Origin of the sequence: Amycolatopsis sp. NPDC101161, assembly GCF_044768185.1 — a bacterium.
Taxonomy (GTDB): domain Bacteria; phylum Actinomycetota; class Actinomycetes; order Mycobacteriales; family Pseudonocardiaceae; genus Amycolatopsis.
Map to the genome: position 1 here is coordinate 1,013,681 of NZ_JBIWPI010000003.1, position 54,847 is coordinate 1,068,527.

53 protein-coding genes (1 of these 53 only partly in view) are annotated in these 54,847 nt (G+C 71.8%); 29 read left to right on the plus strand and 24 right to left on the minus strand.

Going from position 1 to position 54,847, the window contains the following annotated elements:
- The first annotated feature begins 180 nt into the window (after window positions 1-180).
- From ACIRSS_RS26185 to ACIRSS_RS26195, 3 genes are all read left to right on the plus strand, one after another.
- The gene (locus ACIRSS_RS26185) at window positions 181-426 is read left to right on the plus strand and encodes an ATP F0F1 synthase subunit C (protein WP_400899287.1); all 246 of its coding nucleotides are present in this window, start codon (window positions 181-183) and stop codon (window positions 424-426) included.
- A 132-nt stretch (window positions 427-558) separates the two neighbouring features.
- Window positions 559-1,197, plus strand: coding sequence for an HD domain-containing protein (locus tag ACIRSS_RS26190; protein ID WP_400899289.1), 639 nt, complete (start codon window positions 559-561; stop codon window positions 1,195-1,197).
- Between the two features lies 1 nt (window position 1,198).
- Window positions 1,199-2,110, plus strand: coding sequence for an NADP-dependent oxidoreductase (locus ACIRSS_RS26195; protein WP_400899291.1), 912 nt, complete (start codon window positions 1,199-1,201; stop codon window positions 2,108-2,110).
- Window positions 2,111-2,158: 48 nt separating this feature from the next.
- On the opposite strand, the gene ACIRSS_RS26200 is transcribed toward ACIRSS_RS26195, so the two are convergent.
- Genes ACIRSS_RS26200 through ACIRSS_RS26210 form a run of 3 tightly spaced genes read right to left on the minus strand, consistent with a single transcriptional unit; the run spans window position 2,159 to window position 5,256 of the window.
- Entirely contained in the window at window positions 2,159-3,604 is a 1,446-nt protein-coding gene (locus ACIRSS_RS26200; RefSeq protein WP_400899293.1) for an alpha/beta hydrolase, read from the minus strand.
- Between the two features lie 35 nt (window positions 3,605-3,639).
- Entirely contained in the window at window positions 3,640-4,359 is a 720-nt protein-coding gene (locus tag ACIRSS_RS26205; protein ID WP_400899295.1) for an ABC transporter permease, read from the minus strand.
- A 12-nt stretch (window positions 4,360-4,371) separates the two neighbouring features.
- Entirely contained in the window at window positions 4,372-5,256 is an 885-nt protein-coding gene (locus ACIRSS_RS26210; protein WP_400899297.1) for an ABC transporter ATP-binding protein, read from the minus strand.
- Between the two features lie 108 nt (window positions 5,257-5,364).
- Here ACIRSS_RS26210 and ACIRSS_RS26215 point away from each other — a divergent pair, with 108 nt between their 5' ends.
- Window positions 5,365-6,501 (plus strand): sensor histidine kinase, encoded by a 1,137-nt coding sequence (locus ACIRSS_RS26215; RefSeq protein ID WP_400899299.1) that lies wholly within the window; start codon window positions 5,365-5,367, stop codon window positions 6,499-6,501.
- Entirely contained in the window at window positions 6,498-7,100 is a 603-nt protein-coding gene (locus ACIRSS_RS26220; protein ID WP_400899301.1) for a response regulator, read from the plus strand. Before ACIRSS_RS26215 ends, ACIRSS_RS26220 begins: the two co-directional genes overlap by 4 nt.
- Here ACIRSS_RS26220 and ACIRSS_RS26225 read toward each other — a convergent pair.
- Window positions 7,097-8,005, minus strand: coding sequence for an SDR family NAD(P)-dependent oxidoreductase (locus tag ACIRSS_RS26225; protein ID WP_400899303.1), 909 nt, complete (start codon window positions 8,003-8,005; stop codon window positions 7,097-7,099). The two genes, ACIRSS_RS26220 and ACIRSS_RS26225, sit on opposite strands and share 4 nt — an antisense overlap.
- 129 nt (window positions 8,006-8,134) lie before the next feature.
- Here ACIRSS_RS26225 and ACIRSS_RS26230 point away from each other — a divergent pair, with 129 nt between their 5' ends.
- The 7 genes from ACIRSS_RS26230 (at window position 8,135) to ACIRSS_RS26260 (ending at window position 13,352) form a co-directional block, all read left to right on the plus strand.
- On the plus strand, window positions 8,135-8,803 hold the full coding sequence (locus tag ACIRSS_RS26230; protein ID WP_400899305.1) for a TetR family transcriptional regulator: 669 nt from the start codon (window positions 8,135-8,137) through the stop codon (window positions 8,801-8,803).
- A gap of 52 nt (window positions 8,804-8,855) precedes the next feature.
- The gene (locus ACIRSS_RS26235) at window positions 8,856-9,011 is read left to right on the plus strand and encodes a CopG family transcriptional regulator (protein WP_400899307.1); all 156 of its coding nucleotides are present in this window, start codon (window positions 8,856-8,858) and stop codon (window positions 9,009-9,011) included.
- Window positions 9,008-9,352 carry a VOC family protein gene (locus ACIRSS_RS26240; protein WP_400899309.1) on the plus strand — a complete coding sequence of 115 codons (345 nt, stop codon included), beginning with the start codon at window positions 9,008-9,010 and terminating at the stop codon, window positions 9,350-9,352. The genes ACIRSS_RS26235 and ACIRSS_RS26240 overlap by 4 nt, the downstream gene beginning before the upstream one ends.
- The gene (locus tag ACIRSS_RS26245; protein ID WP_400899311.1) at window positions 9,349-10,572 is read left to right on the plus strand and encodes an MFS transporter; all 1,224 of its coding nucleotides are present in this window, start codon (window positions 9,349-9,351) and stop codon (window positions 10,570-10,572) included. Before ACIRSS_RS26240 ends, ACIRSS_RS26245 begins: the two co-directional genes overlap by 4 nt.
- Before the next feature lie 202 nt (window positions 10,573-10,774).
- On the plus strand, window positions 10,775-11,641 hold the full coding sequence (locus tag ACIRSS_RS26250) for an amino acid ABC transporter permease (protein WP_400899313.1): 867 nt from the start codon (window positions 10,775-10,777) through the stop codon (window positions 11,639-11,641).
- Window positions 11,638-12,405 carry an amino acid ABC transporter ATP-binding protein gene (locus ACIRSS_RS26255; RefSeq protein WP_400899315.1) on the plus strand — a complete coding sequence of 256 codons (768 nt, stop codon included), beginning with the start codon at window positions 11,638-11,640 and terminating at the stop codon, window positions 12,403-12,405. The genes ACIRSS_RS26250 and ACIRSS_RS26255 overlap by 4 nt, the downstream gene beginning before the upstream one ends.
- 8 nt (window positions 12,406-12,413) lie before the next feature.
- Window positions 12,414-13,352: an ABC transporter substrate-binding protein gene (locus tag ACIRSS_RS26260; protein ID WP_400899317.1), complete on the plus strand. Its 939-nt coding sequence runs from the start codon at window positions 12,414-12,416 to the stop codon at window positions 13,350-13,352.
- 79 nt (window positions 13,353-13,431) lie between these two features.
- Here ACIRSS_RS26260 and ACIRSS_RS26265 read toward each other — a convergent pair whose 3' ends face one another.
- Window positions 13,432-14,364, minus strand: a complete 933-nt coding sequence (locus ACIRSS_RS26265; protein WP_400899319.1) for a GlxA family transcriptional regulator — start codon at window positions 14,362-14,364, stop codon at window positions 13,432-13,434.
- A gap of 72 nt (window positions 14,365-14,436) precedes the next feature.
- Between ACIRSS_RS26265 and ACIRSS_RS26270 the strand changes: the two genes are divergently transcribed.
- Complete coding sequence (locus ACIRSS_RS26270; protein ID WP_400899321.1) at window positions 14,437-14,772, plus strand: cupin domain-containing protein; 336 nt, start codon at window positions 14,437-14,439, stop codon at window positions 14,770-14,772.
- Here the strand turns inward: ACIRSS_RS26270 and ACIRSS_RS26275 are convergent.
- Window positions 14,757-15,380, minus strand: a complete 624-nt coding sequence (locus ACIRSS_RS26275) for a maleylpyruvate isomerase N-terminal domain-containing protein (protein WP_400899323.1) — start codon at window positions 15,378-15,380, stop codon at window positions 14,757-14,759. The genes ACIRSS_RS26270 and ACIRSS_RS26275 overlap by 16 nt on opposite strands.
- Window positions 15,381-15,442: 62 nt before the next feature.
- On the opposite strand from ACIRSS_RS26275, the gene ACIRSS_RS26280 reads away from it, so the two are divergent.
- Window positions 15,443-16,231 (plus strand): hypothetical protein, encoded by a 789-nt coding sequence (locus ACIRSS_RS26280; protein WP_400899325.1) that lies wholly within the window; start codon window positions 15,443-15,445, stop codon window positions 16,229-16,231.
- Window positions 16,232-16,539: 308 nt separating this feature from the next.
- Here ACIRSS_RS26280 and ACIRSS_RS26285 read toward each other — a convergent pair whose 3' ends face one another.
- Complete coding sequence (locus tag ACIRSS_RS26285) at window positions 16,540-17,445, minus strand: LysR family transcriptional regulator (RefSeq protein ID WP_400899327.1); 906 nt, start codon at window positions 17,443-17,445, stop codon at window positions 16,540-16,542.
- Between the two features lie 70 nt (window positions 17,446-17,515).
- Here ACIRSS_RS26285 and ACIRSS_RS26290 point away from each other — a divergent pair, with 70 nt between their 5' ends.
- The gene (locus tag ACIRSS_RS26290; RefSeq protein ID WP_400899329.1) at window positions 17,516-18,439 is read left to right on the plus strand and encodes an SDR family NAD(P)-dependent oxidoreductase; all 924 of its coding nucleotides are present in this window, start codon (window positions 17,516-17,518) and stop codon (window positions 18,437-18,439) included.
- Window positions 18,436-19,266 carry an SDR family NAD(P)-dependent oxidoreductase gene (locus tag ACIRSS_RS26295; RefSeq protein ID WP_400899331.1) on the plus strand — a complete coding sequence of 277 codons (831 nt, stop codon included), beginning with the start codon at window positions 18,436-18,438 and terminating at the stop codon, window positions 19,264-19,266. Before ACIRSS_RS26290 ends, ACIRSS_RS26295 begins: the two co-directional genes overlap by 4 nt.
- 5 nt (window positions 19,267-19,271) lie before the next feature.
- Here ACIRSS_RS26295 and ACIRSS_RS26300 read toward each other — a convergent pair whose 3' ends face one another.
- Window positions 19,272-20,168, minus strand: a complete 897-nt coding sequence (locus tag ACIRSS_RS26300) for an aldo/keto reductase (protein WP_400899333.1) — start codon at window positions 20,166-20,168, stop codon at window positions 19,272-19,274.
- A gap of 84 nt (window positions 20,169-20,252) precedes the next feature.
- Here ACIRSS_RS26300 and ACIRSS_RS26305 point away from each other — a divergent pair, with 84 nt between their 5' ends.
- The 3 genes from ACIRSS_RS26305 to ACIRSS_RS26315 all read left to right on the plus strand — a co-directional run bounded on the left by ACIRSS_RS26305 (window position 20,253) and on the right by ACIRSS_RS26315 (window position 23,419).
- A complete protein-coding gene (locus tag ACIRSS_RS26305; RefSeq protein ID WP_400899335.1) occupies window positions 20,253-20,825 on the plus strand; it encodes a TetR/AcrR family transcriptional regulator in 573 nt (190 codons plus the stop codon).
- A 612-nt stretch (window positions 20,826-21,437) separates the two neighbouring features.
- A complete protein-coding gene (locus tag ACIRSS_RS26310) occupies window positions 21,438-21,614 on the plus strand; it encodes a hypothetical protein (RefSeq protein ID WP_400899337.1) in 177 nt (58 codons plus the stop codon).
- Window positions 21,615-21,640: 26 nt separating this feature from the next.
- Window positions 21,641-23,419 (plus strand): aKG-HExxH-type peptide beta-hydroxylase, encoded by a 1,779-nt coding sequence (locus ACIRSS_RS26315; RefSeq protein WP_400899339.1) that lies wholly within the window; start codon window positions 21,641-21,643, stop codon window positions 23,417-23,419.
- Between the two features lie 65 nt (window positions 23,420-23,484).
- Here the strand turns inward: ACIRSS_RS26315 and fxsT are convergent, their stop codons facing one another.
- From fxsT to ACIRSS_RS26330, 3 genes are read right to left on the minus strand one after another with little or no spacing between them, the layout of a single operon-like run.
- Window positions 23,485-27,687 carry an FxSxx-COOH system tetratricopeptide repeat protein gene (gene fxsT, locus ACIRSS_RS26320; RefSeq protein ID WP_400899341.1) on the minus strand — a complete coding sequence of 1,401 codons (4,203 nt, stop codon included), beginning with the start codon at window positions 27,685-27,687 and terminating at the stop codon, window positions 23,485-23,487.
- A gap of 4 nt (window positions 27,688-27,691) precedes the next feature.
- Window positions 27,692-28,708: an AAA family ATPase gene (locus ACIRSS_RS26325; protein WP_400899343.1), complete on the minus strand. Its 1,017-nt coding sequence runs from the start codon at window positions 28,706-28,708 to the stop codon at window positions 27,692-27,694.
- Window positions 28,705-30,186 carry a hypothetical protein gene (locus tag ACIRSS_RS26330; RefSeq protein WP_400899345.1) on the minus strand — a complete coding sequence of 494 codons (1,482 nt, stop codon included), beginning with the start codon at window positions 30,184-30,186 and terminating at the stop codon, window positions 28,705-28,707. Before ACIRSS_RS26330 ends, ACIRSS_RS26325 begins: the two co-directional genes overlap by 4 nt.
- A 102-nt stretch (window positions 30,187-30,288) precedes the next feature.
- On the opposite strand from ACIRSS_RS26330, the gene ACIRSS_RS26335 reads away from it, so the two are divergent.
- Window positions 30,289-35,634, plus strand: a complete 5,346-nt coding sequence (locus ACIRSS_RS26335) for an AAA domain-containing protein (protein WP_400899347.1) — start codon at window positions 30,289-30,291, stop codon at window positions 35,632-35,634.
- Window positions 35,635-35,683: 49 nt separating this feature from the next.
- Here ACIRSS_RS26335 and katG read toward each other — a convergent pair whose 3' ends face one another.
- A complete protein-coding gene (katG, locus tag ACIRSS_RS26340) occupies window positions 35,684-37,954 on the minus strand; it encodes a catalase/peroxidase HPI (RefSeq protein ID WP_400899349.1) in 2,271 nt (756 codons plus the stop codon).
- Between the two features lie 23 nt (window positions 37,955-37,977).
- Window positions 37,978-38,403, minus strand: coding sequence for a Fur family transcriptional regulator (locus ACIRSS_RS26345; RefSeq protein WP_086682245.1), 426 nt, complete (start codon window positions 38,401-38,403; stop codon window positions 37,978-37,980).
- Window positions 38,404-38,759: 356 nt separating this feature from the next.
- On the opposite strand from ACIRSS_RS26345, the gene ACIRSS_RS26350 reads away from it, so the two are divergent.
- The 4 genes from ACIRSS_RS26350 to ACIRSS_RS26365 all read left to right on the plus strand — a co-directional run bounded on the left by ACIRSS_RS26350 (window position 38,760) and on the right by ACIRSS_RS26365 (window position 41,243).
- Complete coding sequence (locus ACIRSS_RS26350) at window positions 38,760-39,149, plus strand: hypothetical protein (protein ID WP_400899351.1); 390 nt, start codon at window positions 38,760-38,762, stop codon at window positions 39,147-39,149.
- Between the two features lie 14 nt (window positions 39,150-39,163).
- Window positions 39,164-39,781: a hypothetical protein gene (locus ACIRSS_RS26355; protein WP_372666221.1), complete on the plus strand. Its 618-nt coding sequence runs from the start codon at window positions 39,164-39,166 to the stop codon at window positions 39,779-39,781.
- A 91-nt stretch (window positions 39,782-39,872) separates the two neighbouring features.
- Window positions 39,873-40,895, plus strand: coding sequence for an LLM class flavin-dependent oxidoreductase (locus ACIRSS_RS26360; RefSeq protein WP_400899353.1), 1,023 nt, complete (start codon window positions 39,873-39,875; stop codon window positions 40,893-40,895).
- A gap of 114 nt (window positions 40,896-41,009) precedes the next feature.
- On the plus strand, window positions 41,010-41,243 hold the full coding sequence (locus tag ACIRSS_RS26365) for a hypothetical protein (protein ID WP_400899355.1): 234 nt from the start codon (window positions 41,010-41,012) through the stop codon (window positions 41,241-41,243).
- 44 nt (window positions 41,244-41,287) lie between these two features.
- Here ACIRSS_RS26365 and ACIRSS_RS26370 read toward each other — a convergent pair whose 3' ends face one another.
- Window positions 41,288-42,049 carry a polysaccharide lyase family 7 protein gene (locus ACIRSS_RS26370; RefSeq protein WP_400899357.1) on the minus strand — a complete coding sequence of 254 codons (762 nt, stop codon included), beginning with the start codon at window positions 42,047-42,049 and terminating at the stop codon, window positions 41,288-41,290.
- Between the two features lie 251 nt (window positions 42,050-42,300).
- On the opposite strand from ACIRSS_RS26370, the gene ACIRSS_RS26375 reads away from it, so the two are divergent.
- Window positions 42,301-43,092: a S1 family peptidase gene (locus tag ACIRSS_RS26375; protein ID WP_400899359.1), complete on the plus strand. Its 792-nt coding sequence runs from the start codon at window positions 42,301-42,303 to the stop codon at window positions 43,090-43,092.
- A 21-nt stretch (window positions 43,093-43,113) separates the two neighbouring features.
- On the opposite strand, the gene ACIRSS_RS26380 is transcribed toward ACIRSS_RS26375, so the two are convergent.
- Window positions 43,114-44,496: an alpha/beta hydrolase gene (locus tag ACIRSS_RS26380; RefSeq protein WP_400899361.1), complete on the minus strand. Its 1,383-nt coding sequence runs from the start codon at window positions 44,494-44,496 to the stop codon at window positions 43,114-43,116.
- Between the two features lie 185 nt (window positions 44,497-44,681).
- On the opposite strand from ACIRSS_RS26380, the gene ACIRSS_RS26385 reads away from it, so the two are divergent.
- The gene (locus ACIRSS_RS26385) at window positions 44,682-46,946 is read left to right on the plus strand and encodes a glycoside hydrolase family 3 N-terminal domain-containing protein (RefSeq protein ID WP_400899363.1); all 2,265 of its coding nucleotides are present in this window, start codon (window positions 44,682-44,684) and stop codon (window positions 46,944-46,946) included.
- Window positions 46,943-47,254, plus strand: coding sequence for a hypothetical protein (locus ACIRSS_RS26390; RefSeq protein ID WP_400899365.1), 312 nt, complete (start codon window positions 46,943-46,945; stop codon window positions 47,252-47,254). Before ACIRSS_RS26385 ends, ACIRSS_RS26390 begins: the two co-directional genes overlap by 4 nt.
- Here the strand turns inward: ACIRSS_RS26390 and ACIRSS_RS26395 are convergent.
- Window positions 47,241-47,858 (minus strand): class I SAM-dependent methyltransferase, encoded by a 618-nt coding sequence (locus ACIRSS_RS26395; protein WP_400899367.1) that lies wholly within the window; start codon window positions 47,856-47,858, stop codon window positions 47,241-47,243. The genes ACIRSS_RS26390 and ACIRSS_RS26395 overlap by 14 nt on opposite strands.
- 37 nt (window positions 47,859-47,895) lie before the next feature.
- Here ACIRSS_RS26395 and ACIRSS_RS26400 point away from each other — a divergent pair, with 37 nt between their 5' ends.
- A complete protein-coding gene (locus tag ACIRSS_RS26400) occupies window positions 47,896-48,324 on the plus strand; it encodes a MerR family transcriptional regulator (RefSeq protein ID WP_400899369.1) in 429 nt (142 codons plus the stop codon).
- Here the strand turns inward: ACIRSS_RS26400 and mftD are convergent.
- The 7 genes from mftD to mftA all read right to left on the minus strand — a co-directional run bounded on the left by mftD (window position 48,316) and on the right by mftA (window position 53,995).
- Entirely contained in the window at window positions 48,316-49,500 is a 1,185-nt protein-coding gene (gene mftD, locus ACIRSS_RS26405; RefSeq protein WP_400899371.1) for a pre-mycofactocin synthase MftD, read from the minus strand. The genes ACIRSS_RS26400 and mftD overlap by 9 nt on opposite strands.
- Window positions 49,497-50,915 carry a mycofactocin biosynthesis glycosyltransferase MftF gene (gene mftF, locus ACIRSS_RS26410; RefSeq protein WP_400899373.1) on the minus strand — a complete coding sequence of 473 codons (1,419 nt, stop codon included), beginning with the start codon at window positions 50,913-50,915 and terminating at the stop codon, window positions 49,497-49,499. Before mftF ends, mftD begins: the two co-directional genes overlap by 4 nt.
- 94 nt (window positions 50,916-51,009) lie before the next feature.
- Window positions 51,010-51,783 carry a mycofactocin-coupled SDR family oxidoreductase gene (locus tag ACIRSS_RS26415; protein WP_400899375.1) on the minus strand — a complete coding sequence of 258 codons (774 nt, stop codon included), beginning with the start codon at window positions 51,781-51,783 and terminating at the stop codon, window positions 51,010-51,012.
- Complete coding sequence (mftE, locus tag ACIRSS_RS26420) at window positions 51,780-52,445, minus strand: mycofactocin biosynthesis peptidyl-dipeptidase MftE (RefSeq protein ID WP_400899780.1); 666 nt, start codon at window positions 52,443-52,445, stop codon at window positions 51,780-51,782. The genes ACIRSS_RS26415 and mftE overlap by 4 nt, the downstream gene beginning before the upstream one ends.
- A 2-nt stretch (window positions 52,446-52,447) precedes the next feature.
- Window positions 52,448-53,614, minus strand: a complete 1,167-nt coding sequence (mftC, locus tag ACIRSS_RS26425) for a mycofactocin radical SAM maturase (RefSeq protein ID WP_400899377.1) — start codon at window positions 53,612-53,614, stop codon at window positions 52,448-52,450.
- On the minus strand, window positions 53,614-53,907 hold the full coding sequence (gene mftB / locus ACIRSS_RS26430; RefSeq protein WP_400899379.1) for a mycofactocin biosynthesis chaperone MftB: 294 nt from the start codon (window positions 53,905-53,907) through the stop codon (window positions 53,614-53,616). The genes mftC and mftB overlap by 1 nt, the downstream gene beginning before the upstream one ends.
- A complete protein-coding gene (gene mftA / locus ACIRSS_RS26435) occupies window positions 53,897-53,995 on the minus strand; it encodes a mycofactocin precursor MftA (RefSeq protein WP_086681996.1) in 99 nt (32 codons plus the stop codon). The genes mftB and mftA overlap by 11 nt, the downstream gene beginning before the upstream one ends.
- A 105-nt stretch (window positions 53,996-54,100) precedes the next feature.
- Here mftA and mftR point away from each other — a divergent pair, with 105 nt between their 5' ends.
- Entirely contained in the window at window positions 54,101-54,742 is a 642-nt protein-coding gene (gene mftR / locus ACIRSS_RS26440; protein WP_400899382.1) for a mycofactocin system transcriptional regulator, read from the plus strand.
- 9 nt (window positions 54,743-54,751) lie between these two features.
- Here the strand turns inward: mftR and ACIRSS_RS26445 are convergent, their stop codons facing one another.
- Window positions 54,752-54,847, minus strand: partial view of a hypothetical protein gene (locus tag ACIRSS_RS26445; RefSeq protein ID WP_400899383.1) — the 3' end only. Its footprint extends 843 nt past the window's final position; 96 of the gene's 939 nt are visible here — the last part of the coding sequence; its start codon lies off the right edge, out of view — the gene reads right to left on this strand; it ends in the stop codon at window positions 54,752-54,754.

The following is a 54,847-nucleotide window of genomic DNA, read 5'->3' on the forward strand; positions in this document are numbered from 1 at the left end:
CTTCTTTCGCTGTGGGCGAACCGGGGTAACGCATTCCGTGCACGGGCGAGTGATGCCTTTTTCTGATATCCTTGCCGTGTTCGAACCATCGGTTCCGGTGAATTCCCGACGTCGATTCTTCCGCCTAGAAGCCGCTGCTCCACGCGAGTGTGCGCGTGGACCGATGTGAGGGGAATGCCCATGAACGACGTTGTTCTGGCCCAGACCGCCAACATCAACCCCGGCCTCGCCGCCATCGGCTACGGACTCGGTGCGATCGGCCCGGGAATCGGCGTTGGCCTCATTTTCGCGGCCGTCATCAATGGTACCGCGCGGCAGCCGGAAATGCGAGGGAAACTGCAGGCGCTCGGGTACTCGACGTTCGTGCTGAGCGAGGTGCTCGCGTTGATCGGCATCGTCGTGTACTTCATCGCCTCCACCAAGTGAGTCCGGGTGCCGTCGCCGCGTTAGATGGGTTACAGTACTTGCGTGTAACGAAACGCCGGTCTAGCGTCGGTGGCGAACGCGCGGCGACGGCGCCTGGTTCTGGCGGCTCGCCCGGGAGGAAAGGCAAAGGTCATGACGGAAGTCATCGCGGGAGTGGAAGTCCCCGGGACGGCCGCGGTCGCCGAAGCGGCGCGGCTCGTCCGGGAAACCACCAGCCCGCTCGTCTACCACCACTCCCGCCGGGTCTACTTCTTCGCCCGGATCCACGCGGAACGGCTCGGCCTCGACCCGGACCCCGAGCTGCTCTACCTGGCCGCCCTGTTCCACGACACCGGCCTCGCGACGCCGTTCTCCGGCGTGGAACAGCGCTTCGAGGTCGACGGCGCCGACCACGCGCGCCGCTTCCTGCTGGAGCACGGCTTCACCGCCGCGGCCGCGGACACCGTGTGGACGGCGATCGCGCTGCACACCACGCCCGGCATCCCCGGCCGGATGGGCCCGGAGATCGCCGCGACGCACTTCGGCGTGCTGACCGACGTCGTCGGGTTCGGCCTCGGCGAGCTGGACGCCGGCCGGCTGGCGCAGGTCGTCGCGGCGCACCCGCGGGGCGACTTCAAGAACGAGTTCCTGACCGCCTACTTCGAGGGCCAGAAGGACCGCCCGGACACCACCAACGGCACGGTGAACGCCGACGTCCTCGCGCACTTCTTGCCTGACTTCAAGCGCCCGACGACCGTCGAGCGCGTCCTCGGCTCCGCTTGGGAGAGCTGACGTGCGCGCCATCACCGCGAGCGGCCCCGACGCGGGCGTCGACGGCCTCACCCTGACCGACCTGCCCCACCCGCACGCCGCCGAGAACGACGTCGTCGTCCGGGTCCACGCCGCCGGGTTCACCCCCGGCGAGCTGACCTGGCCGGCCACGTGGACCGACCGCGCCGGCCATGACCGCGCGCCCAGCGTGCCGGGGCACGAGCTGTCCGGCGTCGTCACCGAGCTGGGCTACGGGACGACCGGCCTGACCGTCGGCCAGCGCGTCTTCGGGATGGCCGACTGGGCGCGCGACGGCTCCCTGGCCGAGTACGTGGCCGTGGAAGCGCGCAACCTCGCGCCGCTGCCCGCCGACCTCGACCACACCGTCGCCGCGGCCCTGCCGATCTCGGGACTGACCGCGTGGCAAGGACTGTTCGACCACGCCGGGCTCGCCACGGGCCAGACGGTGCTGGTCCACGGCGCTGCCGGGGGCGTGGGATCGCTCGCCGTCCAGCTCGCGCGCGAGGCCGGCGCCCGGGTGGTCGGCACGGGCCGGGCCCGCGACCGCGACCTCGTGCTCGGCCTGGGCGCCGACGCCTTCGTGGACCTGGCCGCCGAGAAGTGGGAGCAGCCCGTCGACGTGGTCTTCGACGTCCTCGGCGGCGACGTCCTCGCGCAGTCGGCGGCGCTGGTCCGTCCCGGCGGCACCCTCGTGACGATCGCCGAGCCGCCCAAGGTGTGGCCGGAGCACGGCCGCGCGGTGTTCTTCGTGGTCGAGCCGGACCGCGTCCGGCTCGCCGAGCTGGCCCAGCAGGTGCGGGACGGCCGGTTGAAGCCCCTCGTCGGCGAGGTGCGCCCGCTCGCCGAGGCGGTGGACGCGTTCGCCCGGCGCCGGCGCGGGCCGGGCAAGACCATCATCCGCGTGGCGGACTGACGGCGGGGCGGTGCGGCGAGCCCCCGTGCCCGCCGCACCGCCTCCTCGTCAGGCGGACTCCGCCGCGCAGGCCAGATCGTGCGCCGGGCGCGACCCCGTCACCAGGAACCCCGTCACCGCGGTGTTCCCGCACCGGTTGGGCCCGAACAGGTAGGCCCCGTGCCCGCCTTGGTCGATCGTCACCATCCGCGCGCGGTCGCCGAACGCCGCGCGCAGCTTGCGGGCGCCCGCCAGCGGCGTTCCCGGGTCACGCTCGTTCTGCACCATCAGCACGTTCGACGGCCCCCGCCCGGTGATCCGCACCTTCGGCTCCACTGGCGCCGACGGCCAGAACGCGCACGCCGCGATGTTCGCCGTCGCCGCGCCGATCAGCGGGTAGCGGATCCGGTCCACGGCGACGTCCACCTGATAGCCCGCCACCGACCGCGGCCACGCCGTGTCGCCGCACAGCACCGCGAACCGGGCCGCGAAGAGGTTCTGCACCGACGTCGTCAGCGAGCCGTCTGGCGGCTTCGGCGCGCGGCCTTCGGTCAGGCCCCGCCAGTCCTCGGCCAGCTGGGTCAGGTTCGTGGCGTAGAGCCCCTGGAACGTCAAGCCGCGGAAGGCCGATCCCGTGACCCAGTCGATCGGCGCTCGGTCCAGCCGCGCGGCCAGCTCGTGGAACTTCGCCGTCACCTGCGCCGGCGTCGTGCCGAGGCCGTACTCCGGGTGCGCCGCGGCGAACTTCGCGAAGTCCGGGAAGCGGTCCTCCATGCCCCGGCCGAAGTTGCGCATCGCGTCGATGTCGTACCCGCCCGGCCCGAGGTTGCTGTCCAAGACGAACCGGTCACTGCGCTCGGGGAACATCGTCGTGTAGACCGCGCCCAGGTAGGTGCCGTAGGACGCGCCCAGGTAGGAGACCGCGGGCTCGCCGAGCGCCTGGCGGATGCGGTCCATGTCCCGCGCGGTGTTCGCGGTCGTGACGTACGGCAGCGTCGACGCCGTCGAAGCGGCCGCGCACTCCTTCGCCTCCGCCTTCGCGACCGCCGCCTGCTTGACGACGTCGGCCGGGCCGTTCGCGTACGGCAGGTTGCCGATCGCCAGCTGCTCCGGCGTCAGGTCGCACGTCACCGGCGTGCTGCGCCCGACGCCGCGCGGGTCGAAGCCGATGACGTCGTAGGCGTCGAGAACGTCCTGCGGCAGCTTGACGAGCTTCAGCAGCTGCGGGTAGTCCAGGCCTTCACCGCCCGGCCCGCCCGGGTTCGTCAGCAGCACGCCGCGCCGCTTCTCCGGGTGCTTGCTCGGCAGCCGCGACACCGCGACGTCGATCTTGCGGCCGTCCGGGTTCCGGTAGTCCAGCGGGACCTTCAGCGTCGTGCACTGCAGGTCCGGCGTCGGGAACGCCCCGGCCGGGCACGCGCCCCAGGCCAGGCTTTCGGGCGCGGCGGACGCCGCCGGCGCCACCGCCGTCGCGCCGAGCACGGCGATCGCCGTGGCCAGCAATGTCTTGCGCATCGGTGTTTCCCCTCTCTTTCAGGCCGCGCCGCCGGTCAGCGGCGCGGTTCCCAGCGGAAGAGCCGCGTGGCCAGCGCGACGGCGATGACCACCCAGGCCAGCGTCGGTCCGAACAGGACCAGCGAATCGGTCAGCGGCTTGCCGCCGTTCCAGGCGTTCAGCACCAGCTCGGTCGCCGATCCGCCGGGCAGCAGGCGCTTGAGCAGCGTCAGCTCGCCGGTGCCGGTCACCCCGACCCAGCCGGCCACGCCGATGACGCCGAGGCTGACCGGCAGCGTCGTGACCTGCGCGTGCTCGGGCGAGTTCGTCAGCCCGGCCGTCGCCAGCCCGAGCGCGAGCATCATGGCCACGGTCGCGACGACGGCCGCCACCAGCAGCACCGGGTCCGCCGGCGGCCCGGCGACCGCGGCCAGCGCGCCGAGGATGACGGCGATCTGGGCCACCGACAGCACGGTGATCGGCAGCAGCAGGCCGCCGAGGATGCCGCTGTCGCGGGCCGCGGTGGAGCGCAGGCGCTTGAGGAACAGGTTCTGGCGGCGGGACGCGAGCGTCGTCACCGACGTCGTGTAGAGCCCGATGCCGGTCACGAAGAACAAGGCGAGCGTCGCGATGTAGCCGAGGCTGCCCACTTGCGCGAACAGGTCGTGCCGGAAGACGAAGAACGCGCTGAGGCCGGCGGGCAGCACGAGAGCGGTGACCAGCACCAGCCGGTTGCGGAAGATCTGGATCAGCTCGCCGCGAGCGATCGTCCACATGGGAGTGTCCTCTCAGGAGTGTTCGATGGCGCGGAAGACGTCGTCGAGCCGGGTCGGCCCGGCGCGCAGGTCGTGCAGCTCCACGGCGTGGTCCTGCGCCCAGCCGAGCAGCGTGTGCAGGTCCTTCTGCAGGTCGAAGGTCTCGACGAGGAAGTGGCCGTCGGATTGGCGGGTGGCGTGCAGCGGGGGCGCGGGCGCGCGCGGCGGCAGGCCGAAGTGGATGGTCGCGGGCAGGGTCCGCGTCAGCTCGGCGACGGTCCCTTCCCGGTGGAACGCGCCCTGGTGCATGAGCCCGATGCGGTCGGCGCGCTGCTGGGCTTCTTCCAGGTAGTGCGTGGTGAGCACGACGGTGGCGCCGTCCTCGCGCAGCCGGTCGACCGCGTCCCAGAGCGCGTCCCGCGACTGGATGTCGAGACCGGTGGTGGGCTCGTCGAGGAAGACCAGCTCGGGCGAGCCGAACACGGCGGTGGCGAAGTCCAGCCGCCGCTTCTCGCCGCCGGAGAGCTGCCCGACCTTGGTGGCCGCCTTGGGACTGAGGCCGACGACGCCGAGCACGCGCCCGACGTCGTCGACGCGTTCGGTGAGCCGCCCGATCAGCCGGACGCTCTCCCGCACGGTCAGGTCCGGCGAGAACCCGCTTTCCTGCAGCATGATCCCCATCCGCGGGCGGACGGCGGCGCGGTCGCGGGGGTCCTTGCCGAACACCCGCACGGCGCCCGACGTCGGCGCGCGGTGGCCTTCGACGGTCTCCAAGGTCGAGGTCTTGCCGGCGCCGTTGGTGCCGAGCAGTGCGTACAGCTCCCCGCGTTCCACCTGGAACGAAAGGTCCTTCACAGCGGGGAAGCCGCCGTAGGTCAGGGTGAGGCGGTCGACGTCGATGACGGGTGTCGTGGACATGCTCCGATTCCAGCCGGATCGGCGCGCGGCCGGCAGTGCGGCCGCGTCACCCCGACACATGACGTGGTGTCACTGGTGCGGTCCGTCGTGCCCGATACGCTCGGACCCGTGGAGGTACCGGCGATCGCGCGCAGGAGCACCTGGACCGGCGGGGCGGTCCAGGAACGGCTGCGCCGGCTCAACCTGATCACCACGGTCCCGCCGCTCGCGATCATCGGCGTGCTGCTGCTCCTGCTGACCGCCCGGACCTGGTGGCACGTCGTCATCCAGGTCGTCGGGCTGGTCGCGGCGCTGGCGACCGCGGAACGCTGGACGGCGGGGGACTACCTGCGCGTCGCGGGGCCGAGCTTCGCCGTCACCGCGGTGGTCTGGCTGGCCGGGGCGCTGACCGACGACCCCTCCGCGTTCTTCGGCGTGTCCGTGGTCGGGTCGTTCCTCATCCCGCCGTTGCCGCGCCGCCGGGTCGCGGCACTGGCCGGGTTCACCGCGCTGGTCGCGGTCCTGGGCGCGGCGAACGTGCTGGTGCACGACGACCGCGTCGGGCCCCGGCTGATCCAGTTCGCCGCCATCCCCGCGGCCGCCGTGCTCGTCTCGACCGGGCTCATGTTCGTCAGCCAGCGGTTCTTCGACCTGATCGCCGAGCTGGAGCAGTCCCGCGAGCGCGAGGCGGAGCTGGCCGTGACCCGGGAGCGCGCGCGGTTCGCCGGCGACCTGCACGACATCCAGGGGCACACGCTGCACGTGGTGAAGCTGAAGGTCGCCCTGGCCGAAAAGCTGCTGGACAGCGACCTCGACCGGGCGCGCGCGGAGCTGGCGGAGGTGCGCGGCCTGGTCGGCGACACGATCGTCCAGACGAAGGAACTCGTCTACGCCCAGCGGCGGCTGAACCTCTCGGCGGAGCTGGAGAACGCGAAGAACCTGTTCGAGGCCGCGGGCATCCACGTGCGGGTCGAGCGGGAGTCCGAAGTGGACACTCGCGCCGGCGAGCTGCTCGGCCAGGTCCTGCGCGAGACCACGACCAACATCCTGCGCCACGCCCAGGCGCGGCAGGTGCGGATCACGCTGTCTCGGTCGGGGATCGAGATCGTCAACGACGGCGTAGCCGAAGACGGCGAGCCCGAGCTGAGCGGGCTTTCGGCGTTGCGCCACCGCTTGGCCGAGCACGGCGGTGAGCTGCACGTGTCGCGGACGGACGGCCGCTTCCGGACGGCGGCGGCGTTCCCGGCGTGGGAGGACGGCCGATGACCACCGTGGTGCTCGCCGACGACGAGGCCCTGCTGCGCAAGGCGCTGGCGGCGCTGCTGCCGCTCGAGGGCGAGATCACCGTGCTCGCCGAGGCCGAGGACGGCGAGCAGGCGGTGGCCGCCACGCTGCGGCACCGCCCGGACGTTCTCGTCATCGACCTCGAAATGCCCACTGTGGACGGTCTGGGCGCGGTGGCCGAGATCCGGCGCGCCCGGCCGGAGCAGGTGATCCTGATGCTGACCCGGCACGCCCGGCCGGGAGTGCTGCGCAAGGCGCTGAAGCTGGGCGTGCAGGGGTTCGTGAGCAAGGCGGCGGAACCCGCGCACATCACGGCGGTGATCCGGACGCTGCACGAGGGCAGGCGCTGGATCGACCCGGACGTCTCGGCGCTGGCGGTCGTGGACGACTGCCCGCTGACCGATCGCGAGATCGACGTCCTGCGCGCGACGCGGGAGGGGTTTTCGGTGGCGGAGATCGCCGGCCGGCTGCACCTGGCCGAGGGCACGGTCCGCAACTACCTGTCCAACGCGATGCAGAAGACCCAGACCCGCACCCGCCACGAAGCGGCCCGCTACGCCCGCGAGCACGACTGGCTCTAGCCGAGCGGGAACTTGACTCCGGTCAGCTCCTCCGAAACCGTCCACAGGCGACGGTGGATCGCCGCGTCGTACGACTGCGGCGTCGAGGCCACCACCTGCGGGCGCCCGCGGTAGCCGCCCACGCCCGCCGGGCCGTAGTACTGGCCGCCGAGGGCCGCCGGGTCCGTGGCCGCGCGCAGGATCGGCAGCGCGCCGCGCTCGGAGCTCTGCGTGAACAGCGGCGCCACCACCGGGAACAGCGCGCGGGCGATCGCGGGGGAGTTGCGCATCAGCTCCGTGCGGGCCACGCCGGGGTGGGCGGCGAGCGACGCCGTCGTGCCGTGCGGGGCGAGGCGGCGCTGCAGCTCGTAGGCGAACATCAGGTTGGCCAGCTTGGCCTGCCCGTAGGCCGCGACGCGGTCGTAGGAGTTCTCCCACTGCAGGTCGTCGAAGTGGATCGAGGCGCGGATGCGGTGCGCGATGCTCGCGACCGTCACCACCCGCGAGCCCTCGACCGGCAGCAGCAGGTCCAGCAGCAGGCCGGTGAACGCGAAGTGCCCGAGGTGGTTGGTGCCGAACTGCAGCTCGAAGCCGTCGCGGGTGGTCTGCTTCGGCGGGTACATGACGCCGGCGTTGTTGACCAGCAGGTCGATCTTCGGCAGCGAGCCGTGCAGGTCGGCCGCGGCCGCGCGGACGGACTCCAGGGAGGAAAGGTCCAGCTCCTGCACGGTGACGTCGGCGGTCGAGCCGAGCCGCGCGGCGGCCTGCTTGCCCTTCTCGACGTCGCGCACGGCCAGCACCACCGTCGCGCCCTTCTCGGCCAGCGCCTTCGCGGTGTCGAACCCGAGCCCGGTGTTGGCGCCGGTGATGACGGCGACCCGGCCCTGCTGGCTCGGCACGTCGCGTTCGGTCCAGTTCTCGGCCATGGCGGTTCCCTCCGTGGCGGCCCTTTCGGACCGGTGGTCTGTTATGCCTCCGACGCTAAGGAACCGTCGGTCTGTTGTCAAGAGACTGCCGGTCTCCAATTTCGCCCGATGGGCGTTACGCTGGGTGGCATGACGTTCCAGCGAGCCCGCAGTGCCGAGCAGCGGGAGGCGCGGCGCCGCACGATCCTCGACACGGCGCTGGCGATGCTCGACGAGATGCCGGTGGCCGAGGTGAGCCTCAACGAGCTCAGCCGGCGCGTCGGGCTGGCGAAGTCGAACGTGCTGCGCTACTTCGAATCCCGCGAAGCCGTCCTGCTCGAACTGCTCGACCGGGCACTGCGGGACTGGCTCGCCGAGGTGGCGGACGAACTCGCCGACGGCGTCGACCGGGAGCTGCCGGCGGGGGAGCGGGGCGAGCGGTTCTCCACCGTCGTCGCCCACTCGCTGGCCCGGCGCACGGTGCTGTGCGACCTCATCGGCGCGCAGGCCGGTGTCCTGGAACACAACGTGTCCACCGACGCGGTCGTGCGCTTCAAGCGGTCCGCGCTCTCCGGGCTGGACGCGATGGCCGAGCTGATGCGCCGGTACGTACCCGAGGTCGGCGGCCAGGCGGCGTCGATCTGCCTGCTGGCGATGATCCTGACCGGCGGCCTGTGGACGCACTGCCGCCCGTCGCCGAGTGCCCTCGCCGCCTACAAGGTGGATCCGGCGCTGGCCACGCTCCACCTCGAGCTGGCGCCCGCGCTCGCGCACGGGCTGACGCTGCTGATCTCGGGTGCGATGGCCACGGCCGGCTGAGGAGTCCGGCCGGGACCGGCGATCGGGCATGCTCATTTGCTAGCATGTGGGCATGCCCGCAGACGCCAAACGGCAGTTCAGCGTCTACCTGCCGGTCGAGCTCATCCGGCGGGTGAAGCACGCCTCCGTCGACGCCGACGAGTCCCTCTCGGCCTACGTCGAACGCGTTCTCGAAGACCACCTGCGCCGCACCGAGGAGTGCCCATGATGCGAGTGCTGCCCATCCGCTACACCTCGGACGTCGAAGCCGTGACGCGCTTCTACACCACCCTCGGCCTGGAAACCGGGCCCGTCTCCCGGCCCGGCGGCTGGGTCGAGCTCCCCGCCGGCGGCGGCACCCTGGCCGTCCACAAAGGACAAGACGTGGGCCGGTGCGAGCTCGCCTTCGAGACCGACGAACCACTCGAAGACGTGCGGGACCGCCTGCGGGCGGCCGGGTACGAACCCGGACCCGTGCTCGACGAAGGCTTCGGCCGGTCGCTGCGCGTCCGCGACCCCGACGGCGTCCCCGTGCAGATCAACGCCTACGAGCGAGACCTCTACACGTGACCCGGACCGGGTCCCTGCCCCTCGCGGCGGGGATCGTCGCGCTCGAGTTCGCCGCGGCGGTCACCAGCTTCGTCGCCTCCACGCTGCTGCCCGTCGTCACCGGGGACCTGAACGCCGGGAACCGGCTCGGGCTGCTCATCGCCGGCTCCACCCTCGGGCTGTTCGTCGCGCTGCCGCTGGCGAGCCGCGTGCTGGGCCGGCTCGGGACGCGGGGCACCCTCGCCGCCGGGATGCTCGCCTACCTCGGCGGGCTCGTCGTGGCGGCCACGTCCCGGAACGCGTGGACGTTCGCGCTCGGCCAGCTGTCCACCGGTCTCGCCAGTGGCCTGCTCGCGGTGTTCGGTATCAGCTCCGCGATCCGCCACCTCGACGACCGGTTGCGCCTCAAGGTCGTCGCGGCGTCGTCGGCGATGTGGATCCTGCCCGCCCTCGTCGGCCCGGCCGCGACACTCGGTCTAGCGCACCTCGTCGGCTGGCGCTGGACCCTGCTCTTGCCCGTGCCGTTCGTCCTCTTCGGACGGTTGCTCGTCGTGCGGGCCGCCGGCGACGAGCCGGAGGCGTCGCCGCGGCCGCTCGGCCGGACGCTGCTGGTGCCCCTCGGCGCGGCGGGTGTCGTGCTGAGCGAGGGGTGGTGGCCGCTCGCGCTCGCCGGCGCGGTCGTCGCCGCGGCCGGGATGGTCGCGATCCTCCCGGCGGGCACCGCACGCCTGCGCCACGGGACGCCCGCCGCGCTCGCCGCGATGACGCTGTTCGCCGTCGGCTACTTCGGCGCCGACAGCCTGATCACCGTGCTCCTCACGACGGGCTTCCACGTCGGCCTCGGCCGGGCGGCGATCGTGCTGAGCGCCGCCCCGCTCGCCTGGGCGGTGACGAGCCTCCTGGCCCGTCGGCACTTTCCCGCGACCGGCTTGGGCCTGACCGCGCTCGGCACGGCCGTCCTGGCGATCGGAGGCCCGTTTCCCGTGGCGCTCGCCGCGTGGACGGTGGCCGGGATCGGCGTCGGGCTCGCCTATCCGGCGTTGTACGTCCGGGCGAGCACCGCCGGAACGAGCGGCTTCACCGCGACCGAGCTGGCCACCGCCGTGATCACCGCGGAGTGCGTCGGACAGCTGCTCGGCCGCGCGGTCGGCGGCGCCTTGAGTTCGGCCGGCGGGTTGACAGCCTCCTACGCGGTGTTCGCGGTCGCACTGGCCGCGGCGGCCGTCGTCAGCCGAAGGTGACGTGAAGTCGTCCAGGATCTGGAACCCGGCGCCGGCTCGTTGACCGTCCCGGGTCGGGCTTCCTAGAGTCGACGACGTCAGCGGAAAGCGCCCGCGCTTTTCTTCCCTTCCTTTTCCGGAGCAGGTACCCCCATGCCCGAATCCGTCTGGGTCACCCGGTCTGATCCGCGGTTCCGGCCATTGTCCGCCGACTTGGCGCGCGATGACCAGTGACCTCGGGACCCGGCCCGCGCCCGCCGCCGCGCCGGAGGAGTCGCTGAAGATCGTGCCCGCGCGGCGCCCGCTGACCTGGGTCGCCGCCGCCGTGGTGGCCGTCCTCGTCGCGATGGCGGGCCACGCGCTGGTCACCAACAAGGCGTTCGACTGGCCCACGTTCGCGAAGTTCGTCTTCCAGAAATCGATCTTGGAAGCCGTCGCGCTGACGCTGGAACTGACGGTGTTCGGCGTCGTCGCGGGATTCCTGCTGGGGACCGTGCTCGCGTTGATGCGCATTTCCCGGAATCCGCTGCTGCGCGCGGTCAGCTGGACCTACACGTGGATCTTCCGGTCGGTCCCGCTCATTCTCCAGCTGCTGTTCTGGTACAACCTCGCGATCCTGTACAACGAGATTTCCTTCGGTGTCCCGTTCGGGCCGTCGTTCGTCTCGGTCGGCACGATGAGCCTGATCCCGCCGTTCTTCGCCGCCGGTCTCGGGCTCGCCCTGCACCAGGGCGCGTATGCCGCGGAGATCGTGCGCGCCGGGTTCCTTTCGGTCGACGCGGGGCAGCGCGAAGCCGCCGCCGCGCTGGGGCTCCCGACCGGTCGGCAGTTCCGCCGGATCGTGCTGCCGCAGGCGCTGCGCACGATCGTGCCGACCGCGGCCAACGAGATCATCGGCCTGCTGAAAGCGACGTCGCAGGTGTACGTGATGGCGTTGCCGGAGCTCTTCTACCAGGTCCAGGTGATCTATACGCGCAGCGGCCGGGTAATCCCGCTGTTGCTGGTCGCCACCGCCTGGTACCTCGCGCTGACCACCGTGCTGTCGGTCGCGCAGTACTACGTCGAGCGTCGGCTGGGGCGGGGCGCATGAGCATCGAGTACACAGTGGACGTCCGCGGCGTCCACAAGAGCTTCGGCGCGCTGAAGGTCCTCGACGGCGTCGACCTCCAGGTGCGCCAGGGGGAAGTGACCGTCCTCCTGGGACCGTCCGGCTCCGGGAAGTCGACGCTGCTGCGGCTGATCAACCACCTCGAGCGCGCCGACCGCGGGTTCATCAGCGTCGGCGGCGAGCTGATGGGCTACCGCCGCGCCGGCGACCGGCTGCACGAGCTCAAGGAACGCGAGATCCTCAAGCAGCGCACGAAGATCGGGTTCGTCTTCCAGAACTTCAACCTCTTCGGCCACCTGACCGTGCTGGAGAACGTCGTCGAAGCACCGATCTCCGCGCAACGCCGGCCGCGCGCCGAAGCCGAGGCCAAGGCCCGCGAGCTGCTGGACCGGGTCGGGCTCGCGGACAAGGCGGACCAGTACCCGCGGCGGCTGTCCGGCGGCCAGCAGCAGCGGGTCGCGATCGCCCGGGCGCTGGCCCTCGAACCCGGCGTCCTGCTCTTCGACGAACCCACGTCGGCCCTCGACCCCGAACTGGTCGGCGAAGTCCTGGAAGTCATGCGGGACTTGGCGAAGGCGGGCACGACCATGGTCGTCGTCACCCACGAGCTCGGCTTCGCCCGCGAGGTCGCCGACACCGTCGTCTTCCTCGACGGAGGCCGCGTCGTCGAACAAGGCCCGCCCGCCGAAGTGCTCGACCACCCCCGGCACCCCCGCACCCGCGCGTTCGTGGAGAAAGTCCTTTGAGGAGAACGATGAAACTGAGAACCCTGCTGCTCGCCTCGGTGTTCGCGCTCGCCGCGTGCGGCAGCCCGGAAGCCGCGACCACCGCGCCCGCGGACCAGCCGGGCGGGGTCAACACCACCGCGAACCAGAACCGGATCCGGGCGCAGCGGGTCGACGCCATCGCCGCGCTCGTCCCGGCGGAGATCCGGGCCCGCGGCACGCTCGTCGTCGGGACCACCGGCAACGGCACGCCGCCGCTGTCGTTCCGCGCCGACGACGACAAGACGGTCATCGGCGTCGAGCCCGACGTCGCGCAGCTCGTCGCCGACGTGCTCGGGCTGAAGCTCGACCTGCGGGCGTCGTCGTGGGAGAACCTGTTCCTCTCGGTGGAGAACCGGCAGTTCGACGCCGGGTTCTCGAACATCACGGTGACCGAGGAGCGCAAGGACAAGTACGACTTCGCGACCTACCGCAAGGACACGATCGCGTTCGAGGTCAAGACCGAGAAGAACATCGCGGTCAAGGAGGCGAAGGACATCGCCGGGCTGACGGTCGGCGTCGGCGCGGGAACCAACCAGGAGCAGATCCTGCTGCGCTGGGACCAGCAGAACAAGGCGGCCGGCCTGGCCCCGGTGAAGTTCCAGTACTACCAGGCGACTTCCGACTACTACCTGGCGCTGCAGTCCGGCCGCATCGACGCCTACGTCGGCCCGAACCCGACGTCGGCCTACCACGTGGCGGTCGACGGCAAGACGAAGATCGTCGGCACGGTCTCCGGCGGCGGCACGATCCCGGCGGACATCGCGGCGATGACCAAGAAGGACGACGGCCTGGTCAAGGCGCTGCAGCAGGCGCTGGACACGGTGATCAAGAACGGTCAGTACGCCGAAGTCCTCAAGCGCTGGAACCTGGCGTCCGAGGCGCTGCCCGCGTCGGAGGTCAACCCGCGGGGCCTGCCCCGCAAGTGATTCGTGCTCGGGTGGCCGGGGAACGCCGCTTTCCCAGGCCACCCGGGCACGTGCGGACGGGGGCCGGGACCGAGCGCCGCTACGGCGTCCGGAACGCCCGCCGGTAGGCGCCGGGTGTCGTGCCGACCTGGGCGCGGAAGCGGCGGCGCAGGTTGACCGCCGACGTCAGGCCGACCCGGGCGGCGATGGCCTCGACCGGGAGGTCCGTGTCCTCCAGCAGGGTGCGGGCCTCGCTCACCCGGCGGGCCAGCAGCCACGCGCCCGGGCTGGTGCCCAGCTGGGCGGCGAAGCGCCGGGCGAGCGTGCGCGGGGAGACCCCGGCGTGCGCGGCCAGGCCGGCCACGGACAGCGTCCCGAGCCGGTCGCCCGCCCAGCCGAGGAGCCCGTCGAGGGCGTCCGGCGGCGGGGGAGGCGGGGCGAACTGCGCCTGGCCGCCCTCGCGGTGCGGCGGCATCACCATGTGCCGGGCGACCAGGGCGGCGTGCGCGGCGCCGTGGTCCTCGCGGACGAGGTGCAGGCACAGGTCGATCCCCGCACCGGCCCCGGCGCTCGTCGCGACGTCGCCGTGGTCGACGTACAGCACGTTGGGCTCGACGCGCACGCGCGGGAACTCCCGCCGCAGCTGCTCGGCGCGGCCCCAGTGGGTCGTGGCCGACCGGCCGTCCAGCAGGCCGGTGCGGGCGAGGGCGAACACCCCGGAGCAGATGGTGACCAGCCGCGCGCCCCGGGCGTGGGCCCGCAGCAGCGCGCGGCGGACGCGCGGGGGCAGCGGCGCCTCCACCGGCGCCCAGCCCGGGATGATCACGGTGTCCGCGGAGTCGAGCGCCGACAGGCCGCGCGGGACGGCCATCGCGTACCCGGCCGTCGTCGGCACCGGGCCGGGCGTCTCCGCGCAGACCTCGAACTCGTAGTGCTGGGGCACGCCGTCGCGCGGCGTGCCGAACACCTCGGCGGCACACCCGAGCTCGAACGTCGACTGCACCGGCCGCACCAGGGCCACCACGCGATGCATGGCAGGAAAGTACCCCAAGGTGTCTTCCCGGACACTGGCCGAGCCCCGTCGACGGCGGGCATCGTGGCGGTCATGCACCCCGAGATCCTCGACCAGCCGGGCTACACCTCCGCCACCGTCCGGGAAGCGCCGGTGCGCGACCTGTTCCCCGGCGTCCGCTTCCGTCCACTGTGGACCGGACCGGGTGGCGCGCACGCGGGCGTCCTGGAAATGGACGCCGGCACGTCGTGGCCGCGCCGCGACGTCCACGAACCGGGACCGGAGGAGGTGTTCGTCGTCGAGGGCACGTTCAGCGACGGCGCGCGCGACTACCCGGCGGGAACATTCATCCACGCGCCGGCCGGTTCGTGGCACGTGCCCGCGAGCGCCACCGGCTGCACGTTGTTCCTGTTCTACCCGGAGGGCTGAACGCCCCACCGCCAGTCGGTCTGCCGGCGGTGGCCGGGCAGGTCGCCGCGGCCGGTCGCCCAGAGCAGCGTCGCCCACGGGTCGGTGTCCACGGGCGCGCCGGGGAAGAAGCGGGCGAGCAGCCGGGCGCAGAGGTCGGCCGGCGGTGCCCAGGGGAGTCCGAGGCCGGTGGTGACGTCGTGCATGTGCACCAGCGTTTCGCCGATGGCCATCGCGGCGAAGCCTTCGGTGTCCAGGACGCCGTCGTCGTGGTGCGCGCGGACGTCCGGCGGCGTCGTCCGCACCACGGCCACGAGGAGGGCGCCGCACGCGTCGACGCAGCGCAGCAGACCGGCCGGCCCCGCGTCGCGGTCGGCGTAGAGAACCAGGCCGGGGCCGCCTTTTCGGCGCTGGGCCCACGCGAACGGCACCGACCGCTCGGTGTCGGCGACCCGCGGGCCGAGCTGGGCGGCGTAGAAGAAGAAGTTGTCGGCGATGTGCTCGACGGTCTCCCAGCAGGACCAGTCCATCGCGCCGGCGGGGGCGTCCCAGCCGGTGTCCCGCGCTCCGGCGAGGGTCGCGGTGGTCGTGCGCACGGTGTCTTCGACGTCGGCCGCGGTGATCGGCATCAGCCGAGCCTATCGGGTAGCGACCCTGGTGCCGAACGGTTTGCTGAGGTACACCTTCAGGTGTGGCCGGGCATACCGCGGTGGAGCGGGACGTGCTGGTGCGGTACCTCGACGCGTGGACGGCGAAGGCACTGCGGACCCAGCGCGGCGGCACGTACGTCGAGTGCGGCGGGTTCGCGGCCGACGCGCTCCGGGTGTTCGGCGAGTTCGCCGACCGGCTCGACGGGCACCACCTGGAATTGGTGGTCGTCGGTTCCTCTGCGCCATCCGGGGCTCCTCCGGGACTGTCCGTGCGGGTGATTTCCTCGCTCGCCGAGCTGACCCCGGGGGGACCGGTGCTGACCCATTTGGACGGTCCCGGCGCGTGGCCGCTGTACGCCTCGATGGCCCGCGGCAAGGGGCACGAGGTGGTGGTCACGGCACCGCTGCCGCCCGAGGCCCCCCGCGCGGAGCCGGGGTGCGCGGTCGAACTGGTCGCCGACGACGGAGAGGTGCGCCTGCTGCTGTTCGCGACGGCGGACACCAAGCACCTCGCGACGTTCAAGAGCGAGCTGTGGGCGGTGGACGAGTTCGCGGGCATCCGCTACCGCGACCCCCGCGACGGCGAGCGCACGCTGGTGGACATTTCGCTGACACCGCAGCTGTTGCCGTTGCGCCGGGCCCTGTCGGCGGAATTGGCGCGGCGGGGGAGGTGCCCGGTGGCGGACTTGCAGCGGTTCACGTTGCTGGAGACGATCTACCGCCCGGAGGACGCGATCGGAGCGTTGACGTCGGCGATCACGGCGGGCGAGGTCGTGAGGGACCCGGAGAAGGGGCGGTTGACGCCGCGGGTAGTGGTGGGACTGCCGTAGGGGGCCGTTTCGGGCGCCGCCCGCAGCGCGGCGACCGTCGCCGGGGCTGGTAGTGGGCTCGCCGGTTCGGTGGGCCGCGGTTTTGCGGTCAGGCGGTCTCGGCGACCGTCGTCGGGGTTGGTGGTGGGCTCGCTGGTTCGGCGGCTCGCGGTTTTGCGGTCGGGCGGTCTCGGCGACTGTCGTCGGGGTTGGTGGTGGGCTCGCCGGTTCCGTGGCCCGCAGTTCCGCGGTCAGGCGGCCGCGGCCGCCTGCGCCGTTCCCCCGACCGCCGGGCGGGTGGCCGCCAGGCACGTGCGGCCCCGGCCGCGTCACTCGCTGACCGCCGCGTCGCGCAGGGCCGTGGCGACACAGCTCGCCGCGTCGGACAGGGGCCGCGGCAGGTGCGCCAGCAGGATGCGGCGCTGCTCCCCGGGGCCGCCGCGCACGGCCAGCACCCGGACCTCCGGCGGCACCACCGCGCCGAGCGAACCCGGCACCGTCGTGATCCCGCAACCCGCCGCGACCAGCCGCAGCTTCGCCAGCCAGTCGCGGGCCGTGTGGGCGATCTCGGGCCGTTCGTCCAGGCCCGGCCACACGCCCAGCAGCCGGTCGTCGCCCGAGCCGGCGATCCAGCGCTGCCCCCGCAGGTCGGCGACGTCGATGTAGTCCCGGCGCGCGAGCGGGTGCGTCGCCGGGACGGCCACGCGCAGGCTGCGCTCGGTGAGCACCCGCAGGGCCAGCGCCGGGGTTTCGGTGTCCGGCGGGCGGAACGGCGGCGCCGAGGCGACCAGCGCGAGATCGAGGGTGCCGGCCCGCAGCGCCCGGACGAGCGCCGGCGTCCCACCCTCCCGGCTGAGCACGGTGATGGCCGGGTGGGTGCGCCGCAGCGCGGCCAGCGCGCGGGGGAGCAGGTCGGCGCCGGCGGTCGGGAACCAGCCCAGCCGGACCGTGCCCTGCTCGCCCGGCAGCCCGGCCAGCTCGCGCGCGGTGGCGTCGAGCGCGTCGATCACCCCGGCGGCCCGGCGCACGACGATCTGCCCGGCCGAGGTGAGCCGCACGCCGTCGTGGCGCCGTTCCAGCAACGGCGTCCCCGCGGCGCGTTCCAGCGACGCGATCTGCCGCGAGACCGCGGACTGGGTGTAGCCGAGCGCGGCGGCCGCGGCGGTGAGCGTGCCCCGCTCGGCCACCTCGCGGAAGACCCGCAGGGCGGTGAGGGACGCGTCGGAGAAGGCCATGACATCTACGCATACCAGGTCTGCGGATCTTTCGCTTTCCGCATGGGCGCGGCCGTCCTAGCTTGGAGTCATGAACTTGATCCACACCCCCTTCGGATTCGGCAGCACCGCGGCCGAGGTCGCCGCGGGCGCCGACCTGTCCGGCCGCCGGGCCGTGGTGACCGGCGCGTCCTCCGGCCTCGGCGTCGAGACCGCGCGCGCCCTGGCCGGCACCGGCGCCGAGGTCACCCTGGCCGTCCGCGACGTCGCGGCGGGCGAACGCGTGGCCGCGGGCATCGCCGGTTCGGTGCGCGTCGTGCCGCTAGACCTGACCGACCCCGCCTCGATCGACGCCTTCGTCGCGGCCTGGGACGGCCCACTGCACGTCCTGGTCGCCAACGCGGGTGTCATGGCCACGCCCGAGCAGCGCACGCCGCAGGGCCGCGAACTGCAGTTCGCCACCAACCACCTCGGCCACTTCGCCCTTGCCACCGGCCTGCACGACGCGCTCGCCGCCGACGGCGCCGCCCGGATCGTGGTGGTCAGCTCCAGTGGCCACCAGCTGTCCCCGGTGGTCTTCGACGACGTCGACTTCGCGTTCCGGCCGTACGACCCGTGGCTCGCGTACGGCCAGTCCAAGACCGCAAACGTGCTCTTCGCTGTCGAGGCGACGCGCCGCTGGGCCGGCGACGGCATCACCGCCAACGCTCTGATGCCGGGCGCGATCTACACGAACCTCCAGCGTCACACCGGCGGCCGCGGCAGCGGCCAGGTGCCGCCCGAGCTGATCAAGACGCCGGAACAGGGCGCGGCGACGTCGGTCCTGCTCGCGACGTCGCCGCTGCTCGACGGGATCGGCGGCCGCTACTTCGTGAACTGCAACGAGACCATGACCATCGACCGCCGCGGCGAGGCACCGCGGCTGGAAGGCGTGGCCCGCTACGCGCTCGACCCCGAAGGCGCCGAGCGCCTCTGGACCCTCTCGGAAACCCTGCTCGCCAAAGGAATCGCATGACCCCGAAAGTCGCTCTCGTCACCGGTGCCACCCAAGGCCTGGGCCTCGCGCTCGTCGAGGGGCTCGCCCAGCGGCTGTCCACTGAGGACACCGTCTACCTGACCGGCCGCGACGCCCGGCGCGTCGCCCAGGCCGTCGAAGCCATGCCCGCCGGCGGCGCCGAGGTCCGCGGTGAGGTCCTCGACGTCGCCGAGCCCGCGGCGCCCGGCCGGCTCGCCGCGCGGCTGGCCGAGGAGCACGGCGGCGTGGACGCCGTCATCGGGAACGCCGTCATGCGCGTCGGCCCCGACGACGACCCGCGCGCGGTCGTCCACGACTACGCCGAGGTGAACAACTTCGGCACCACCCGCCTGCTCCGCGCCTTCGCGCCGCTGCTGCGGGACGGCGGCCGGTTCCTCGTCGTCGCCAGTTCGTTCGGCACCCTGCGGCACCTGGCGCCCGCACTGCACGACCGGTTCGACGGTCTGTCCTCATTGGACGAAGTGGACAAGCAGGTGGCCGCCTGGCGCGATGCGGTCGAGGACGGCAGCGCCCGCGCGGGCGACTGGCCGGGCTTCGTCAACATCCCGTCCAAGATCGGCCAGGTCGCGGCCGTCCGCACGCTCGCCGCCCAGCGCCGCGACGACGACCTGGCCCGCGGGATCCTGCTCGCCGCCGTCTGCCCCGGGATGATGAACACGCCGACGTCCGCGCTGTGGTGGGACGTCAGCACCGCGCCGAGCCCCGCTGAAGCGGCGGATACCTTGCTGGAGCTCGTGTTCCGGCCCCTCGACCCGGCGCAGTACGGCGAGCTGGTCCGCGATGGAGCCGTCCTGCCCTGGCGGTGACAGCGTCAGCCGAGCGAGGCGTCCAGCGACCGCGTCGGGACGGCGTCCAAGGCAGCCAAGGTGTCCGCGTCCAGCTCGAGGTCGCCGGCGGCGATGTTGGCCTCCAGGTGGTCCGTGCTCGCGGTGCCGGGGATGAGGTGGACGTTCGGCGCGTGGTGCAGCAGCCACGCGAGGCCGATCTGGGCGGGCGTGCGGCCGAGGTCGCGTGCGGCCGCCTGGACCGCCGGCTCGTCGGTCACCTTCGGCAGGCCGGGGAAGGCGCCGCCGAGGGGGAAATACGGCACCCACGCGATGTCCTCGGCGACGCAGAGCCCGACCATGTCCTCGTCGTCGCGCCCGACCAGGCTGTAGGCGTTCTGGACGCAGGCGATGCCGGACGGGAGCGCCCGGCGCAGGGTGTCGAGGGTGACGCTGCTGAGCCCGATCGCGCCGATCTTTCCTTCGTCGCGCAGGTCCGTCATGACCGCGAGCTGGTCGTCGAGGTCGACCAGCTGGTCTCCTTCGGCGAGCACGCCCGGCCGCCGGTCGGCGCGGCGCAGGTTCACCAGCGGGATCCGGTCGAGGCCCAGCGTCCGGAGGTTGTCCTCGACGCTCGCCCGCAGCTCCTCGGGGCGTTGCGCGAGGCGCAGCGGGATCGGGCCGCCGGGGTCGGGGTCGGCGCCGACCTTGCTGGCGACCAGGACGTCGTCCCCGGGCCGGAGGGCCTCGCGGATGACCTCGTTGACGAAGCCGTTGCCGTAGAACTGGGCGGTGTCGACGTGGTCGACGCCCAGGTCGAACGCGCGGCGCAGCAGCGCGACGGCCTGGTCGCGGTCGGTGTGGAGGCGTTCGAGCTGCATCGCCCCGTAGCCGACGCGGGCGACGGTGCGGCCGGCGAGCGGGGCGCTTTTCGTGGAGGGCATGCGTGGTCCCGTCTTCGTGCGATGATGGTGAAGCGGAGGAGCCTCCGCTAAACCGACCGTAGCACAACCGGAGGTGCCTCCGCTTTGCCTTCGCCGGAACCTGACCGGCCGGTGCGCTCCGACGCGCGCCGCAACCGGGAGAAACTCGTCGCCGTCGCGCGCGCCGCCTTCGGCGCCGCCGACAGGACCGTCGCGCTGGAAGCGATCGCCCGCGAGGCCGGCGTCGGGATCGGCACGCTCTACCGCCACTTCCCGACCCGCGAGGCGCTCGTCGAAGCCGTCTACGCGGCCGAGCTCGACGACGTCACCGCGAGCGCCCCGGCGTTGCTTTCGGAGCTGCCACCCGAGCCCGCACTGCGCGCGTGGATGGACCGGTACGCGGCGTTCATCGAGACCAAACGCGGGATGGGCGACGTCCTGCGCGCAAGCGTGGCGTCGGGCCGCATCACAACCCCGGTGACGCGACGCCGCATCACCGAGGCGATCGGCGCGATCCTCGCCGCAGGGGCGCGCGACGGCACGTTCCGCGCGGGTGTCGACCCCGAAGACGTCACGCTGATGCTGCTCGGCGTGTTCCTGTCGACATCGGCCGACCAGGACGCGAAGCGGATAGCGCGGCTACTCGACCTGATCGTCGACGCACTGCGGCCGATGTGACACGTGCTGGCGTGACGAACTCTCGTTGGTCGGTGCTCGTGGTGCGGGTACCCGCCGGCAACGGGAGCGCTGGTCCAGCCGTAGGCGGGCCGAGCCCACGAGCGCGGCAACGGGCGTGGCGGCGGGACTTTCGGCCGCTACGGCGGGCCTGCCGGGGGCAACGGTCCTGCCAGAGATAGCGGGGCTGCTGGTGGCCGCGGTGGCGATCGGCGCCGGAACGGGCTTGGCAACGCCGATCGCGTTCGCCCACCTGGCGGCATCGACGCCGAAGGCGCGACTGGGCCGGACAATGGAAGCGGCGGAGGTGGGCCGCGAACTGGGCGACTCGGGAGGCCCCCTGCTCGTCGGAGCCCTGGCGGCGGCCGGGTCGCTCACCGTCCGGGCCGGGTGGGCTGGCGGCTTCGTGGTGGCGGTCGGAATCACCGCCCGCCGCCAAGCACACCGCAGTCCCACTCGAAGCTGACGGACAAGTGGAACCGGCCGCCTTCCGGAAACGCACAGTATCCGGACCGGCGGCATTGATCCGCCAAGCGGACGGTCACAAAACCGTTTTGTTGTTGCATGATGATTACTCCCCCTGATCGCGGGGCTCGTCGTGAGGGAGGACCTGACATGGGACAGGCGCGGGGCGAAGTCACCACCAGGATGGTCGATCTGTCCACCGTTTCCTTGGCCGATTTGCGCCTGAGCGACGACCCGGCGCTCCACCACTCGCTCCGGCTGGTCGCCGGGCGGGCCGAGTGCAGCCGCACCGGCGTTCTCCAGAACCAGGCGCCGGACGCGCGTTGAGCCGGGGTTAGGGAACTCACGACCCGATGCTGGACACCCACCGGGTGTCACTGACCAACCTCGACGCGATGGCCGCGGGCCGGAGTGACGCGGCCGTCGTGGCGCAGCTCAGGCAGGCCGACCGCAGCCGTCGGTTGACGTTGCTGCGGGCCGTTCTCGACGCCGCCGCCGAACTGAACCCCGCGATGTCCCCGTTGCCGCCGCTCGACGAGGCGTGGACGTTGCTGATCGAGGCGCAGCAGCGCGATCCGGCCGCGACTGATCGCGTCCTCGCGCACCCGCACACGGGCCTCTGGGCGGCGAACCTCCTGCAGCGACTGGCAAAAGGCGGATCCGGTGACTCGCCGCTGTGGGCCGATCTCGGCGGTCTCCACCGGCTGGCCACGGCCGCGGCCATCCGCGCTGGGCACGACTTCCGGTCCAGGGTCCCGGTGTGGCGTGGCCGGCTGATGCTGCCCACGCTCGGCCTCGCCGACGTCCGCAGCCGCCGGGACTGGGATTTCGCGCAAGTGCACGCCGAAGGCGGGCACGTCCTCGTGCGGGGCCCGTCCGGCAGCGTTCAGCTGCCCGACGACAGCGCGGCCGACGGCCCGGGCTGGCTTCCCCTGCGTTCACTGCCTATCGGCGACGGCGAGCTCTTCCTCGACGACATCGATCCGTACCGCGTGTTCGACGGACCTCTTCCGCCGCAGCGGCTCGAGGCCGGCGAAGTGGCGCGGTGGGCGGAAGTCCTGAACGCCACCTGGCGGCTGCTGACCGAGCACCACCCCGCGATCGCGGCGGAGCTCGCCGCGGGGCTCACGACGCTGGTCCCGCGGGCGGCGATCGACCGCTTCACCCCCTACAGCGCCTCGCACAACGACGTCTTCGGCTCCTTGGTGCTGTCCCGGCCGCCGGACCCGACGACGTTCGCCGCCACCCTCGTGCACGAGTTCCAGCACAGCAAGCTCGGGGTGCTGCTGGTGCTGGTCGATCTGCTCGATCCCGCCGGGGACAACGACTCCGCCCGGCTGTACGCCCCGTGGCGCGACGATCCACGCCCGCCCGTCGGGCTCCTGCACGGCGCCTATTCCTTTCTCGGCGTGACGGCGTTCTATCGCGGGCACTACCCGGTGGCGCAGGGATTGGCGGCCCGCGCCGCGCAGTTCGAGTTCGCTTACCGGCGCGAGCAGGCGGCGCACGCCGTCAGCACGTTGCTCACCGACGCGGTGCCGTCGGCGCTGGGGCGGCGGTTCCTCTCCACGGCCCAGGACCGGCTGCGCGAATGGGGGACCGAGCCACTGCCGGCCGACATCACGCAAGCGGCCGCACGCGCGAACCTCGACCACCGCCTGTCCTGGCGGCTGCGACACCTGCGGGTCGCGGACGGGGTGGTGGCGGAACTGGCCGGGGCCTGGCTGCGGAACCGGCCCTGCCCGTTCGTCCCGGCCGCGCCGCCGAGCCTGGTGCCGGCGACGGGTTCCGCCGGCCACGCGCGGCTTACCCTCACCCGGACGTGGCTGACCGATCCGGACCTGTACGACGTCTACCGCGCCGAGCCGGAACTGGCGATGGCCGAGATCGCCGGCATGTCCGCCGCGGACCTGGCGCTGGTGGACGGTGACACGGCGACCGCGGCCGAACTCTACCGGCGTCAGCTCACGATCACGCCCGATTCGCCGGCCGCCTGGGCCGGCTTCGCGCTGGCCACCCGGCATCCGCTGCTGCTGAGCCGTCCGGAGCTGGTATCGGCGGTGCACCGCGAAGTCCGGCGGCAGCGCGGGGTGGCACCGAACCCGGATCGGCTGGCGCGCTGGCTCGACTGACGGCGAACGCACGAAGCCTCCGGCGGGTTTCCCCGGCCGGAGGCTTCGTGCGGTGACCCGACCGGTCAGATCTGCATCGGGTCGATGTCGCAGTTGGCGCGGTGGTTGAACTGAGCGTCCGCGGTCGCCGGGTGCTCCGAACCGAGGACTTGGCGCAGCCGCCGGACGGCGTTCAGCTGGAGGCTGTCCGCTTCTTCGGCGCGGCCGAGCCCTCGCAGGTCGAGCGCCTGGTTGACCAGGAGTGCCAGCGTCGACGGGTGGTCGGCGCCGAGCACGCGCTGGGAGCGTTCGAGCGTCGCCACATCGAGCGCGTACGCGGCTTCGTAGTCACCCGATTCGGCGAGGTCGCTCGCGTGGTTCGTCGCGCAGACCAGCGTGAACGGGTGATCGTCGCCCAGCGCCTCGGTCATGTCGGCCAAGGCGCGCTCGCCCAGTTCCCGCGCCTGCTCGACCGAACCGAGCAGGCGCAGCGTGACCGCGAGATTGGTCGCGGCGGCCACGCTGAACGGGTGCTTCGGGCCCCAGCTCGCCTCGTAGAGGCCCTTGACGTGCTCGCCGAGCCGCCGGGCTTCGGCGAGGTTGCCGTCCTGGCGGTGCTCGATCGACAGGTCCATGGTCGCGGACATCGCGTCGGGGTGGGATTCCCCGTACTTGGTGACCAGGCCGTCAGTGGCCTCCATGGCCAGCGTGAGCGCCTTCTTGTCGCGGTGCAGACCCGCTTTGCGGTACGCGATCGCGAGGTTCTTGATGGCCGACAGCGTCATCGGGTGCCGGCCGCCGAGCTGCGCCCGCATGCGGCGGACGGTGTCTTCCTGTTCGGTCCGCGCCTGCAGGTAGTCACCTGTTTCGCGCAGGTCGACCGACCAGTTGTCCAGCGTCAGCAGCGTGTGCCGGTGGTCCGCGCCCAGGACGGTCTGCTTGCGCTGCGCCGTCCGCTCGTCCAGGTCGCGCGCCCCGGCGAAGTCGCCGACCAACCGCAGGCTGAGCGCGTAGTTGTTGGCCGCGGCGAGGGTGTCCGGGTCTTCGTCGCCGAACCGGTCGAGTGCGCTCAAGTAGGCGAATTCGTTCATCTGGCGAGCCCGCTCGAAGTCACCCTTGGCCCGGAGGTCCGAGGCGACGCCGTGCATCGTGAGCAGCGTTTCTTCGTGCGTTTCGCCGAGCGTTTCCTGCATCAGCGCGAGCGTCCGCTCCGCGACGACGCGGCCTTCCTCGAACCGGCCGAGGGCCCGGAGCATGCGGCCCCACCAGCGCGAAACGACGAGGGTGTCGGCGTGTTTTTCCCCGAGCTTCTCGTTCCAGAACTTCGCGTAGTCCTCGGCCATTTCGAGAGCGCCGGCGGGGTCGCCGAAGGCGAAGAGGTAGTTGACCGCGTTGATCGCCATCCGGCGCACCCAGCGGTCGGTGCAGTTGCGGGCGTCGACGGCGCGGATGTGCGGCAGCATTTCCGCGTAGCGCGACCAGTAGTCGACCGAGTCGGGTTGCTTGGGGTCGCGGTTGGCGAGCAGCAGGTGCGCGGTGTGGCGGACGCGCTCCTGGTCCTCCGGCCCGAGTTTGTTGCGCAGCACCAGCTGCACGAGCCGGTGCAGCTGGAGGGTGTCGCTGCGGTGGTCGATCTTGGCGAGGCTGTAGCGGTTGATCTCACGGATCGCGCGGCTCAGCTGGATGGGGTCGCCGAGGGTCTGCTCGAGCGCTTCCGACGTCGGGACGTTGCGGACGCCGCTGAACATCGCCCGCGGGATCGGCTCCGGGGAGAAGAACGCGCACACTTCGAGCAGTTCCAGCGCGCCCGGGTTCTCGTCGCGCAGCCTGTCCAACGAAACGTTCCACGCCGCTTCGACCGCTACGTCGTAATCCGCGGGCGGGCGTGACTGGAGCAGTTCGGTGCGCTTGTTCTCGAACAGTTCCAGGTACTCGTCGGTCGCCATGCCGGTTTCGGCGCGCCACGCCGCGGCCTGCTCGACCGCCAGCGGCAGGTCGCCCAGCACAGTGGCCAGCCGGTCGGCGTCTTCGTCGGCGAGGTCGTGGTTGCGGCGCTGGAGCAGTTCGCGGCTTTCCGATCGCCGGAAGACGTCGACCTCGACCGCCTGGGAAACCTCGGACCACTGCGGATTCCGCGAGGTCACGAGGATGTGGCCCTCACCGCGCCGCGGCCAGAACTTGCGGACGTCCTCGGGCCGGTCGGCGTTGTCGAACACCAGCAGCCAGCGGCGGTACGGCTCGCCACTGCCCAGCGCTTCGAGGACGGCGGGTACCGCGGTGTCGACGGACTGCTCCACCGGAAGATCGAGGCGCTTCGCCAGTTTCACCAGCGACGCCTGGATTTCCGACTGGTTCTCCGAGGGAATCCACCAGATCAGATCGTATTCTTCGGCGTGGCGGTAGACGTACTCGACCGCGATCTGCGATTTGCCGATGCCGCCCATCCCGTGCAGCGCGCCGGGCAGTACGGCCGTACGGGTCGATTTGGAAAGTTCACCGTGCAATGCCCGCAGGATGTCCCCGCGCCCGATGAAGTTGACATTGCGCAGCGGAACGCCGCCCCAGACGGCGGGCTGCTGGCCGGAGTGGCGGACCTCGGTGCCCGGCTCCGATCTCGTGGTAGTCACTGAGATCCCTCGAGGGTGGTTGATCGGTTCAGCTTGCGGGTCGGACCCTACCGGATGTTGGCCTGGAGGTGCCCCTAGGCCTTCCGACGTCCTAGTCGCGCGTGCGCCGCCATCGTTACGGGACCCCCTAAACCGTTCCAAGGCATCACCCAATCGGTTAGCTCGGCGTGTGTAAGGCCCCGACAGCGCTCTTAGAACGTCACGTTGGACAGTCAACAACGGTTCAGAGCGTGACGTAACCACCGGTAGAGTGGCGTCATCGGGAGCCGCCAGCGCATTGCGCAGATTCGCGACCGCGGGCTCCTGGGGACCCAGGACGTCCTGGACCACCCGCTGGACTCGCGCGGTGTCCGCGCGCGAAACCAGGGCCAGCAACCGACGGCGCAGTCCCGGCGCGAAATCGTACTCGACCGGGCTTTCCCCGTCCGCCGGTACGCGGTGCAGCAATCGGCCCAGCTGGATTTCGGCCAGGTGCGCCGGCCGTGCCTGCGGCATCAGGGTGCCGTGCACCGCTTGCATGACGCGCAGGGTGAGCGGTGCCGCCGCGAGCAACCCGGCCAGGCGGATCGCTGGCGAGGTGCCGGTGGCGAGGAACTGGTCGAGTCTTTCCGTGGGCGACGGCGGTTCTCCGGTCTGTCCCACTTCGTCCGCGAGATCTTCGTCCGTCGGGGGGACCAGTACCGGGAGCCGCACGGCGGGAGTGCCGGCGATCAGTTCGGCCCAGCGGTGTACGTGCCGCGGTTCCAGTTCCAGCACCGGAATCGGGTTCGCGGTGCCAGGACGGACCCCTCGCAACGTCCGTGACACCACGCGGATGCCGGTCCAGCTCCAGCGTTCGGCGGGCAGGAGGTGGAACAGGCTGACTTGACAAGTCTTGGCCCACAACGACAGGAGCCCGAACATCGACCCGCTGCGCCACGCGGGACCGACGCCGTCGCTGAGCACGACGATGACGCGTCGCCCGGTCGGGTCGGCCAGCTGCGCCGGTTCGCAACCGGTGCCCGGTGCGGTTTCCACGAATCGGACGACCGGTTCGTCGGTGTCCACCGAAACCGTCTTGACGTCGGAAAACGCGCCCTGCCTTTCCAGCAGGGCGCGAAAGGCGCGGGAAGTGCGTTCCCAGAACACCATCGAAGAACCGCGGTCGACGACCAGCACGACCTCGAACGGGTGACCTCGCGAGGCCCGGTGCACCGGCAGCCACACCTTGGTCTCCGCCGCGGCGACCGCCGTTTCTTCCTCGTCCAGTTCGCTCTTGTGCTTCAGCCGGACGAGGCGGTTCAACGGCCGCAGCGCCTTCGCCAGGCCTTGGGGCAGGCTCGGCGGCACCGTGCGGACCGGCCGTGCCGCCGCGGGCCGGTGCGTTCGCGGCCGCACGGGGACCGGTTCGAGGGAAACGGGCGTCGGTTCCGGGTGATCGCCCGGGCGGCCCGGGTCCGGGCGACCGGGTGGCAGGTGGTCGACGCGGGGTTCCGTCGGCGACGCCGGTTCGGGCTCCCGGTCAGGCGGGGGCGGGGGCGGGGGTGGCGGCGGCGGGGGCTCGGGCCGCGGAGCCGCTCGCGGCGATTCGCTCGCCGCGATGCGGGCGGCGAGCCAGACCGCGTCGGCGATCTCGTCCGCGCTGAGCGCCTCGGTGGCGAGGCGGTCGACCGGGTCGGCCATCGGCTCAGTCCGTTCCCAGGACGTTGAGCCGCCGCCACAAAGTGCCGCGCAGCACCTCCCAGTTCGCGTCGTGCTGGTGGGCGCCCGACGTCGTCAAGTGCAGGGCGTTGAGCAGCTGGTCGTTGGCGAGACCGCCTTCCTGCCCGCTGTTGGCGAGGAATTCGTGGATCAGGTCGTCACTGCGGGGCGGCACGTCGCGGAAGTGCGCCGCGACCATGCTCACGAGCTGTTCGAAACCGGGCTGCGGCATGTCGAGCCGCAGGCAGCGGCGCAGGAACGCGGGCGGGAAGTCCCGTTCGCCGTTGCTCGTCACCACGACGATGGGGAACGCACGGCACTGCACGTGCCCGTCGCGCACGACCGCCCGGCCGCCGCGGTCGTGCGTGAAGACGGTGACCTCGGGCCGGGCGGCGGCGATCCGGGCCAGCGGCTGGATTTCGAAGTCGCCGTCCTCGAACACCGCCAGCAGGTCGTTGGGCAGGTCGATGTCCGACTTGTCCAGCTCGTCGATCAGGAGCACCCGCGGCCGGTCGTAGGGCAGCAGTGCGGTGCCGAGCGGGCCGAGGCGGACGAACCCGCCGATGTCGGCACCCTCCTCGGTCGCGGCGGCCTGGACCCGGCCGATGGCGTCGTAGGTGTACATCCCGTCCCGGGAGATCGTGCGGCTGCTGATCGGCCAGCGCAGCACGGGGCCCAGCCCCAGTTCCCGCGCGATCTTGTAGGCCAGGCTGGACTTGCCGGTGCCGGGGTTGCCGGTGATCAGCAGGGGCCGCCGCAAGTAGAGCGCCGCGTTGACGGTCAGCACCTCTTCGAGCGTCGCGTCCCGCGCGGACGCCACGGCCGGCACGCCGAGCCGGCGGACGAACTCGGCGTCGGACGCCGTCGGGACCGGCAGCGCCGGCCCGCCGTCGAACGTGCGCCAGCTGGGCGGTGCGGGAAGTTCGGGGGCGTCCTCGCCGGTGGGCGGCGGCAGCCCGTGACCGCGGTAGACGCACCAGGGCGGTATCTCGGCACCGCTCATCGCGCGGGCACCTCCTCGATCGGAGCCGCGGGCGGATCCTGCGGCTCGACGGGCCTGTCCGGGTCGTCCCACAGCAGCGAAACCCGGCTCCCGACGTGGGAGTCGGGCCGGGCGGCCTGGCGGGCCCGGCTGCGCAGGAGGCGAAGGTGCTCGACGAGCTCGGGCAGGAAGTCGCGCAGGGACTTGATCTCTGCCTCGAACGCCGAGCGGGCGGCCTCCGTGCGGTGCCAGATCATCACCGGGATGCCGGTCCGGACCCCGACGAGCACCTCGCCGGGGTCCGTGCTGTCCGGCACCGAACGCAGGACCAGCGACAGGACCTTCTTCTGCGCGGCCAGTTTCGCGTCGAGCGCGGTCAGGTGCCGCCGTTTCGAGCCGTCGCTCCAGAGCCAGTGCTCTTCCGGCGTGGTCAGCCCGGCGGGCACCTTCTTGAGCAGGTCCCAGCGCCGCCGCCATTCCCGGTGCCAGCGCGGCGACCGCGCGCGGTCGAGGCTGCGCACGACCACCTGGTAGTGCAGGCCGAGCGGGCGCGGCAGCGAGCTGCCCGCCTCCAGGTCCCACTGGTCGACGGGCAGGTTCAGCAGCGAATAGGGGAGCAGGAATTCGAGGCGGATCGCCGTGGCGTTCTGCGCCCAGCCGGTTTCGGCCTCGACGACCAGCGCGGCCACGTGCGCGCGGACGGCGTCGAGGTCGCCGGTGAACGGCTCGCTCCGCCGCGGCCGCCACCCGGTCGGATCGTTGTGCCGCCAGTGCACGACGACGAACAGCCCGGTGTCGAGCAGGTCCGGTTCGATGCGGACGACGAGGTAGGCGACGACCTCTTCGGGCGTGGCGGGCTCGGTGGCCCGCGCGAGGCGGACGGCGTTGATCTGCTCGGTCACCCCCAGCCGCGCGGCCTGGCGGTCGTTCCAGCCGCGCAACCCTTCGGCGCGCTCGTCGTCGGCGGCGGCGGCGAGGTACTCGACGAACAGCAGCAAGGGCGGGACCCCGTCGGGCTGCGCGTTCATCCGTTCCAGCGTGGCGAGCGCGTCCGCCGGCCGGTGGTCGGCCGAGGTCAGCTCGGCCGCGGGCCCGGCGGCCGCCCGCACGAGCTCGGCCAGCCGGCTGCTCGGGTTTTCGCCCAGCAGGTTCAGCAGTTCCCGGCGGTCGTATTCGGTGACGAGGTCGAGAGCGGCCATGTCCTCGACGGCGGACCGGGCCCGCTGCACGGGAATCGACCCGGGCTCCATCTGTTCGACGGCGTCGACGAAGGCGGCGAGGGCCCGCGGGTGCTGCCGCCGGCAGGCCTGCACGATGCCGATCAGGCTGGCCCGCGTGGTCGGCAGGTCCTCGACGACCAGTGGCATGCCGAGGTGGTCGGCCAGCAGTTCGAGGCAGAGTCGCCGGCTACCGGGGTCGCGCAGGGACGGGATCTGCTCCAGGCAGTCGATGAGGAACCCCAGGGAGCTCGGGTAGTCAGAGCCGTTCCACGACGTCACCCCGCCCCTCCCTCGCCCTCCGGAGTTAAGGGGATATCCCAGCATGACCCATTTGGACAACCGCTGAGGTGCTATCTCAACCGGACGGCCTATCACGGCGGTTTGAACAACGCTTTCGGGTCGCTCACGTTCGGGTGGTGTCGGAGCGCATTTTGTAACGGTGTGATGTCGGCCGTATCGCCCGACACGTCCGAAACGATGAGCACGATGGTCTGTTCGGCGGTGAAGAAATGGGGGACGGCGGTGGCGAACGATGGCGCTGCTTCAGAACAGCGGAGTGCTGCGGTCGATCGAGCGGTGCGGTTGTTCCGGTTCCTGGCGCGGAGCCAGCAGCTCAAGTCCCACCCGCCGCGCACCACCGACAGCTACGAGTCCGTGCTGTGGTTCGGGCGCTTGCCCGAGCATCCCGCCATCCTTTCGGCCGGCGGAGAGGACTCCACCGCTCTGCTGCGGATCGAACGGGTCGCTCACCACGAACCTCCGGCACCCGGCGCGCACCTGGAGCCTTGGCTGGACGGTGAATGGGACGACCCGGTCACTCCGCCGACGCTGCGTGAATCATTGACCGAAGGCGAGCACCGGACCGCCCTCGAGGACGCGCCGGGAATCCGTGACGCCCATGCCGAGTGGGAAGCCGGCTGGTCCGTCTGGGCCGAACGCGAGCGCACCGACCGACCGGCGCGAAACATCTACAACGACCTGTTCTCCGCGTACGTCAGCGCGACCGGGCACGCCGAAGAACTCGAACTGGTCGTCGGAGTCGGCTGCCTGTCGTGGGCGCCGCCCGGTGACTACGTCGTGCGGCGGCACCTGCTCACGGTGCCCGCCACGATCCACTTCGACGACGGCACCGGACAGCTGACCGTCCACCAGACGGAGGTCGCGGCCGGCCTGACCGTCGAGCTGGAGATGCTCGATCCCGGCCGGGTGGCCAATCCGCCGCACGTTGTCCGGATCAGGAACGAAGCTCGCGAATTCGACGCCTCCGTCGGGGACCGCGAAGCCGTGGGCGGCGTCTTGCGCCGGCTGGTGAACGCCCTCGACAGTGACGCCGCCTACCTCGATGAGGACGAGCCACCGAAGCCGGGCGCGCACGCCGTCGCTGCGTTCGCGCCCGCGCTGATCCTGCGCAGGCGTTCGACGCAGGGGATCGTCGACATCCTCGACTCGGTCGCCGACCAGCTCGAGGAGTCGGGCGTCGTTCCGGACGGCCTGCTCCCGCTCGTCGATCCCGACCACCGGCCGGCTTCGGAACGTTCGCCCCAGCCGGGAGCGCTGGTGGAGGTCGACGCGGACCCGTTCCTGCCGTTGCCGGTCAACGAGCGGCAGTTGCGCGTTCTCACGCAAGTCGACGCGAAGGCGCAGACCCTCGTCCAAGGCCCGCCGGGAACCGGCAAGACCCACACCGTCGCGGCCCTGCTGTCCCACCTGCTCGCGCAGGGCAAGCGCGTCCTGGTGACCGCGCACACGGATCGCGCCCTCAAGGAGGTGCGGACGAAGCTTCCTCGAGCGATCGCGCCGCTGGCGGTCTCGGTCGTCGGTTCCTCGCGGTCCGACCTGGCGGATCTCAAGGTCGCGGTGGAACGGATCAGCCACGTGGCCGGTGAGTACGACGCAGGCGCCGCGCGCCGGGTCGTCGATGACCAGCTGACGGCGATCGAGGAACTCCGTCTGCGACGTGCCGCGTTGTACCGGCGCATGCTCGACGCACGCGGGGAGGAGGTCGTCGATTTCGAAGTCGGCGGCTACCGCGGCACGCTCGCCGCCATCGCGCGGCGCGTCGAATCGGAGCAGGACCGGTTCGGCTGGCTCGCCGACCTGGTTTCCCCGAGCGGTGCCGGTCCTTCCCCGATTCCCGCCGGCCACCTCGTCGAGTGGCACCGGAGTGTCCTGGACGACGAGCTGGCCGCCGACGAGCCCGAGTCCCGGCTCCGGCTGATTCCCCTGGCCGACGTCCCGACGGCTGAGGCGTTCTCGTCGTTGGTGACGGCGGAACGGCAAGCCATCTCCGTCGAGGAAAGCCACCGCACGCTCGCCGGGCACACCGCGTTCGACGGCGTGCGCCGGCTGGACCCGTCGACGCGGACCGTGCTGCGTCAGCGGCTCAACGGGTTCGCGCGCGAGGCGGAAGAACTGTCGCGCCGGCGTGAAGCGTGGATCAACGACTCGCTGGCCGACGTGCTGGCCGGGCGCGCCAATCACTGGCGGTCGCGAGCGGACCAGGTCGCTCAGCTCATCGGCTACGCGGGCCCTCTGGTGACCCGCCTCGGCCCGCTCACCGACGTGCGGGTCGGCCCCGCCGACCTCGGTGCGCTCGTCAGCTTGGCCACAGCGCTGCGCGCGCACGTGGGAGGCGGCAACACCCTCAAGACGAACCCGGACGGGTCACCCAAGACGGGAGCGTTCGCAGCCAAGGCCGTCAAACAGGCACAGCCCCTGTTCCAGGCCGTGCGGGTCAACGGTGTGCCACCGACCGGAGCGGAGCAGCTCGACCTCTTCCTGACCTGGGCCGAGGCGTCTCGAACACTCGACGCGCTGGACCGGGCGTGGCCGGACTCGGTGCACATCCCCGTCGAAGACACCCCGAGCGAACGACTGCAGTGGCACGTGACCGAACTGGCGCAGCTGCGCCGCGTCCTGGCGTTGGGGGAGACCCTCGAGACCGAGGAGCGCGGCCTGGCGGGCCTGGGGCTCCCGCGGCCGAACTGGACCGACCTCGACGCCGTCCGGACCTACGCGCGGCTCGTCGACGCCGCGGCCGTGTCCGACGCCCGGACGGCCGCCACCTCGCCGTTGCTGGAACTCGCCCGGACCGTCGGCGACGTGGCGCGGTGGGCGGACGCCGCTCCGTGCGTCAAGGATCTGGCAGCCGCTGTGGAGGAGCGGAGCCACGAGCAGTACGCGGTCGCTCGGCACCGGCTGGCCCGGCTGACCGAAGTCGCCGGGCTGGCGCGCCGTCGCGACGAGATCGCGGCCGCCTTGGCGAGCTCGCTACCCGGTGTGTACGAGGCTGTGTCGGCGGATCCCCGCGACCCCGCGTGGGTGAACAGGCTGGCGGAGTGGACCGCGGCCTGGGCCTGGGCCGAGGTCCGGGCCTGGGTTCTCGGTCGCGGTGGCGAGGACGTTAACGCCCTGCAGGCCGAGGTGCTGGAAGTCGAGGCGCAGCTGCGTGGGCGAGTCGAGAAACTGGCCGCCGAGCGCGCTTGGGGACACGCCGTTTCGCCTGAGCGGCTGTCCGGCAAGGCCCGCGCCGATCTCCTGCAGTACGCCCAGCTGGTCAAGCTGCTCGGCAAGGGCACCGGCATGTACGCCGACAAGCGCCGGGCCGACATCAAAGCGGCCATGGACCGCTGCCGCCCCGCGGTGCCCGTGTGGATCATGCCGGTCTACCGGATCGCCGAGCAGTTCCGCGTCCAACCGGACATGTTCGACGTCGTGATCGTCGACGAGGCGTCGCAAGCGGGTCTGGAAGCGACGTTCCTCCAGTACCTCGCGCCCAAGATCGTGGTGATCGGTGACGACAAGCAGGTCTCGCCCTCGGCGGTGGGTACCGACCAGCAGCAGCTGCGCGATCTCGCCGGGCAGTACTTGTGGGACGACCCGTACCGCGCGTCCTGGCAGGACCCGAAGCGCAGCCTGTTCGACGAGGCGAAGATGCGCTTCGAGGGCATGACCACGTTGGTCGAGCACCGGCGCTGCGTGCCCGAGATCATCGGCTTCTCGAATCGGATCGCCTATGAGCCCGACGGCATCCGGCTGGTGCCGGTACGCCAGTACGGGGCGGATCGCCTGGAGCCGATCAAGGCGGTGTTCCTCGAAGACGGCTATGAGCGCGGCGTGACCGACAAGGTGAACCCGGTGGAAGCGGACGCCATCGTCGAGCAGATCGAAAAGTGCGTCACCGATCCGCGGTACGACGGGCTCACCTTCGGCGTCGTGTCGCTGCTCGGCCGTGCCCAGGCGAAGAGGATCGAGAAACGTCTGCTGGAACGCATTCCGCCCGAGGAGTGGAAGGCGCGCGAGCTGCGGTGCGGCGACTCGGCGGACTTCCAGGGCTCGGAGCGCGACGTGATGTTCCTGTCGATGGTGAAGGCGCCTGAGCCGGGAAAGCGGATCGGCTCGCTGACCCAGGACATGTACGTCCAGCGGTTCAACGTCGCTGCTTCGCGTGCCAAGGACCAGATGTGGGTGTTCCACTCCGTGCGGCTGTCCGACCTCGGCAACCCGGAGGACATGCGCTTCCAGTTGCTGGACTACTGCTACGCGTGGTCCGGGCGCGGTGAAGGCCTCGACGACGCGAGGCACACCGCCGTACCCGAAGACCGGAAGGTGGAACCCTTCGATTCGTTGTTCGAACAGCGCGTGTTCAACCGCCTCGTGGACCGCGGGTACAGCGTCGTTCCCCAGTTCCCGGCCGAGGGCTACCGGATCGACCTGGTGGTCGTCGGCCGCAAGGCGCGGCTGGCGGTCGAATGCGACGGCGACGCGTGGCACGGACCGGACGCGTACGAGCGCGACCTCGCGCGGCAACGTGACCTCGAGCGATGTGGCTGGCGGTTCTTCCGCATCCGCGAGTCGGAGTTCTACGCCGACCGGCCGGCGGTCCTGGCGCGGTTGTGGGAGACGTTGCAGGAACTCGACATCCATCCCTCCGGCTGGGCTTCGGACGCCGAGGACCCCTCGGCCGCCGAGCCACGCCTGCCGGTGGTCGAGCCCGTGCTGACTCCGCGACTGGAGGTTGTGCCGGAACCGGTCGAGCCCGAACCGGGCGCGGTCGAGTCCGTCGCTCTCCAGCAGGTCGTGGCCGCACCGGTGGCGGAGCCGCCGGCCGTGGCGTCGGAACCCGGGGTGTTCACCGTAGGATCGCCGGTGCTGGAAGTCCTTGTACAGGAGGACGACTCGAGGTCCGCGGCGGTCGAGGAGCCGGTATCGGCGCCCGCGGGCTCGCCGCTCGCGGCTTACGGTCACTTCGACGGCACGGTCATCCAGGTCGGCTCCGCGTCCCGGAGGGAGCTGGTGGAGGGCCTCGTGCACATCGTCGAGGCGGAGGGGCCGGTACTGGGCGGTCGGCTGCAGACCGCCTACGTCCGGGCGTCCGGCGCCGTCCGGGTCACCAAGCTGGTCGCGAGCGAGGTGAACAAGGCGATCTCGCAGGCAGTCCGTGATGGCCGGCTGGTCGAGGACAATCCTCTCGACGAGCGCGGGATCAAGCCGCGCACCTACCGGCTGCCCGACCAGCCGGAGGTGCGCCTGCGCCTCTTGGGACCCCGTTCCTTCGACGAGGTTCCCCCGGGCGAGCTGGCGGCACTGCTCGGCCACGTCACGGAACGGGACGGGAACATCGGCGAGGAGGCTCTGCAGCGGGCGGTGCTGGAACTGCTGGGCTTGAAGCGCCTCACCGACAACGTCAAGAACCGTTTCGCCGCGGTGCGGACTATCCGGTCCTGACGAAAACGGGCCCGGCCGAAGATCGGCCGGGCCCGTCACAAGCCGAGGATCAGACCAGGTCGAACCGGTCCAGCTCCATGACCTTCGTCCACGCCGCCACGAAGTCCGACACGAACTTCTCGCGCGCGTCGTCGCTTGCGTACACCTCGGACAGGGCACGCAGCTGGGAGTTGGCGCCGAAGACCAGGTCGACCGCCGTGGCCGTCCACTTCAGCTTGTCCGTGCTCACGTCGAGGATCTCGTACACGTTCTCCTCGGACTTCGACGCCTGCCACTTCGTGCCCGGGGCGAGCAGGTTGGCGAAGAAGTCGTTCGTCAGCACGCCCGGCTGGTCGGTCAGGACACCGTGCTGGGTGCCGCCCGTGTTGGTGCCCAGCGCGCGCAGGCCGCCCACCAGGACCGTCATCTCCGGGGCCGTCAGGTTGAGCATGTACGCGCGCTCGACCAGGAGCGTCTCCGGCTGGAGCTTCTCGCCGGCCCGCAGGTAGTTGCGGAACCCGTCGGCGCGCGGCTCGAGCACCTTGAACGAGTCGACGTCCGTCTGCTCCTGGGTGGCGTCCGTGCGGCCCGGGTGGAACGGCACGGTGGTCTCGACGCCGGCGTCGCGCGCCGCCTTCTCGACCGCCGCCGAGCCCGCCAGCACGATCAGGTCGGCCAGCGAGATCTGCGCGCCGCCCGCCTCGTTGAACTCGCGCTGGATGGCCTCGAGCTGGTCGAGCACCGGCCCGACCTGCCCGTTGACCTCCCAGTTGCGCTGCGGCTCCAGGCGGATCCGGGCGCCGTTCGCGCCACCGCGCTTGTCGGTGGAGCGGAAGCTCGCGGCCGATGCCCACGCGGTCGAAACCAGCTGGGACACCGAAAGGCCGGACTCCAGCACCTTCGCCTTGAGGGCGGTGATGTCGGCGTCGCCGACGAGCTCGCCCTCGACGGCCGGCACCGGGTCCTGCCACAGCTGCGGCTCGGCCACCCACGGGCCCAGGAAGCGGCTGACCGGGCCCATGTCGCGGTGCAGCAGCTTGTACCAGGCCTTGGCGAACGCCAGCGCGAACTCGTCCGGGTTCTCCAGGAACCGGCGCGAGATCGGGCCGTACACCGGGTCGAAACGCAGCGACAGGTCCGTCGTGAGCATCGTCGGCTTGTGCTTCTTGTCCGGGTCGAACGGATCCGGGATGATCTCCGGCGCGTCCTTGGCGACGTACTGCTTGCCGCCGCCCGGGCTCGTCGTGAGCTCCCACTCGTAGCCGAACAGGATCTCGAAGAAGCGGTTGCTCCACTGGGTCGGCTTGTCGGTCCACGTCACCTCGAGGCCACTGGTGATCGCGTCCGCGCCCTTGCCGCTGCCGTGGGTGCTCAGCCAGCCGAGGCCCTGCGCCTCCAGCGGCGCGCCCTCGGGCTCCGGGCCGACGTGGTCGTCGGCGACACCGGCGCCGTGGGTCTTGCCGAAGGTGTGGCCGCCGGCGATGAGGGCGACGGTCTCCTCGTCGTTCATCGCCATCCGGGCGAAGGTCTCGCGGATGAAGTGGGCCGCCGCCTCGAAGTCCGCGCTGCCGCGGGGGCCCTCGGGGTTGACGTAGATGAGGCCCATCTCGGTCGCCCCGACCTCGGGCGCCATCTCCGAGTCGCTGATGTAGCGCTCGTCACCCAGCCAGTCGTCCTCGGGGCCCCAGAAGATCTCTTCGGGCTCCCAGGTGTCGACGCGGCCGAAGCCGAAGCCGAAGGTCTTGAAGCCCATCGACTCCAGGGCCACGTTGCCGGCCAGCACGAGCAGGTCGGCCCACGAGATCTTCTGGCCGTACTTCTGCTTGACCGGCCACAGCAGGCGGCGCGCCTTGTCGAGGTTGGCGTTGTCCGGCCAGCTGTTCAGCGGCGCGAAGCGCTGGCCGCCGTCACCGGCGCCGCCGCGGCCGTCGTGGATGCGGTAGGTGCCCGCGGCGTGCCAGCTCATCCGGATCATCAGGCCGCCGTAGTGGCCGAAGTCCGCCGGCCACCAGTCCTGCGAGGTGGTGAGCACCTCGGTGATGTCCTGCTTGAGGGCCTCGACGTCGAGCTTCGCGAACTCCTTGGCGTAGGCGAAGTTCTCGCCGAGCGGGTTGCTCTTCGACGAGTGGGCGTGCAGCACCGTCAGGTCGAGCTGGTTGGGCCACCAGTCCTTGTTGGTGCGCGGACGGCCACCCGTCTTCGGCTGCGGCGAATCGATCGCCGGGTTCTCGCTCTCGCTGCCGTGCGAGGTCACCGAGTCGTGCGCGACCGGGCAGCCGGCCGCCGCCTTCTGGTCCACACCCTGTGCGCTCGAGGGGGTGTTGTCCTGGGTGTTGCTCATCTACTTCCTTCCGGAGCCGGCGATCATTCGGGAGTTCGGGTGGCCGCGCAGTCGGGGCAGGTGCCCCAGTACACGACCTCCGCCTGGTCGATCACGAAACCGTGGTCGTCCGAGGCGGTCAGGCACGGGGTGTGGCCGACGGCGCAGTCGACGTCCGCGATCGCGCCGCAGGTGCGGCACACGACGTGGTGGTGGTTGTCCCCGACCCGGGACTCGTACCGGGCGGTCGCGCCCGCGGGTTGGATGCGCCGCACCAGGCCGGTGTCGGTGAGCGCCCGCAGGACGTCGTAGATCGTCTGGTGCGACACCGTCGGGTGCTCGGCCCGCACCAGCTCGATCACCGTCTCGGTGTCCACGTGCGGGTGGTCCCGCAACGCGGTGAGCACGGCCAGCCTCGGCCGCGTCACCCGCAACGAGACCGCCCGCAGCTGCGCCTCGAAGTCGGTCATCACGTCGGCCACCCTAGGGGCCTTCTCTGGAATGAGTCAAGTTATGACCGGATGAATTTTCATGATCGAGTCACCGAGGGTGACGTGATCGACGTCGGCTGTCACCGGGACGGCGTACTGTACCGCGGCCCCGAGTGGTCCGCACGGCGGCTCCGGGCCCCGCGAGGGAATGGGGCAGACCCCGATGCCCCGACGGGCAACACCCGCGCGTATCCGCCGGGACCGTCGTACTTTCGGAAGGGAAGATCTTTTCGATTCCCTGGAAAGGGGAAACAATGGCGCGCAATTGGACCAGAACAGCCATGGCGACGGCGGCCGCGGCGGCGAGTGTGAGCCTTCTCGGCGCGGTTCCGGCGGTGGCTGCGACGACGACCCGGCACTGCGTGCTGAACTCCGAAACCGGGGTGCAGAAATGCAGCACGGGCACCGGGCGTTCGGCGCTCGTCGCGCAGGAAGCCGGCCAGGTCGTCCAGGGCACGTTCTTCGACGGTCCCGACTACACGGGGAACTCGCTGACCATCACCGGACCCGAACTGTGCAAGAAGGACGGCTGGGTCAACTGGCAGTTCGACCTGGGCGACGACTGGAAGAACAAGATCTCGTCCGTGCAGCCGTGGGGCGACTGCTGGATCTGGCTCTACCCCGAGCCGAACCTCGGCGGCGACCGGGACGGCCCGTTCAAGGAGAACACCGGCAACGTCGGGTCCTTCATGGACGACCGCACGCAGTCCATCGGGTTCAGCTGAGCGAAGGAGAGACCATGACCAGCAAGCGAAACGCGTGGACGGCGGCGGGCCTCGGCCTGCTGACCGCCGCCGGTCTCGTGCTGACCGCGCCCGGCGCGTCGGCCGACGGCGGCCCGACCGCCCGCGAACTGCTCGACAAGTGCGACAACGGCACCGATTCCTGCGTGTTCCACCCGGCCGGCCCGCCGGAGGAGCACACCGGGGCCGGTCATCAGGTCGGTGAAGCGGCCTACAACTGCACCGGTGATCTGCAGCGCAGCACGGTGAACTGGTCCGACACGACGGGGGAGTCGAACAGTTTCGGCGTATCGCTGTCCGCCGAATACGGTTTCTCGGAAGTGTTCAAGGTGTCGATCGAAACGTCCTACCAGCACACGTGGGAGTCTTCGCACACCGAAGGGCAGGCGACCAACGTCGACGTCCGGCCCGGGGAAAAGGGCTGGGTGGAACGCGCGCCGAAGATGCAGAAGGTGCACGGCACCTACGAAATGCATTTCCCGGACCGGTTCTACGACCACTACATCTGGTACCAGGACTTCGACGCGGACGGCCCGGTGCCCGGCTCGACCGGGGACATCACGCAGCACACCGCGCCGATGACCGACCAGGAGAAGGCCGAGCACTGCGGCTGAGCGCCCCGGCCGCCGCCGCGCGCGGGGTGCGGCGGCGGTCGGCCCGCTCACACCGGGGAATCAAACCCGGCTCCCGGACGCTGAACCGGACGTGAAAAAGATCGGCTTCCTCTCGTTCGGCCACTGGTCGCCGAGCCCGCACTCCGAGACGCGCTCCGCCGCCGACTTCCTGCACCAGTCGATCGACCTGGCGGTCGCGGCCGAGGAGCTCGGCGTCGACGGCGCGTACTTCCGCGTGCACCACTTCGCGCGGCAGGCGGCGAGCCCGTTCCCGCTGCTCTCGGCGATCGGCGCGCGCACGTCGAAGATCGAGATCGGCACCGGCGTGATCGACATGCGCTACGAGAACCCGCTGTACATGGTCGAGGACGCGGGGGCGGCCGACCTGATCTCCGGGGGCCGGCTCCAGCTCGGCATCAGCCGGGGATCCCCCGAGCAGGTCATCGAGGGCTGGCGCTACTTCGGGTACGCCCCGGCCGACGGCGAGACCGACGCCGACATGGCCCGGCAGCACACCGAGGTCTTCCTGAAGCTGCTCGAGGGCGAGGGCTTCGCGCAGCCGAACCCGCGGCCGATGTTCGCCAACCCGCCCGGGCTGCTGCGCCTCGAGCCGCACTCCGAGGGACTGCGCGACCGCATCTGGTGGGGGTCGGGCTCGAACGCGACGAGCGTCTGGGCCGCCAAGCTCGGCATGAATCTGCAGAGTTCCACGCTCAAGGACGACGAGACGGGTGAGCCGCTGCACGTCCAGCAGCGCAAGCAGATCGAGGCCTACCGCGAGGCGTGGAAGGAGGCCGGCCACGAGCGCGAGCCGCGCGTGTCGGTCAGCCGCAGCATCTTCGCGCTGACCAACGACACCGACCGCGCGTACTTCGGCCGCGACCGCAACTCGCGCGACCAGGTCGGCATGATCGACGAGAACACCCGGGCGATCTTCGGCCGGTCGTACGCCGCCGAGCCGGACGAGCTGGTGCGGGAGCTCAAGGAGGACGAGGCGGTCCAGGCCGCCGACACCCTGCTGCTGACGATCCCGAACCAGCTGGGCGTCGACTACAACGTGCACGTGCTGGAGAGCATCCTCACCCATGTGGCCCCGGAGCTCGGCTGGCGCTGAGCCACTGGTCCTCGATCGCGGCGGTGACCAGCTTCTCGGCCACGTGGTCGAGGGCTCGCGTGTCCCGCTGAGCCGGGCACTCGGCGGCCAGTCCCCCTTCGCGCAGGGGACGTAGTGGCACGTCGAGCCCAGCGGGGTCCCGGCGTGCTTGGCGGCCTCGCGGATGCTCGTCGCGTCGAGGCCGCGCCGCCGGATTATGTCAGCCGTGCCCGCGACGAGCTGCTGACGACGGCGGGTCTGTCTCGGCCCGCGCGCTCGCCGAGAGCTTCGGAGCCCCCACGGCCGACGGCGATCGAGGCGATCCACCACGGGTTCGACGTCTTCAAACCGGTCTTCGTCAAGCGCTGAACGGAGAGCCGGTCCGGTGGTGGCGGCCACCGGGCCGGACAGCGTCAGCCGTGTGAGACGGTCAACCCGTAGAACGCGACCCGCGCGCCCTTGGTCGTGCTGTCCGAAGAGGACTGGTTGTACGAGCCCGCCTTGAAGTACTGCTTGTACGCCTTGAACGACGACGGGATCGAGTAGTGCGTCGTGCTGCCGTTGACCGTCAGGTCGATGGTGTTACCGCCGGAGATGCCGATCGTGTAGGTCCAGGTCTTGCCGATCGACACGTGCCCGACCGTGTGCGGCGTCTGGCCGCCGTCGGGGGAGTTCTCGGTGCCGAGGACGATGTCGCCGCTCGAGCGGTAGTACAGCTCCAGCAACGGCTTCGTCGACGAGCCGCCCGTGCCGAGGTGGACCTGGCCCACGCACACGTTGGACGTCACCGACACCACGCGCAGCGTCGCGCTCAGCTTGTGCGAGCCGCTCAGCGACCAGTTCGCCGCCGACCCGTCGCGGTTCATCTCGCGCAGCTCGGACCGCGCGTAGTTCGAGTTCGGCGTGGTGACGCCCTTTTCCGGCGCCCAGAACGTCATCGCGCCGTCGCGGGTGTCGGTGTAGAAGTAGCTGTCCTGGAAGCCGTTCGGGCCCTGCAGCCGGGACGAGGAGATCGTGGTCGGCGAGCCGGGGGAGCCGACCGGCTCCTGCAGCTGCCAGATCCCGAGGTCGAAGTTGCCGCCCGGGGCCACGGCCGGGTTGGCCGCCGACGCGGGCGAAGCGGTGGCGACCAGGGCAGGCACCGCCAGCAGGACGAGCAGGGAACGCAAGCGCATCGAGGTGTCCTTTCACGATGTAAATGGTCTGGACAACCCGGCGGCGTGGGAAAACGGTAAGTCCCTGTTGGCGTCATGTCAAGGATTGACCCGGGAGCTACCGCTTCTCGTGATTCCCCGCCACTCAGGTCGGACAAAAACCAACCATCGTCGTCAAGACGTCAGAAAGCGACTTTCGTAGCTAACCGTGGCCGCGGCCCGTCTGGTCTGCTCCCGGGTACCACCTTCCAGGTCCCCGAAGGGAGATGTTCATGCAGGTAGACGGACGTTCCGTGGGCCGGTGGGCCGCGACGGCCCTCGCCGTGGCCGCCGCTGTCGTCGTGGTCGCCGCCCCCGGTGCGTCGGCCGGTGACCCGCGGATCGTGGGCGGTACGCCGACCACGATCGAGGAGTTCCCGGCCACCGTGATCTTCAACGTCAACGGCGCGCAGCACTGCGCCGGCACCCTGGTCGCGAAGAACAAGGTGCTGACCGCCGCGCACTGCACCGACGGCGTCGAAGCGGCGCAGATGGAGATCATCGGCGGCCAGACGAAGTTCAGCGACACCTCCGGCACGAAGGCGGGCGTGAGCGACGTCTGGCAGAACCCGGCCTTCGACATGAGCGGGATGCAGCACGACAACGCCGTGCTGACGCTCGACAAGGACCTGCCGTACGAGCCGGCGACGCTGGTGCAGTCGGCCGACGACGCGGCCTACCAAGCCGGCAAGGACGTCACGGTGGTCGGCTGGGGCACGACGTCCGAGGGAGGCGCCGTCTCCGACACGCTGCTCAAGGTGTCGGTGCCGGTCGTGGACAACGCCACCTGCGCCGAGAAGTACAGCACCGGCGGGACGAAGTACGACAAGGCCTCGATGTTCTGCGCGGGTGTGCCCGAAGGCGGCAAGGACTCCTGCCAGGGCGACTCGGGCGGCCCGGCCTACGTCGACGGCAAGCTCGCCGGGATCGTCTCGTGGGGCGAAGGCTGCGCCCGCAAGGACTTCCCCGGCGTGTACACCAACGTCGGCAACGACTACTCGGTGATCAGCTCGCACCTGGGCTGAGCCGGACCGGGTGGCGGTGGCTCAGGCCGGGCAGCTGAAGTCGCGGTGGGGTGTCTTCAGCGTCAGCAGGTACTGGTCCACCGCTTCCCGGGTGCACGCGGTGCGCCGATATGCCCCGTGGCCCGAGCCTTCGTAGGTCAGCAGCGTCGTGTTCGCCGGCGCCTGGCGGTGGACGTTCACCGCCCACGCGTACGGCGTAGCCGGGTCGTAGCGGCTGCTGAGCAGCAGGATCCGCGGCGCTCGCGGGACGTCCAGCCGGTGCGGCGGGTTCGCGGGCGGGCCGGCGACGCCGAGGCAGGCGGTCGCTTCGTCGTGGCCGATCGTGCTGCCGCGCATGATCGGCGACCGGCGCAGCTCCTCGGCGTGCATCGCCGAATACCGCGCGAAGTCCGGCATCCGCAGGTCGAAGTCCTGGCAGACGACGGCCAGCCGGATCGACTCGTAGTTGGGCGTGAACTCGGCCCGCACCGGCGGGCTGCCGGCCGCGGTCCCGGCGATCACCCGGGCCACGTCGTCCCAGTCCGGGATGCGCATGTCCCCGTACACCTGGTCCCGCAACCAGTTGTGCGGGAACGGCATCCCGTCGGCGGCGGTCTGCGCCCGGCGCCAGGTCGCGAGGACGTCCTGGCCGTGCAGCGCGCAGGTCGCCGTCCGCTCGCACCAGGCGGTGAACTGCCCGAACAGCTCGTCCACGGCGGCGGCCCGGTCACCCACGAAGTGCGCGAGGTCGGCACTGTGGTCGATGACGCCGTCCAGCGCCATCGCGCGGACGTGCTCGCCGTACCGCTCGGCGTACTGCTGGCCCAGCAGCGTGCCGTAGGACGCGCCGTGGAAGCTGATCCGGTCCTCGCCCAGCGCGCGGCGGACGGCGTCCAGGTCGCGGGCGTTGGTCGCGGTGTCGGCGTGGTCGAACACCGGCAGGTTCCGGGCCCGGCAGTCGGCCACCACCTGGCGGTTGTACGCGCGCAGCACGGCGAACCGCGTTTGGTCGGCGGGCTCGTTGTCGGGCGCGCCCGCCGGGAAGCCGCAGTCGATGTGCTCGCTGCTGCCGGTGCCGCGCAGGTCGAAGCCCACGACGTCGAACCGGGCCTCGACCTCCGCGCCGAAGTAGCCGGGGGACAGCGCGATCTCCGCGCCGGACGAGCCGGGGCCGCCGGCGTCGGCCAGCAAGACTCCGACGCGGTGGGCGGCATCGGTCGCGCGGTGCCGGGCCACGGCGAGGCCGATCGACGGCCCGTGCGGCCGGTCCCAGTCGAGCGGCACCCGGAGCGTGCCGCACTCCCCGTCGGGAACGCCGGGGTTGTCCGGGTCGTCCGGGCAGGTCGTCCAGGCGATCGGGGACGGCGACCAGGCCGCGTCCGCGAGGGCGGGCGTCGCGCCGGTCAGCAAGACGGTGCTTGTCACAAGAGTGCTTGCCAGGACAGCTCCGAACGCCCGCACGGCGCCCCCTCCACGTGTCGGTCCGCAGTCGACCGTAGGACGCCCGGGTGCGGACCACAAGCCTTCGCGGCAAGGAAAAACCAACCGGTCGGCGGCGTCGGACGTGCTTATGCTGACGGCCTTCGTCCTCTCGCGAAAGGGTCCCCGCCATGGAACAGCCCGAGAGTCACGCGGCCGCTTCGACCGCCGACGGCGTCAACCGGCGCAGCCTGCTCGCCGGCGTCGGCGGCCTCCTCGCCGCCGGGGGCGCCGCCGCGGTGCTCGCCCCGCCCGCCGCCGCGGACCCCGCCGCCCGGCCCGAACGGAACCCGCGGGTCGAGGACCTGCTCGGGAAGATGACCCTCGCCGAGAAGCTCGGGCAGCTGCAGCTGGTCGGCACCGAAGACCTCGCGCGGACGGCCCTCGCGACCGGTCAGCTGGGCGGGGTCTTCTCCGTCGTGGGCGCCGCGAAGCTCAACGCGCTGCAGAAGATCGCCGTCGAGCGGACCCGGCTGCGCATCCCGCTGATCTTCGGCCTCGACGTGATCCACGGCTACACCACGAACTTCCCGATCCCGCTGGCCCAGGGCGCGAGCTTCGACCCCGGCGTGCCGGCCGCCGACGCGACGGTCGCGGCGAAGGAGGCCCGCCGCAGCGGCGTCCACTGGACGTACGCGCCGATGATGGACGTCACGCACGAGCCGCGCTGGGGGCGCATCGCCGAAGGATCGGGCGAAGATCCTTACCTGGCTTCGCAGATGGCCGTGGCGAAGGTGCGCGGCTACCAGGGCGGCGACTACTCGTCACCGGACCGCCTCGCGGCCTGTGCCAAGCACTTCGTCGCCTACGGCGGCGCGGAGGGTGGCCGCGACTACAACACCGTCGACGTCTCGCTCCAGCGGCTGCACAACCTCTACCTGCCGCCGTTCAAGGCGAGCGTCGAGGCCGGCGTGGCGACCGTGATGGCCAGCTTCAACACCATCAGCGGCGTCCCCGCGCACGGCAACGGGTACGTCCTGCACGACGTCCTCAAGGGCGCCTACGGGTTCCGCGGGTTCGTCGTCAGCGACTACACCGGCATCGAAGAGCTGATCAACCACGGCCTCGCGGGCGACGGCGCGGACGCCGCGGCGGCGGCGCTGCCCGCCGGCGTCGACATGGAAATGGTCAGCACCAACTACGTCACCTACGGCCAGCAGCTGCTGGCCCAGCGCCGGATCACCCTCGACCAGCTCGACGACGCCGTCCGCCGGATCCTGCTGGTCAAGGTCAAGCTGGGGCTATTCGAACGGCCGTACGTCGACGAAGCCGGCGAGACAAAGGCGCCTTCGCCGGCCGCGCTCGCAGCGTCGCGCCAGGCCGCCGGGCGGTGCATGGTGCTGCTCAAGAACGACGGGCCGGTGCTGCCGCTGGCGAAGTCCGTGGGTTCGGTGGCCGTCGTCGGCCCGCTCGGCGCGGCGACCTACGACCTCAACGGCACCTGGGCGGGCCTGGGCACCGGCGCGGGCACGACCCCGCCGGTGACCGTCGTGGACGGGATCAAGGCCGCGGCCCCCGGCGCGAGCGTCACCTACACCGCCGGCTGCACGGTCGACGGGACCGACACCAGCGGGTTCGCCGCCGCGCAGCAGGCCGCCCGTGCGGCCGACGTCACCGTCGTCGTGGTCGGCGAAACCGCCGCGATGAGCGGAGAAGCGGCCGCGCGCAGCAACATCGACCTGCCCGGCGTGCAGCAGCAGCTGGTGGCGGCGATCAAGGAGACGGGCAAGCCGTTCGTCGTGGTGCTGGTCAACGGCCGCCCGCTGACGATCCCTTACCTGCACGACAACGCGCCGGCGATCCTCGAGGCGTGGGCGCCGGGCGTGCAGGGCGGAAACGCGGTCGCGGATGTCCTGTTCGGCACGGTCAACCCGGGCGGCAAGCTGCCGGTGAGCTTCCCGCGCGCGGTCGGGCAGATCCCGATCTACTACAACCACGAGAACACCGGCCGCCCCGCCGATCCGAACAACAAGTACACGTCGAAGTACCTGGATCTGGAGACCGGCCCGCTCTACGAGTTCGGCTTCGGCCTGTCGTACACGACGTTCCGCGTCGACGGCCTGCGCCTGTCGAGCACCAGGCTGCCGATCCGCGGTGGCCGTATCCAGGTGACGGCGACGGTGACCAACACCGGTTCCCGCGCGGGCGACGAGGTCGTCCAGCTCTACCTGCGCGATCCGGTCGCGAGCATCGTCCAGCCGGTCCGGCGGCTGCGCGGGTTCGAGCGGGTGACCCTCGCGGCGGGCGCGTCGAGGCAGGTCTCGTTCACGCTCACCCCGGACGACGTCGGCTTCTACGACAACGCGGCCAAGTTCCGGGTCGAGCCGGGCAAGATCGAGGTGTACGTCGGCACGAGTTCGGCGGCCACGCTCACGGCGAGCTTCACCGTGGGTTGACGACCACTCCGGCGCGCTTCACCGTCTCGGTGGTCGGCGCCGTCTCCACCGCGGCCTGCGGGGTTTGTCGTGCCGGCGGTGGCCGCCGCCAACGACACGTCCGGTGCCCGGCAGGCGCCCGGCCGGCCTCGGTCGACGAGCGTGGAAGCGATCCTCGCGCCGCGACGGCGCGGCCGCGCTGGGCTCAGACCGGCGACCTCGTCCCGGCCCGGCCGGCCGACGTCGTGCTGCTGCGGGCCGACGGCGTCGGCGGCGCGCACCTCGCCGCCCCGGACCGCCTGTGGCAGCACCCGTTCACTGTGGGTTGACGCCGAGGACGCACGCCACCGGCGGATCGAGGTCGAGCGTCTCCACCCGCAGTTCGACGAACCCCGCCTCGGTGAGCAGGTCCTGCAGTTCCCGCGCGGCCCGGGCCGTGGTGCCCCGGTCGGCGCCGGGACACCGCGGCTGGGACGCGAGCGCGACGCGACCGCCCGGGCGCAACAGGCCCCGCAGCTCGCGAAGCCGCGCGGGCGGATCGGGCCAGAAGCCCGCGTTGTTGACGGCCAGGACGGCGTCGAGCGGTTCGCCGAACGGCGGCAGCCGGTCCACCGACGTGTGCACCAGCTCGATCCGGTCGGCCACCGCCCGGTTGCGCCGGCCTGCCCGCTCGACCATCACCGCGGAGTGGTCGACGCCGTAGACGCGGCCCCGGGTCGCGCGGGCGGCCAGCTCGCCGAGCGCGATCCCGGGGCCGAACCCGACTTCGAGCACCCGGTCCTCGGGCCGGACGTCCAGGAGGGCGACCACCCAGACGTTGCGCCGCCGGTTGGAGCCGCGGTGGGCCATCACCCACCCGGCCACCCGGCCGCCGAGCCCGCGGGGGTGGTGGAACTGCCCGATCATCCGCTGCCTGAGACCTGTCTTCGCCATGCCGCGAGTGAACGGCTTCAAGTACGCTCGAAGTCAAATGCCCGAGGAGCAGCTGACGATCGGCGAGCTGGCCCGCCGCACCGGCGTGGCCACTTCGGCGCTGCGCTACTGGGAAGACCAAGGCCTGCTCACCGCGCCCGAGCGCGTCGCCGGCCAGCGGCGCTACCCGCCTTCGGCCGTCACGCAGGTGGGCGAGATCCTGATCCTGCGCGACGTCGGGTTCACCGTCCGCGAGCTCAAGACGCTGATCGCCCTGCGCACGTCCGCCGCGCCGGCCTGGCGCGAGCTGCAGCAGCGCAAGCTCGCCGAACTCGACGCCCGGATCGCCCGCGCCCAGGCCGCCCGCACCGCGATCGCGCACGGCCTGGACTGCCCGCACGAGGACGTCCACGACTGCCCGAACTTCCGCCGCGGCGTCGCCGCGCGCCTGGCCGGGGCGACGCTGGAAGAAGCCCACTCACACTGAGCTCGTGGTCCCGAGGGCACGGGCGAACGTCTCCGGGATCCGGACGTCGTCGCGGCTCAGGTCGTGGACGCTGCGGTGGCCGAGCGCCAGCAGCGTCGAGTCGATGCCGCCCCGCAAGACGTCCAGGACGTTTTCGACGCCGGCCTGGCCGTTCGCCGCCAGGCCCCACAGGTACGCGCGGCCGATGAGGACCGCCGTGGCGCCGAGGGCGAGCGCCTTCACGACGTCGCTGCCGCGCCGGATCCCGCCGTCCAGCAGGACTTCCACCTGGTGGCCGACGGCGTCGGCGATCGCCGGGAGCGCCCGGATCGTCGCCGGGGTGCCGTCGAGGTTGTTGCCGCCGTGGTTCGACACGGAGATCGCGCTGACGCCGGCGTCGACCGCGCGCCGGGCCTCGTCGACCCGGATGACGCCTTTGAGCAGGAACGGCCCGTCCCACTGCGACCGCAGCCAAGCCACGTCGTCCCACGACGGCGGCGGCGTCTGCATCCACTGGCCGTACGCGCCGAAGAACGTGGGGACCGGCGCGCCGGGTTCGGCCATGTTCGGGACGCTGAGGTCGGGCAGCCGGCGGGTTTTCGCGTAGTCCAGCAGCCAGCGCGGCCGGGTCAGGCCTTCGGGCGCGAAGCGCAGCAGCTCGCGGAAGGTGAGTTTTTCGGGGATGTGCGGGCTGCCCCAGTCGCGGCTGTGGGAAAACGACCAGTCCAGAGTCAGGATGAGCCCGGCGGCCCCGGCGCGGCGGGCGCGGTCGAGCCGGGCGAGGATGTCGTCGCGGCTGCCGGTCCAGTAGACCTGGAAGAAGGTGTTCGGGTTGGCGGCGACGACGTCTTCGATCGGCTTGCTGGCGAAGGAGCTCAAGCCGATCGCGGTGCCGCGGGCGGCGGCCGCGCGGGCGACGGCGACCTCGCCGTCCGGGTGCACCGCCTGGACGCCGGTGGGGGAGATGACCACCGGCAGCGCGATCTCGCGGCCGAGGACGGTGGTGGCGAGCGCGCGTTCGCCGGACTGCCCGGCGGTGCGCGGGGCGAACGTCAGCTCGTCGAACGCGTCGAGGTTGTCCTTGAGCGTCAGGCCCTTTTCGGAGCCGGCGATCAGGGCCGAGTAGACGGACGGAGGCAGGCGTTTCTTCGCGCGCCGCTGGGCTTCGGCGATCGATTCGAACCAGGCGTTGCTCATGCGGGGCCTCGCTTTTCCTTGCTGTCGACGCGCACCGGGCGCCAAGCGATCTCGGGCCGCACCGGCGCGGCGGTCCGGTGGGTCAGGCAGCCGGCCCAGACGCCGGCGCCGTAGGCGATGTCGTCGGCGAGGGCGCCGGCGGTGTAGCGGACGGGGTCGAGGTCGGGACGGCGCTTCGCCCATGCGGTGAGCGGCGGGCCGAGCAGCAGCGACGCGACGGCGGCGCGCCGTCCCCACCCGCGGGGAACCAGCAGCGCGGCGAGGACCGGCGCGGCGAACTGCGTCCCGTAGCGGCCGGCGCCGAGCCAGGTTTGGTGGACGGCGGTCCCCATCGCGCGGACGACGCCTTCGGTGGGGATGTCGTTGCCCCGCAACGTCTTGAGCATGCTGAAGACGGCGCCGCCGAAGCCGCCGGCAGCGAGCAGGGGCCGCCGGGCTAGCAGCGCGGCGACGGTCAAGGCCGGCCACGGGTGCAGCACGAGCGGCGCGAGGTTCCCGGGGTGACGCCGCGCGAGCGGGGCGGCGGAGGTGCCGTACCGCGCGCGCCGGCCGAGGAGCGCGCGCCAGGTCTCGGGTTCGTGGTGGCCGACGTGGACATCGGGGGCGTACCGGATCCTGTGGCCGGCGGCGTGCAGCCGCCAGACCAGGTCGACATCCTCGCCGACGCGGAGTCCGGGATCGAACCCGCCGATCTCCTGGAGAGCGGCCCGCCGGGCGACCAGAGCGGCGGTGGGGACATATGAGGTCCGAGTCCGGGGAGCAACGCGCGCGGGCCGGTCCCCGAGATCGAGACTGCCGGCGGCTTTCGTGTACCGGCCGGCGGTGGTGTCGTTGGCCAGAGCGCGGACGCGCGGAGCGATCGCGGCGAGCAGAGGGTCGGCGAAGTGGGCGGCGAGCTGGTCGGCCCAGTCCCCGGGCGCGACGCAGTCACTGTCCACAAAGGCCACCAGTTCGGTGGTGACGTGGTCGAGTGCGGTGTTCCGGGCGGCACCGGGACCACCGTTTTGGTCCCGTCGGATGAGTTTCGCGCCGTGTTCGGCGGCTGTTTTGGCGATCGCTTGGGGGTCGTTCGAGCCGTCATCGACGACGAGGACGGGGTGGCGGCCGAGCGAGGCCAGGCAGCGTGCGAGAGGGCCGGGCCGGTCGAGGACGGGGACGACGAAGGTGAGGTCAGGGGGTGCGGAGGGGGCGGGCGGGACGGGGTGGGCGAAGCCGGCATCGGTCAGCCGCCGAGCGAGCGCGCCGGCGGCGGGGGAGGTGACGGGGCCGTGGGCGAGTTCTTGCCAGGCTTTCCGGCCGGCGGCGGTCAGGCGGAGGACGCGGGCGGGTGAGCCGCCGAACCAGAGGTCGTCGCGGAGGTGCTTGGTGTCGGGGTCGAGGACGATCCGGAAGCCGGTGGGCAGGGGAGTGGTCATTGGGGCAGACCTCCGTCGACCGCGCCGGTGGTCGCGTTGCTGTCAGGCTCCCGCAGCGGTCCGGCGGAGTTCCGCGCGGAGGACAAGTGAGCCGTCACAGGGCCAGGCCTCCGTCCACCGGCACCACCGCGCCGGTCGTCGCGCCGCTCTCCGGGGCAGCCAGGAATGCCAATACCCGGGCTATCTCGGCCGGCTCCAGCAACCTCCCGACCGGCTGCTGCCCAGCGAAATCCCCCGCTCCGGCCAAGCCGTACAGCCGGGCGCTCTCGGCGAGGATCGGCGTGTCGGTCGAACCGGGGTTGACCGCGTTGGCCGTCACGCCCGTCCCGCCCAGCTCGGCACCCAGCGCGCGCACCAAGCCCGCCACCCCCGCCTTCGCCGCGCAATAAGCCGCCAGCATCGGCAACCCCCGCGTCGCCGCCGCGGAAGCGACCGCCAGGAACCGGCCCGACCTCGGCTCCGCCCGCCGCAGCAACGCCGGGATCGCCACCCGCGCCAGGTTCAGCACCCCGCGCAGGTCGACATCGAGCACCGCGTCCTCCTGCTCCGGCGGCACCTCCCACTGCGGCACGCCCCCGGCGATCACCCCCGCGGCCGCGATCGCGACGTCGAGGCCACCCCAGCGTCGCTCGACGACCGCCACCGCCGCAGCCAGTGCCGCGGGGTCCCGCACGTCGGCCACGAACGCCTCCGCGCCCGCCCGAGAGGCAACGGCCGCCAGCTCGGCGGAACTCCCCAGCCCATACGGCAACGCCGGATCATCGGCAGCCACATCGACCGCGAGCACGGCGTAACCCTGCTCCGCCAACTGAACAACGGTCGCGGCCCCGATTCCCCGGGCCGCCCCGGTGACGAGCGCGGTCCTCATGTCCAACCGTCCACATGGGACAGCAACCGCGCGGTCAGCTCGTCCAGCAACGCCCGGCCGTACGCCGGCGTCGCGGTGGTCGGGTCGCCGAGCACGCCGGTCGGGGTCACCGCGCGCACCCCGCCGTCCCGCAACAGCGGCAAAATCTCGCCGAGGGGACGCCGATCGCCCGCCACCGCCCGGTCCATCCGGACGCCACCGGGCCGCAAAGCCAGCTGCAGTGCGGTTTCCGGACGCCCGGCGTGCGGGTCGCCGGCCCAGTGCGGCTGGAACACCTCGACGTTCCGCGACTCCGCCCGCAGCCGCGCGACGGCCCGGGCGACCGGTGCCGCGTTGCCGCCGTGGGCGGAGACGAACAGCAACCGCGGGAACGTCTCCGTCGCCGACCGCCCCAGTTCCAGCAGGAGCAGCTCGGTCGCCTCCTGGCCGATCGACAGCGTCCCGGCGAACCCCGCGTGCTCGCCACTGGAGCCGTAGGCCACCGGCGGCGCCACGAGCACGTCGGTGCGCGCGGCCGCCAGCCGGTCGCACAGCGCGAGCGCGATGTCCGTGTCGGTCGACAGCGGCAGGTGCGGTCCGTGCTGCTCGGTCGCGCCCACCGGCACGGCCAGGATCGCCGCCCGCGCGGCGACGTCCGGCCAGGAGAGGTCCGCGAGCCGCACCGTCAGCGCCTGAAGCCGGCGAGGGGGTTCTCGTCGCACGCGCGCTCCGGCGGCCGGCGCATCCCGATGGTGACCGGGACCGGCCGCCGCCGGTGCGAGTGGTCCAGCGACGGCTTCGGGACGCTCGTGACGCCTGCGAGGGCCAGTTCCCCGTGGCCGCGCACGCATTCCGGGTCCGGGCCGTCCAGCGGCAGGCCGGTGAAGAACTTCGCGGCCATGCACCCGCCGCGGCAGGCGTCGAACGCCGAACACGCCGTGCAGGCGCCACCGCTCTGCGGCGAACGCAACGACGTGAACAGCTCGGATTCGCGCCAAACCGAGGTGAACCCGCCGTCGCCGCGGACGTTGCCCGCCAGGAACGTGTCATGGATGGCGAACGGGCACGCGTAGACGTCGCCGACCGGGTCGACCAGGCACACCACCCGCCCGGCGCCGCACAGGTTCAGCCCCGGCAGGCCGCCGTCGCCGTAGCCGGCGAGGTGGAAGAACGAGTCGCCGGTCAGGACGTTCTCGCCGTGCGCCACGAGCCAGTCGTACAGCGAACGCTGCTGGGCAGCGGTCGGGTGCAGCTCGTCCCAGGTGTCGGCGCCGCGGCCGGACGGGCGCAGCCGGGTGATCCGCAGCTGGGCGCCGTGGCGGTCGGCGATCGCCTTGAACTCGTCGAGCTGGCCGACGTTGTGCCGCGTCATCACGACCGAGATCTTGAAGTTCTCGAAGCCGGCGTCGTAGAGGTTCTGCATGGCGCGGATCGCGGTGGCATACGAGCCGGGGCCGCGGACGTGGTCGTTGACCTCGGCAGTGGCGCCGTCGAGGGAGATCTGGACGTCGACGTAGTCACTCTCGGCCAAGCGCCGCGCCACTTCGGGCGTGATCTTGACGCCGTTGGTGGAGAACTTGACGCCGACGTGGTGCTCGGTGGCGTAGTCGACGAGCTCCCAGAAGTCCGGCCGGACGGTGGGCTCGCCGCCGCCGATGTTGACGTAGAAGACCTGCATGCGCTCGAACTCGTCGATCAGCGCCTTGCACTCCACTGTGGACAGTTCGCGCGGGTCCCGGCGTCCGGACGAGGAAAGGCAGTGCACGCAAGACAAGTTGCAGGCGTAGGTCAGTTCCCAGGTGAGGCAGATCGGGGCGTCGAGCCCGCACTGGAATTCGTCCACAAGGGACATCAGAGACTCCTCGGCTGGATCATGCGAGAGTCGGCGAGGGCGGCCAGCGCCGCGCGGTACCGCGGCAGCTCGCCGGGTCCGACACCGGCGTCGGCGCACGCGGCCCGGGCGTCGGGGTGCGTGGCGAGGCCGCGGACGACGGCCAGGAGCGTCGGGTTCTTCAGGAAGGAGAGCCGGCGGGTGCCGAAGTGGTACAGCAGGGCGCCGAACCGCTCGGGCCGGATCGACACCCGGTCGTCCAGGCGCCACGCGGCGTCGAGGTCGAACCCCGCCGGCGAGTCGTCAGTAGACACCGCACATGCCGTCGATGGAGACCTCTTCGACCAGCAGTTCCTCGGTGACGGGTTCGTCGGTCTCGGGCGTGGTCTGGTTCTCGCTCATCCTGGCTCCTTCGGCAGTGATGATTTTCGGCACGCGGTGACGAATAGAGGGAGAGTAATGTCACCGCGTGTCGATAATCAAGGCTCACGACGGAACGGCACCCGGATGACCGATGACGTGCTCGCCCGCCCCGCCAGCCGCCGGGGCCGTCCGCCGGGCACGAGCGCCCGCGAACTCGAGGTCGCCGCGCTGCGGCTGTTCGGTGAACAGGGCTTCCACGAGACGACGGTCGACCAGATCGCCGCGGCGGCCGGCGTCAGCAGGCGGACGTTCTTCCGCTACTACGACGCGAAGGCCGACGTCCTCTGGAACGAGTTCGACACCGAGGTCGAGACGATCCGGTCGCTGCTCGCCGGGGCGCCGGCGGACCTGCCGGTGCTGGAGGGGGTGCGCCGGGCGGTGCTCGAGGCGAACCACTACCGCGCGGCCGACGTGCCGGAGCTGCGCCGGCGGATGACGCTGCTGAGCACGGTCCCGGAGCTGGCGGCGAGCGCGGCGGTCCACTACGACGCGTGGGAGCGGGCGATCAGCGCGTTCGTCGCCCGCCGGTCGGGCCAGCCGGAGGACTCGCTGTACCCGCTGGTGGTGGGCCGGGCGGTGCTGGCGGCCTGCCGGGCGGCGTACGACCGCTGGTCGGCCCGGGCGGACGCGGACTTGACGGTGTACCTGGACGCGGCGCTGCGAGCGCTGGCGGCGGGGCTCACCGACGACGTGCTGGGCGAGGAGCCGGACCCGGTCGCGCGGTGAGGGACCCGGTCAGCAGCGCTGGCCGACCGACGGCGTTTCCGCGACGACGACACTTCCCGCCGGGAGGCTTTCCCGCCGGGAGTCGGGGTAGTCACCGGTGTGGTA

Excerpts from the sequence above, each read along its gene's own strand:
- ACIRSS_RS26185 (WP_400899287.1), top strand. The coding sequence starts at position 181 with ATGAACGACGTTGTTCTGGCCCAGACCGCCAACATCAACCCCGGCCTC.
- ACIRSS_RS26190 (WP_400899289.1), top strand. The coding sequence starts at position 559 with ATGACGGAAGTCATCGCGGGAGTGGAAGTCCCCGGGACGGCCGCGGTC.
- ACIRSS_RS26200 (WP_400899293.1), bottom strand. The coding sequence starts at position 3,604 with ATGCGCAAGACATTGCTGGCCACGGCGATCGCCGTGCTCGGCGCGACG.
- ACIRSS_RS26205 (WP_400899295.1), bottom strand. The coding sequence starts at position 4,359 with ATGTGGACGATCGCTCGCGGCGAGCTGATCCAGATCTTCCGCAACCGG.
- ACIRSS_RS26210 (WP_400899297.1), bottom strand. The coding sequence starts at position 5,256 with ATGTCCACGACACCCGTCATCGACGTCGACCGCCTCACCCTGACCTAC.
- ACIRSS_RS26220 (WP_400899301.1), top strand. The coding sequence starts at position 6,498 with ATGACCACCGTGGTGCTCGCCGACGACGAGGCCCTGCTGCGCAAGGCG.
- ACIRSS_RS26225 (WP_400899303.1), bottom strand. The coding sequence starts at position 8,005 with ATGGCCGAGAACTGGACCGAACGCGACGTGCCGAGCCAGCAGGGCCGG.
- ACIRSS_RS26230 (WP_400899305.1), top strand. The coding sequence starts at position 8,135 with ATGACGTTCCAGCGAGCCCGCAGTGCCGAGCAGCGGGAGGCGCGGCGC.
- ACIRSS_RS26235 (WP_400899307.1), top strand. The coding sequence starts at position 8,856 with ATGCCCGCAGACGCCAAACGGCAGTTCAGCGTCTACCTGCCGGTCGAG.
- ACIRSS_RS26240 (WP_400899309.1), top strand. The coding sequence starts at position 9,008 with ATGATGCGAGTGCTGCCCATCCGCTACACCTCGGACGTCGAAGCCGTG.
- ACIRSS_RS26250 (WP_400899313.1), top strand. The coding sequence starts at position 10,775 with ATGACCAGTGACCTCGGGACCCGGCCCGCGCCCGCCGCCGCGCCGGAG.
- ACIRSS_RS26255 (WP_400899315.1), top strand. The coding sequence starts at position 11,638 with ATGAGCATCGAGTACACAGTGGACGTCCGCGGCGTCCACAAGAGCTTC.
- ACIRSS_RS26260 (WP_400899317.1), top strand. The coding sequence starts at position 12,414 with ATGAAACTGAGAACCCTGCTGCTCGCCTCGGTGTTCGCGCTCGCCGCG.
- ACIRSS_RS26265 (WP_400899319.1), bottom strand. The coding sequence starts at position 14,364 with ATGCATCGCGTGGTGGCCCTGGTGCGGCCGGTGCAGTCGACGTTCGAG.
- ACIRSS_RS26270 (WP_400899321.1), top strand. The coding sequence starts at position 14,437 with ATGCACCCCGAGATCCTCGACCAGCCGGGCTACACCTCCGCCACCGTC.
- ACIRSS_RS26275 (WP_400899323.1), bottom strand. The coding sequence starts at position 15,380 with ATGCCGATCACCGCGGCCGACGTCGAAGACACCGTGCGCACGACCACC.
- ACIRSS_RS26285 (WP_400899327.1), bottom strand. The coding sequence starts at position 17,445 with ATGGCCTTCTCCGACGCGTCCCTCACCGCCCTGCGGGTCTTCCGCGAG.
- ACIRSS_RS26290 (WP_400899329.1), top strand. The coding sequence starts at position 17,516 with ATGAACTTGATCCACACCCCCTTCGGATTCGGCAGCACCGCGGCCGAG.
- ACIRSS_RS26295 (WP_400899331.1), top strand. The coding sequence starts at position 18,436 with ATGACCCCGAAAGTCGCTCTCGTCACCGGTGCCACCCAAGGCCTGGGC.
- ACIRSS_RS26300 (WP_400899333.1), bottom strand. The coding sequence starts at position 20,168 with ATGCCCTCCACGAAAAGCGCCCCGCTCGCCGGCCGCACCGTCGCCCGC.
- ACIRSS_RS26310 (WP_400899337.1), top strand. The coding sequence starts at position 21,438 with ATGGGACAGGCGCGGGGCGAAGTCACCACCAGGATGGTCGATCTGTCC.
- ACIRSS_RS26315 (WP_400899339.1), top strand. The coding sequence starts at position 21,641 with ATGCTGGACACCCACCGGGTGTCACTGACCAACCTCGACGCGATGGCC.
- fxsT (WP_400899341.1), bottom strand. The coding sequence starts at position 27,687 with ATGGCCGACCCGGTCGACCGCCTCGCCACCGAGGCGCTCAGCGCGGAC.
- ACIRSS_RS26325 (WP_400899343.1), bottom strand. The coding sequence starts at position 28,708 with ATGAGCGGTGCCGAGATACCGCCCTGGTGCGTCTACCGCGGTCACGGG.
- katG (WP_400899349.1), bottom strand. The coding sequence starts at position 37,954 with ATGAGCAACACCCAGGACAACACCCCCTCGAGCGCACAGGGTGTGGAC.
- ACIRSS_RS26345 (WP_086682245.1), bottom strand. The coding sequence starts at position 38,403 with ATGACCGACTTCGAGGCGCAGCTGCGGGCGGTCTCGTTGCGGGTGACG.
- ACIRSS_RS26355 (WP_372666221.1), top strand. The coding sequence starts at position 39,164 with ATGACCAGCAAGCGAAACGCGTGGACGGCGGCGGGCCTCGGCCTGCTG.
- ACIRSS_RS26370 (WP_400899357.1), bottom strand. The coding sequence starts at position 42,049 with ATGCGCTTGCGTTCCCTGCTCGTCCTGCTGGCGGTGCCTGCCCTGGTC.
- ACIRSS_RS26375 (WP_400899359.1), top strand. The coding sequence starts at position 42,301 with ATGCAGGTAGACGGACGTTCCGTGGGCCGGTGGGCCGCGACGGCCCTC.
- ACIRSS_RS26385 (WP_400899363.1), top strand. The coding sequence starts at position 44,682 with ATGGAACAGCCCGAGAGTCACGCGGCCGCTTCGACCGCCGACGGCGTC.
- ACIRSS_RS26395 (WP_400899367.1), bottom strand. The coding sequence starts at position 47,858 with ATGGCGAAGACAGGTCTCAGGCAGCGGATGATCGGGCAGTTCCACCAC.
- ACIRSS_RS26400 (WP_400899369.1), top strand. The coding sequence starts at position 47,896 with ATGCCCGAGGAGCAGCTGACGATCGGCGAGCTGGCCCGCCGCACCGGC.
- mftD (WP_400899371.1), bottom strand. The coding sequence starts at position 49,500 with ATGAGCAACGCCTGGTTCGAATCGATCGCCGAAGCCCAGCGGCGCGCG.
- mftF (WP_400899373.1), bottom strand. The coding sequence starts at position 50,915 with ATGACCACTCCCCTGCCCACCGGCTTCCGGATCGTCCTCGACCCCGAC.
- ACIRSS_RS26415 (WP_400899375.1), bottom strand. The coding sequence starts at position 51,783 with ATGAGGACCGCGCTCGTCACCGGGGCGGCCCGGGGAATCGGGGCCGCG.
- mftC (WP_400899377.1), bottom strand. The coding sequence starts at position 53,614 with ATGTCCCTTGTGGACGAATTCCAGTGCGGGCTCGACGCCCCGATCTGC.
- mftA (WP_086681996.1), bottom strand. The coding sequence starts at position 53,995 with ATGAGCGAGAACCAGACCACGCCCGAGACCGACGAACCCGTCACCGAG.
- mftR (WP_400899382.1), top strand. The coding sequence starts at position 54,101 with ATGACCGATGACGTGCTCGCCCGCCCCGCCAGCCGCCGGGGCCGTCCG.